The following is a 57,671-nucleotide window of genomic DNA, read 5'->3' as shown; positions in this document are numbered from 1 at the left end:
TACCGCAACCCGCCGACAGGCGATCTTGCCGACATGGCTCGCATCATCGAACAGGCTGCCGCGTCCAACCCGAACGGCATCATCGCGACGATCGCCGACTACGACGTTCTGAGCGGCCCGCTGTCCAACGCGGTTGCCAAGGGCATTCCGGTCATCACCATCAACTCCGGCACTGAAGAGCAGTCCAAGAAAATCGGCGCTCTGATGCATGTCGGCCAGCCGGAATACGATGCCGGCAAGGGTGCAGGTGAAAAGGCCAAGGCGGCCGGCGTCACCAGCTTCCTTTGTGTGAACCACTACATCACCAACCCGGCTTCGGTTGAACGTTGCCAGGGCTATGCTGATGCACTGGGCGTCGAACTGGGCGGCCAGATGATCGACAGTGGCCAGGACCCGGCTGAAATCAAGTCCAAGGTCATGGCCTACCTGCAGGGCAACCCGGACACCAATGGCGTCCTGACCCTCGGCCCGACCTCTGCGCATCCGACGCTGGCTGCGCTGGAAGACATGGGCAAGTCCGGCACCATCCACTTCGGCACCTTTGACCTTTCCGGCGAAATCGCTGAAGCCATCAAGGGTGACGTGATTGCCTTTGCCATCGACCAGCAGCCTTACCTGCAGGGCTACCTGCCGGTCGTCATCCTGACGAACCTGGCTCGTTACGGCGTGGTTCCGGGCAACTCAATCAACTCCGGCCCGGGTTTCGTGACCAAGGGCAACATTGCCCTGGTGGAAAAATACGCCGGCGAATACCGCTAAGCTGAAGGGCCGCCAGGCGCGGCCCTGTGGAGAGGCGGCCTTCCGCCTCTCCCTTGCAACTGACACGCTCGCGCACCCCGAAGGGTAAGCGCTGAATTCCAGAACACTGTTCTGCGGCCGGGCCGCATACTGGACGCGGCCGGCCACCCCGGCACGCAGGAGGAGACCTATGGCTGAGACACAATCGGCAGCCGCCCCTCGGAAAGACGAGCGCATTCGCGAAATGTCGCCCATGCGCAAGGCCCTGATCCGCCCGGAGCTGGGCGCGATCTGCGGCACTATTCTCGTATTCATGTTCTTCCTCGGCATCGCCAGCGACAGCGGCATGTTTGCCCCGGAAGGCATCATCAACTGGGGCACAGTCTCTGCCCAGTTCGCCATCATCGCCGTCGGCGCCTGCCTTTTGATGATCGCGGGAGAGTTCGACCTCTCCGTCGGCTCGATGATCGGCTTTTCCGGCGTCATCATCGCGCTCTTCACTGTTCAGTGGGGGTTCCCCGCATGGTTCGGTATCCTGGTCGCATTTGCCATGGCGCTGGCCATTGGCGGGCTCAACGGATACCTGGTTATCAAGACCGGCCTGCCCTCCTTCATCGTCACCCTCGCCTTTCTCTACATTCTGCGCGGTCTGACGATCTTCATTTCCATCGCCACCACCCGCAAGACCATTATCGGCGGCGTGCGTGAAGCGGCGGAAGGTGATCCCATCGCATGGCTTTTCGGCGGAAAGGTCTTTTCCGGCCTCTTTGTCTGGCTGGCCGATCTCGGCATTGTCGGCAAGTTCGTTGCCGGTCCGAAAGCAGGACTGCCGGTGGTCGAAGGCATTCCGATGCTGATGATCTGGGCGATCATCCTGATCGTGTTCGGCCATATCCTGCTCACCCGCACCCGCTTCGGCAACTGGATCTTCGCCGCCGGTGGCGACGCCCAGGCAGCGCGCTATGTCGGCGTACCTGTGAACCGGGTCAAGATCCTCATGTTCATGTTTTCCGCCTTCTGCGCCACTATTTTCGCCACCTGTCAGGTGATGGAATTCGGCTCGGCCGCAGCCGACCGCGGCCTCTTGAAGGAATTCGAAGCCATCATTTCCGTGGTGATCGGCGGCGCACTTCTCACCGGCGGCTACGGTTCGGTGGTAGGCGCGGCGCTTGGCGCACTGATCTTCGGCGTCGTTCAGCAAGGCCTCTTCTTCGCCGGGGTCGAAAGCTCGCTTTTCCGGGTTTTCCTCGGCGTTATCCTGCTGCTCGCCGTGATCCTCAACACCTACATCCGCCGCATGATCACGGGGGAACGCTAAGATGTCCGACAACCTCATCGAACTCGTCGATATCGAAAAACACTTCGGCCCGGTGATCGCCCTCAATGGTGTCTCCGTGTCCGTCAAGGCCGGCGAATGCCACTGCCTTCTGGGCGACAACGGCGCGGGCAAGTCCACCTTCATCAAGACCATGTCCGGCGTCCACAAGCCGACCAAGGGCAAGATCCTGATGGAAGGCAAGGAAGTCAGCTTCAACAGCCCGCGGGACGCCATGGAAGCCGGCATCGCGACCGTCTACCAGGACCTGGCGATGATCCCGCTGATGTCGGTAACCCGGAACTTCTGGATGGGCCGCGAACCGCAAAGGCGCTTCGGCCCGTTCAAGTTCTTCGATTTTTCCGAAGCCAACGAAGTGACCATGACCGAGATGGCCAAGATGGGCATTCATCTGCGTTCGCCGGACCAGGCGGTCGGCACATTGTCGGGCGGTGAACGCCAGACGGTCGCCATCTCGCGCGCCGTCTTCTTCGGGGCCAAGGTGTTGATCCTCGACGAACCGACATCTGCCCTGGGTGTGCGCCAGACCTCCAACGTGCTGGCGACGATCGACAAGGTCCGCCAAAAAGGCATCGGTGTTGTCTTCATCACCCACAACGTGCGCCATGCCATGGCCGTAGGCGACAGGTTCACGGTGCTCAACCGCGGCAAGACGCTTGGCACTGCAGAGCGCGGAGACATAAAAGCGGAAGAACTTCAGGACCTGATGGCCGGTGGCCAGGAACTGGCGGAACTGGAAGGTTCCCTCGGCGGCACCATCTGACGGGCTGAATCAAAAACGGAATGTGCACGTGAAGAAACTCGATGTCATCACGATAGGCCGCTCGTCGGTCGACCTCTACGGAGCCCAGGCTGGCGGCCGTCTGGAGGACATGGCGTCCTTCAACAAGTATATCGGCGGCTCGCCCACCAACATGGCCTGCGGCACGGCTCGGCTCGGCCTGAAGTCCGCGCTGATCACCCGTGTCGGTGACGAACACATGGGCCGTTTCATCCGCGAGGAACTGGAACGGCACGGTGTCGACACACAAGGCGTGATCACCGACAAGGAGCGGCTCACCGCGCTCGTGCTGCTCGGCATCCGCGACCAGGAACAGTTCCCGCTGATCTTCTACCGCGAGAACTGCGCCGATATGGCTCTTGGCGAAGATGACATCGATCCCGCGTTCATTGCGTCGGCCAAGGCGGTGGTCGCCACGGGCACGCATCTCAGCCATCCGCAGACGGAAGCTGCCGTTCTGAAGGCATTGAGGCTTGCCCGCGAAAACGGCAGCCGTACAGCGCTCGACATCGACTACCGCCCCAACCTCTGGGGTCTGTCAGGGCACGGCGACGGCGAGAACCGCTTCATTGCCTCCGACAAGGTGACGGCCAAGCTGCAATCGAGCCTGCATCTGTTCGACCTGATCGTGGGCACGGAAGAAGAATTCCACATTGCCGGTGGAACCACGGACACGGTCGAGGCACTGCGCAACGTGCGCAAGGTGTCGGGTGCGACGCTGGTCTGCAAGCGCGGACCGATGGGGGCAACCGCCTTCGAAGGCGCGATCCCCGACAGCCTCGACGAGGGCATTTCCGGCCCTGGCTTCCCGATCGAGGTGTTCAACGTTCTGGGGGCCGGCGACGGCTTCATGTCCGGTCTGCTGAAAGGCTGGATCACCGGCGAGGACTGGGTCACGGCCCTGACCTATGCCAACGCATGCGGCGCGTTTGCCGTCTCCCGGCACGGCTGCACGCCGGCCTATCCGAGCTGGGAGGAACTGCAGTTCTTCCTGAAACGGGGCGTGAAGGGCAAGGCCCTGCGCAAGGACCCGGAACTGGAACAGATTCACTGGTCCACAAACCGGCACCGGCTGCACGGCGGCAACTGGTCGACCATGCGTGTCTTTGCCTTCGACCACCGTATTCAGCTCGAACAGATGGCCGATACGGCCAACGCCGGTCACGAGCGGATCGGATCGTTCAAGAAACTCTGCCTCGACGCGGCCCTTTCGGTCGCGGACGGCCAGCCGGGCTATGGCATTCTGTGCGACAGCCGTCACGGCCGCGAGGCGCTTTATCGGGCCGCCGGAACCGGGCTTTGGATCGGTCATCCGGTGGAGTGGCCTACCTCCCGGCCACTGACACTGGAACCGGAAATCGGTCCGGATTTCGGCGGCCTGGCCGAATGGCCGACGGAGCATGTGGTCAAGGTGCTGTGCTTCTATCATCCGCATGACACCGACGCGATGAAGGCCGAGCAGGAAGATGTCCTGAAGCGGCTGTTTGCCGCCTGCCGCCGCAACCGGCTGGAAATGCTTCTGGAGATCATCCCCTCCAAGGTTGGTCCGGTTGATGCCGACACCACGGCAGATATCATCCGCCGTTTCTACGAGATCGGCATCTATCCGGACTGGTGGAAGCTGGAACCCATGACCTCGTCGGAAGCATGGGCGAAGGCTTGCGACGCGATTTCCGAAAACGACCCTCACACCCGCGGCATCGTGGTACTCGGTCTTGATGCCCCGGAAGAGGAACTCGCCGCGAGCTTTGCCGAAGCGGCCCGCTTCCCGCTGGTCAAGGGCTTTGCGGTCGGCCGCACGATTTTTGCCGAAGCAGCCCGCAAATGGCTGGCAGGTGAATTGACAGACGAAGCTGCCGTCGCCGACATGGTGAGCCGCTTCGCCCGCCTGTGCAGCATCTGGGACACGGCGCGCGCAGAAGCCGGAACCGAGGCACACGTCAACGAACTCCAGGGAATTTCCGCATGAGCACGATCCGTCTCACCGCCGCCCAGGCCATGGTGCGGTATATCTCCGCGCAGATGACCGAGGACGGCGAGCGTTTCATCGACGGCATCTGGGCGATCTTCGGCCATGGCAATGTCGCTGGTCTGGGCGAAGCGCTGGAGCAGGCCGGCAACGCGCTGCCGACATGGCGCGGCCAGAACGAACAAACCATGGCCCATACGGCTATCGCCTATGCCAAGGCCAAGAAGCGCACACGGGCAATGGCCGTCACCTCCTCCATCGGCCCCGGCGCCACCAACATGGTGACCGCCGCAGCCCTTGCTCATGTCAACCGCCTTCCCGTTCTGCTGATCCCCGGCGATGTCTTTGCCAATCGGGCACCCGACCCGGTGCTGCAGCAGGTGGAGGATTTCGACGACGGCACGGTTTCGGCCAATGACTGCTTCCGTCCGGTATCGCGCTACTTTGACCGCATCAGCCGTCCGGAACACCTGCTGACGGCCCTGCCGCGCGCCTTCCGCGTGATGACCGACCCGGTCAATTGCGGCCCGGTGACCCTGGCGTTCTGCCAGGACACGCAGGCAGAAGCCTTCGATTATCCGGCAAGCTTCTTCGAGCCGAAGGTCTGGCGCATCCGTCGCCCGGAACCGGACAGCCGGGACATTGCCGATGTTGTCGCCCTCATCAAATCCGCAAAGAACCCGGTTCTGGTTTGCGGCGGCGGCGTTATCTATTCGCAGGCCGAAGAAACTCTTGGCGCGTTTGCGACCAGGCACGGCATTCCGGTGATCGAGACCCAGGCTGGAAAGTCGGCGCTGGCGCAGTCTCATCCGATGAACTTCGGCACTGCCGGGGTCGACGGCTCGGCCTGCGCCAACGAGATTGCCGAAAGCGCCGATCTCGTGATCGGTATCGGCACCCGCTTCCAGGACTTCACCACCGGCTCCTGGGCGCTCTTCAAGGCTCCCGGCCGCAAGCTCGTCTCCATCAACGTTCAGGGTTATGACGCCCTGAAGCATGGCGCCACCGGTGTCATCGGCGATGCCAAAGTGTCTCTGGAGAAGATCTCGACAGCGCTTGGAGCTGAAAAGAAGGCCGCCTTCAGGCCGCAGTCGCGCCTCGACTGGCTATCGAAGGTCGACGCCCACTGCAGCGCGCGCACCGATCTGCCCGAAGGCTACCTGCCGCTCGATGCGGAGGTTATCGGCGCGGTGCAGCGGACGTCTTCGGAAAAGACCATCGCAATGTGCGCGGCCGGCACCATGCCGGGCGCCCTGAAGCTTCTGTGGCAGGCGCCGCAGGGTGGCTATCACATGGAATACGGCTATTCCTGCATGGGCTACGAGATTGCCGGTGCCATGGGCATCAAGCTGGCGCAGCCGGAGCGGGATGTCGTCTGCTTCGTCGGTGACGGGTCCTACATGATGGCCAACTCGGAACTTGCGACTGCCGTCATGCGGCGGGTGCCGTTCACGGTCGTGCTCACCGACAACCGGGGCTACGGCTGTATCAACCGGCTGCAGATGGGCACCGGTGGCAACCAGTTCAACAACCTCTATCAAAACTGCAATGTCGAGGCGCAGCCGGCGATCGACTTCGTCGCCCACGCGGCCGCCATGGGCGCCCACGCGGTAAAGGCGAAGGACATCTCCGACCTGGAAGCGCAGATCCTCGCCGCAAAGGACCGGGCCATTCCGACGGTGATCGTCATCGACACGGACCCGATGCACGGGCCGGGCGAGAACGGTGGCGGTCACTGGTGGGACGTCGCCGTGCCGGAGGTTTCTGAGCGGACCGAAGTCAACAAGGCCCGTGAGGGCTATGTCGATGCGCTTAAGCACCAGAACCTGGTCGATTGAGGGAGAGGCACCGCAGCACACCGATCTCCTCTCGCAAGACCTCATCCTGAGGAGGACCGTCAGGTCCGTCTCGAAGGATGGGCGGTATATACCGAACAAGTGGCCCATCCTTCGAGACAGCACTGAAGTGCTTCCTCAGGATGAGGTTCGAAAGTTACGATCAACTCCAACGCTCCAATGCGTTACAGGACAACAGCCATGATCCTTTACGGCACCAACCCGATCGCCTGGGCCAATGATGACGACCAGACCCTTGGCGCGCATATACCGACAGAGCAGATCCTGTCGGAAGCTTCCGAAATCGGCTTCGACGGTATCGAGAACGGCCACCGCTGGCCGAACGACCCGGAAGAGCTGAAACAGCTTCTGGGCGGCTATGGGCTCAAGTTCATTTCCGGCTGGTACTCGCTCAACCTGCTTGCCCAGTCGGTCGAGGCCGAAAAGAAGGCGATCCAGCCGCATCTGGACAAGCTGAAGCACAATGGCTGCAAGGTCTGCATTGCCTGCGAAACCTCCAACACCATTCAGGGCTCTCAGGTCGACATCAACACCAGCCCGGTCCTGACCGCCGATGAGATGAAAGCCTTCGGCGCCAAGATCGAGGAACTTGCCGCCTTCTGCGCAAGCCAGGGCATCGACCTTGTCTACCACCACCACATGGGCACTGTGGTCGAGACACCGGCGGAAATCGACGCATTCATGGATGCCACCGGCCCGGCGACCAAGTTGCTGTTTGATGCCGGTCATTGCTATTTCGGCAGCAATGGTCAGGATCCGGCGCCGGTTCTGGAAAAACACGCTGCCCGTGTGAAGCATTTCCATGCCAAGAACGTTCGTCCTGCCGTGATGAAGGATATCCGCGAAGACAAGGAGTCCTTCATGGACGGCGTCCGTGCCGGCGTCTTCACCGTGCCGGGCGACGAGGAAGGCGGCGTTGATTTCAAACCTCTTCTCCAGATCCTGAAGGACACCGGCTACGAAGGCTGGATCGTTATCGAGGCAGAGCAGGACCCGGAAGTCCGCAATCCGTTCCAGTATCAGAGCCTCGGCCTCAAGACCCTCAAGCAACTCGCAAAGGAAGTGGATTTGACATGAGCCATCTTCTCGTCAAACCGTCCGGCACCTCCGGCAAGGTGCACGACATCACGCCTGAAAGCGCCAGGTGGGGCTATGTCGGCTTCGGCCTGTATCATCTGGAAGCGGGACAGTCGGCATCGGAAGAAACCGGTGACAAGGAAGTCATCCTTGTCCTGGTTGAAGGCAAGGCGTCGATTTCCGCTGCAGATGAAAGCTTTGGTGAGCTGGGCGACCGGATGAGCGTTTTCGAGCGCAAGAAGCCGCACTGCGTCTATGTGCCCAACGGCAGCAGCTGGTCCGCAACGGCGACAACCGACTGCGTCCTGGCGGTCTGCACTGCCCCCGGCAAGGGCAACTACAAGGCCCGTGTGATCACGGACATCGGCCAGGTGGAACGCGGCAAGGGTGCGAACACCCGCTATATCCACCCGATTGCGATGGAAGAAAGCGATATCGCCGACAGCCTGCTAGTGACGGAAGTGTTCACACCCCAGGGCAATTGGTCGTCCTACCCGCCGCACCGGCACGACGAAGACAACTTTCCGGACATGACCTATCTGGAAGAGACCTACTACCACCGTCTGAACCCGAAACAGGGTTTCGGGTTCCAGCGCGTTTTCACCGAGGACGGCGAGCTGGACGAGACAATGGCTGTTGCCGATGGCGACGTGGTGCTGGTCCCCAAGGGCCATCACCCCTGCGGCGCGCCCTACGGCTACGAGATGTATTATCTGAACGTCATGGCCGGCCCGATGCGCAAGTGGCGCTTCCAGAACCATCCGGATCACGACTGGATTGCCCAACGGGACGCTGGGTAGGCTCAAGCAACTGAGACTGAGCAAGTAGCCCATCCTTCAAGACGGGCTTTGGCCCTCCTCAGGATTAGGATCGTGCATGATGAGGACAGGGAAAAGGCGCCAACTGCACAGTTCCTTTCCCCCTCATCCTTCATCCCGGACGCAGCGGAGCGGAGCTCCGGGTTCGGTGAGCCAAGGGCTTTCCATCTGGTGCCAACAGAAATAGCAGCGGGCTCGGAGGCTCCCCGGTCCCGGCTCGCGCTGCGCTTGGCCGGGATGACGACGGAGAGGTCTTTCTTGAAAAGAGGCCACCAACGGCACCTTTCATTTTCCCCTCATCCTTCATCCCAGACGCAGCGGATCGGATTGATGAGCCAAGGGCTTTCGTCAACAAAAAAGGGCGCCGACAGGCGCCCTTTTCGTTTGCTGAGATTGCCGTCTTAGGCGGCGATGAGAATGTGGCTTTCTGCTAGCTGTTCGGCGAATTCCACGCCGCAGCCTGCTCCTGTCTGGCGCACGACCTTGCCTTGCAGCACGGTGCCATCCAGGAATTCCAGCGTCATCCGTTCGCCGATCGGCAGATCGGTCATATCCAGGATCTGCGCACCGGTGACACTGACGTCGATCAGCTGCGCGGTGCGCTTGCGACCGTCCGCGAACGTGATGGCAACATCCTCGGAAATCGCCTTGCGCACCGAACGTCTCCGGTCCTCTACGTCCTTCGTGACGTCCGCCAGGAACTTCTCGACCTCGCGGGCAAGGCTGTCGCTTGCCTCCGAAACCAGGTCGGACGCAATGTTGACTGATCCGGCTTCAGTCGACGTTTGTTCAACTGCACCAGAAACAGACGACATGCTGCTGGCAGCATTGCCTGTACTGTCACTGGCCGAACGGGCCGAGCGCGCGATTTCCTGGTTTGCCGCCCGCTGTTCCTCGATAGCCCCTGCCACGGAACTGGTCAGGTTCTTGATGTCGGACACCTTCTCGGCAATGTGCTCGATGGCACCCGCTGCATCGCGAACCGAGGACTGGATGCCTGAAATCCGACCGGAAATCTCGTCCGTCGCCTTGGAAGTCTGCTCTGCAAGCTGTTTGACTTCCGACGCCACGACCGCAAAACCGCGACCGGCTTCCCCCGCACGGGCTGCCTCAATGGTGGCATTGAGCGCCAGAAGATTGGTCTGCTCGGCGATATCGCGAATGAGATTGACCACGCTGCCGATATGCTCGGCGGCTTCCGACAGCGTCTGAACGTTGCGGTTGGTCTGTTCCGCCGCTTCCACGGTCTCCAGAACGATGCGGGTGGTGGCTTCGGTCTGGTTGGCGATTTCCTGAACCGTGGCCGTCATTTCTTCTGTTGCGGCGGCAACGGCGGCGACGTTTTCAGAAGCACTGATGGAGGCGTGACCTGCCTGATCGGATTCAGACTTCGCATTTGATGCCAGGTCTTCCAGCGTTGTGGCAGCATCGCGCATCCGTTCCATCTGGTCGGACACGGTTGCCAGGCGATCAGTCATGATCGACTTGAAGTCCGTGATCACCCCTTCCAGGAAAGCCTGGCGCTGGCGTTCCCTGTCACGTTCGTTGCGGGCCTGGTCTTCAAGATGACGGCGCTGAATGGCGTTTTCCTTGAAAATCGCCACAGCCTTGAACATGTCGCCGATCTCGTCGCCCCGCTCGGAACCGTCCGTATCTACGCGTGTGTCCCCATCGGCAAGCCGGTTCATGGCGGAGACCACCATGTTGATCGGCTTTGTTACGGAGCGCGCTGCAAAGAAGCCAAGGGCAGCGGCAATCGCAAGCAAGGCGAGCCCGGCGAGGACCATCCGGTTGCGCATATCTGTCAGCGGGGTAACGGCTTCTGCATAAGGTTGCATGGCGACGATGGCGAAGTTCTTGCCCTGGTAGGTGAATTTCTCGGCTTCTACGTCCATCAGTTCGTCACCAAAGTAGGTAGACATGCCGAAGGCGCTGCCTTCCGCGAAGGCCTTGTCGATGACGGGCCCACTCAGTTCCGTAGCCAGAATATCGTTCTTGTCGGCAGTGAGCGGCGTATCGTTGCGCATCATGCGATCTTCGCCGATCAAAGCCAATTCACCGGTTTCTCCAAGCCCGAGACCACTGCTCATGAGAGAATTGATCTTGTCGATCGGCATCTGGAAGGCCAGAACACCAACCGTTTCACCGTTCGCGTGAATCGGGTGCGCCATGAAGCTGGCAGGGGCGTCGAAGCTCGGTTTATAGGCGGCAAAATCCTCAAAGGCGACTTCGTCCTCTGCGGTGATCGCCATCGCCTTGCGATAGACTTCGCCGAGGTCGGTATCCGCCCACTGGCCACCACCCTTTTCGAAATTCGTGGCGTAATCCAGTTCCTTGAAAACCGTGTAGACGAGGTTGCCCTTGGCGTCGAACAGGAACACGTCGTAATAACCCTGGTCCTGCTGCAGTTTTCGGAACCAGGGGTGATATTTGGCGTGCACCTCGTCGTAAGCCGACCCGGTCTCGGCCCGGTCGAGCTTGTGTTTCTCGCCGGTCGGATGCGGGTTGCCGGTGATATACGCAGCTTGCAGTTCTTCCTGCGGATTGCCGCCGGACATTTTCCAGAAATCCCAAACAGAGGCGAAATCCTGGACAGCGGCTGCTGTGCCAGGGTGCTCAGCCGTCAGAATGAGCTCGCGTTCGATCGCCTGCAAATAGGCGACTGTTTCCTTTTCGCCAGTCTCGGCAGCCGTCTGAAGGCGTTCCTTCGTCAGTTCTTTCACGATCACAGAAGACGTGAGGTAGCTTTCTACACCGACACCGATGCCAACCACCGCAGCGGCGCCCAAAACCAGCGCCGGAATCTTTTTCGACAAACGCATGCCTGAGAACATTCGTGCCCCCCTCAGATGGCCCATTCAGCCAACGATCAAAACCGAACGTAGGGTAAGGACAAGGAGCGAACGAAAACTTAATTTCATCGCATAAAGTTATTTTCAGGCAAATATTGGCGAAAGAATTCGGAACAGCCTCCAAATCATACTGTCAATATTCGCAATATATTCTCTTTTGGGTTGAACGCCTTTTCTTGAGGAAATCAATCACCAGCCGAATCATACGCACTTACCCTTAGGCAGTTTCGAGGCAGGCAACGAGGGCACCACGATGCTGGATCACCTTGCCGGCGAGACTTGCACCCGCATCAACGCTTGCCGGGACATCTCCTACCGAAAGATACTTCGCCAGAAACGCCGCGTTGAAGCTGTCGCCGGCTGCAGTCGTATCGACAATGTTGGAAACCGGCGCAGGCTGGAAAGCCTGCCGGGAACCGGCATCCGCGCAGATCACCTCTTCCGGCCCGTTCTTGACCACGACCATGCCTGCCCCTGCTGCCAGATAGCGGTCGGCGCTGACGTCTGGCGTTGCATCACCGAAATGGGCCAGCTCGTCCTCGAAGGACGGCATCAGGAAATCACAGCAGCCGGCAGCTTCCGTAACACTTGCCCGCATGGTGTCCGCATCTTCCCAAAGACGCGGGCGCAGGTTCGGGTCGAACGCCGTTTTGGCACCGGCTTTTCGCGCGGTTCTGAGTGCGTCCAGAAATTTTGCTCGATCTTCCGGTGGAAGGATCGCAAGGGTAATCCCGCTGAAATAGATCAACCCCGCACCACTAAGCGCAGATGCAAGATGTGTCCCGTCCGCGGCAAGACACCGGGCTGCCGATTGCGAACGCCAGTATGCGAAGCTGCGTTCGCCGTCCTTCAGCTGGATCATGTAGAGGCCGACGGTCCGGTCGTCCCGCTTCTGGATGGCAGCCGTCTCCAGGTCGGATTCTTTCAGGAAAGAAAGCAGCTGCTCCGACACCTGATCGCGGCCAACTGCAGTGTAATAGCCGACGGTCCAGTCGACAGGCAGGCATTTGCGCGCATACCAGGCGGTGTTGAGCGTATCGCCGGCAAACCCCATGGCATAGGTGCCCTCACCCGTTGGTGCCATCTCAACCATACATTCGCCAATGGCAAGGAATTTGAGTGACACGGCAGAGCTCCTCGATGCTCGGGGATCAGAAAAACTAAAGGCGAAAACCCCGCAGAAAACCGGGATTTAAATCCATTAGCATAAAAGTCCCTGCCTTAAAAAGTGGCACAAAGGTCTATGCCCCTTGCCAAAGCGGTTTGGCCGTCCGGACGATGGTCATTCATCCCCGGTTTCTGCTGTTTCTCGGATTAATTTTATTTGATGCCGGCGCGCATGAAGCTTTGGACAAACTGCCTCTGGAACAGCAGAAAGGCGATCAGCAGCGGCCCGGAGGTCATCAACGTCGCGGCATTGATGACCGACCATTCCACCCCGCTGTCGATGGCCGAGAAGATGCTGAGACCGACGGTAACCGGGCGGGTGTCCACCGAGTTGGTCACGATCAGCGGCCACAGGAAATTGTTCCAGTGGTGACTGACGGAAACGAGGCCATAGGCAAGATAGGTCGGCTTTGCGAGCGGAATATAGACCCGCCACAACACGCCCAGAACCGAAGCACCCTCGATGCGCGCTGCCTCGTCCAGTTCCTTCGGGATGGTCATGAAGGTTTGCCGCAGCAGGAAGATGCCAAAGCCGGACGCGATGTAGGGCAGCGCGATGGCGGGGATGGTGTCCACCAGATTGAGCATGCGCATGGTCTGATAGTTTTCCACCATCAGGATGTCCGGCATCACCAGAAGCTGCAGCAAGACAAGCGTAAAGAGGATATTGCGCCCCGGAAACTGGAACCGGGCGAAGGCAAAGGCGGCCAGCGTGCCGAGGAAAAACTGCCCGGCAAGGATCATCGACACCAGCAGGAAGGTGTTCAGGAAGTAACGGGCGAAGGGCGCCGCATCCCAGGCCTTTACGAAATTGTCGAGTGTCAGCGGTGCAAGAAGCTCGAACCGTGCCTCATAGGCTGCCGGATGAAACGCGGTCCAGATGGCATAGGCCAGCGGCAGCACCCACAACAGTGCCAATGCCCAGGCAGCGAAGGTGTTGAGCACCCTGTCGAAGGAAAAGCCGGCGCCGGTCATTTGTAATGCACCTTGCGGTCGAAGAAGAAGAACTGGCCGATGGCAAGCAGCGACAGAAGCACCAGAAGAGCGACAGTGAGCGTTGCACCATAGGCGGTTTCCCAGAAGCGGAAGGCGACCTCGTAGATGTAGAACAGCAGCAGTGCCGAAGCGTTGTCCGGCCCTCCGCCCGTCAGAATGAAGATATGGTCCACCAGGCGGAAGGAATTGATGACCGCGTTGACACAGACGAACAGGGTCGTCGGCATCAGGAGTGGAAAGGTGATCCGCCAGAAGATCGTCCAGCGCCCGGCGCCTTCGATCTGCGCAGCCTCCTTCAGCGTGACCGGAATTGCCTGCAGCGCCGCAAGGTAAAAGATCATGAAGAAGCCCGCTTCCTTCCAGACGGTGACCACGATGATGGCGTTGAGCGCGGTGTCCGGGTTGCCGAGATAGTTGCTGGCAGGCCAGCCAAACAGGGCACCGGTGATCTGGTCGACCAGGCCAAAGCCGGGCGTGTAGAAAAACATCCAGATGTTGGCGACGGCGATCAGAGGCAGAACGGTCGGCGTGAAATAGGCCATGCGCACGAAGCTTCTGCCAACCAGCCTGTCGTTGACCCAGAGCGCCATGACGATCGCCAGACCAACGGAGACCGGAATGGTGCCAAAGGCGAACCAGACGTTGTTCCAGAGCACTTTCCAGAACACCGGGTCATCCAGCATGCGCTCATAGTTGGATAGGCCGATGAACTTGGCCGGGCGGCGTCCGCGCGGGGTGGAAAAGAAGCTGTTCAGGAACGTCGTGACCGCGGGGATGTGGGTAAAGGCAAACAGGAACACCATTGCCGGCAGCAACAGCAGCCAGCCGTGGATCCAGTCGCGTTTCAAGGCAATGCCCCGCTTCATGGTCTAGGCCCCGATAAGGAGAAAAAACCCGACCTAAAGCAAATTGCGGTTAGGACGGTGAAAGGTCTGGGCAACGGGACGGAACACCGGAGTGGGACCCGGCGCTCCGCCCCGAATGGCGTTAGCGGTATTCGCTCAGGATCTCGTCGGCCTGCGCCTGAGCTTCCTTCAGAGCCGTTTCGGCATCCTTCTGGCCGGTGATGGCAGCAGCAAGCGCATCGTTGAAGATGCCGGTCACGCGCTGGTTCTGGTAGGTCGCCAGTTCAGCTTTGGCGAAGTCCAGCTGGTCGCGGGCAACCAGGACAGCCGGGAAACCAGCCGCATAGGCTTTCATCGTGTCGGTTTCCCAGGTTTCGGCGCGCGGAGCGACGTAACCTGTTGCGATGGTCCACTTCGCGGACTGTTCCGGAGCCGTGATCCACTGAACGAACTTGACGGCAGCCTTGTTCTGTTCGTCGGAAGCTCCCTTGAACAGGTAGAAGTTGCCACCGCCGGTCGGTGCGCCGCGCTGTGCCTTTTCCGGCAGCATGGCAACGCCGAACTTGAACGGAGCATTGTCACGAACGTTGGTGAGGTTGCCGGTGGACGTCCACATCATGGCCGTCTGGCCTTCGAAAAAGGCTTTCGGCGTTGCGCCCCACTCGATGATGCCCGGAGCCATCACTTCGTGCTTGGTGCTGAGATCGACAAGATACTGCAGCGCCTCGACTACCTTGGGATCATCGAAGTTGGTCTTGTTGCCGTCGGCATTGGCCAGGATCGCGCCGTTTTCGATGGCAAGGCCCTGGAACAGCCAGTACGGGAAACCGGAAGACGGAATACGCACGCCCCACTGGGTGACATTGCCGTTGTCGTCTTTCTTCGTCAGCTTCTTGCCGAATTCGACCATTTCGTCCCAGGTTGCCGGAGCGACCTCCGGGTCAAGCCCGGCCGCTTCGAAGGCTTCCTTGTTCCAGTAGAGAACCGGCGTGGAGCGCTGGAACGGAATGCCGTAGGTCTTGCCGCCGGTCTGGCTGTTTTCCATGAATGCCGGATAAAAACCTTCGACCCATTTCTTGTCTTCGTCGCTGGTCAGATAGTCGTCGAAGGGCTGGATCAGGTCTTCATCGATCAGGGTGAACATGTCTGCAGACAGGATCACCGAAAGCTGGGGCGGGTTGCCGCCGCGCGAAGCGGTGATCGCCTTGGCGACAGTGTCCTGGTAGGAGCCGGCATAAACGGCGTCGATTGTAACGTCCGGGTTCTGCGCAACATAGGCGTCGGTCAGTTCCTGGATGGTGTCAGCAGCCTTGCCGCCAACGGCGACCGGAAAATAGAATTGCAAATCAACAGCCTGAGCGGAGGCCCAGGTGCTGAAGGAAAGCGCCGTTGCCGCAACGGCTTTCAGGAAAGTGGACTTCAACATCAGTTTACTTCCTAAGGTTCGAAAATCCGCAGGTCTGCGGTCGGTCTACGCGGGCGTGCGCAGCAGGTCAGGAGCGCAACAAGGCTCCGAACTCGGAAATGAGATCGTCCCGGCGGCGGCCGGTATCGGCGTCGAAAACATGAAGATCGTCCGGCGAAAAGCCGAGCTGCACGGATTGGCCGGGCGTGAAGGCCCGGCTGGCCGGAAGGCGCACCTGAAAACCGGTGCCGGCAACTTCGCAATCGGCCAGCACATCCGCCCCCAGATACTCGACGGCACGAACAGACGCGTTGACCGGGCCGCCGTCTTCCAGATGCATTGCCTCCGGGCGCAGGCCGAGCTTGAAGTCCGGCGCGGTGCACAGCTTCCTGAAGGCATTGGCCGGAAAGAGGTTCATTGGCGGGGTGCCGATGAAACGGGCGGCAAAGGGCGTTGCCGGTTTTTCGTAAAGATCCCGCGGGCTCGCCACCTGCTCCAGCCGGCCACCGTTCAAAAGCACCACCTGATCGGCCATGGTGATGGCCTCGACCTGATCATGCGTGACATAGACCATCGTGAAGCCGAGCTGCTGCTGCAGCGCGCGGATCTCCACACGCATTTCATGGCGCAGCTTGGCATCTAGATTGGACAGCGGCTCGTCCATCAGGCAAATCGGCTTTTCCCCGATGATTGCCCGCCCAAGGGCGACACGCTGCTGCTGACCGCCCGAAAGCTGACCCGGCTTGCGCTCCAGCAACTGGCCAAGGCCCAGCAGATCGGCAACCCGTGCAAGACGCCGGTTCCGCTCGGCCCTGCCGACCCGGCGGACCTTGAGGCCGAAAATGATGTTCTCACCGACATTCAGATGCGGAAACAGCGCATAGGACTGGAACACCATGGCAAGGTCACGCTTGGCCGACGGACGGCCGGTGACATCCTCTCCGCCGATCAGGATGCGTCCGCTGCTGACATTCTCGAGGCCCGCAATCATGCGCAATGTCGTTGACTTGCCACAGCCGGACGGACCCAGAAGTGCCGTGAAGGAGCCTGCCGGAATATCGATCGACAGGCCATCGACGGCCACCGTCTCACCCCAGGTACGCGACACCGTTTCAAGGACGATCGGCTTGCCGGCGCCAGAGAGTTTCGCACCCGGGATATGCGGATCTGATGTCACGCCTCATCTCCGTCGTCGGCCACGAACACTTCCGTTTTCGTGCCTTCCAGCGATGCCAGGAAAACATCCGGCACCGGGCAATCGGTGAAGATCGCATCGACATCGCTGAGTTGACCGCCGCGCACATGGGCGTTCCGGCCGAACTTGCTGTGATCGAGGACCAGATAGGACCGGCGGCAATTGGCGAGTATCGACTGGCGGGCCGCCACTTCGTCCTCATGGAAATCCAGCAGCGTGCCGTCTTCATCGACACCTGCGACACCAAAAATGCCGATATCGACCTTGTAGTTGGAGAAGAACGCCTGCGCTGCGGACCCCAGCACGTCGCGGTCGCCATGGCGCAACCGCCCGCCGGTGATGGTCACCTGAAACGACGGATTGACCGAAGCCGTGAAGGCCACGTTCAGATTGTTCGTGAAAACCGCCAGTTTCTCATGCCCAACCAGGGCCTGCATCACGATCTCCGGGGTGGTGCCGATGGAAAACGCGATCGACTGGTTGTTGCCGACATGGCCGGCCACCAGTTTCGCAATCAGCTGCTTTTCCGGAAGATTGAGGATCTGCCGGGTGGAATAATGGATGTTGGACGCCGGCGCAGGAGGCTCGACGCCGCCGTGGGTCCGGCGCAGGATCCCCAGTTCGCAAAGACCGTTGACGTCCCTGCGAATTGTCTGCGTGGTCACCTCGAACCGGTCCGCCAGTTCCTCGACGGACGCAAACCCTGCCTTTTGTACCAGATCCGCGATTTCGGCCTGACGCTTTGAAATGTCTATTTGCCCAAGCATGTTCTTCTGATCCGCCATCGTCCCCTCTCCTCCTGCTGATGCAGAAGGCCAGTTGCTCCAAAGGCATCATGTTGACTCGAAAAAGCCTGACTTCGAAGCCCGTTAAAACATTTTCATATGAACCTTATTCGACGCTCATATGAAAATGATGTGACAATAGGGGATAGCAGGCAGCCCAGGAACACAGGACGCGACAGCGTCCTCAGATTTCAGGACTCCATTTTTCTATCTGTAATTGCCCGGGCTTTTCGCGTGGCTGCCAGGCCGATCACCCGGCCAGGGACCAACCTGCGGTTCGATGACAAGACGCTACCGAAGAAGACACAAGACGGCGCAAAAGTAGAAGAGTTGAATTCAATCGCCGAGGTTATGTAATAAAATAACAAATCTGTTTCGTCATCCAACTGTCAATCAGATGTCATGCAGCGTTTTTAAGTAGCTCCCGGGATGCACCCTCACCTCCGGGAGATATCATGAAAACGATCGTTTGCACTTCGCTGGCGCTGGCCCTTACCGGCTCTGTTGCCTTTGCTCAGGACGCCCTGCCGCAAGCCTCCAGCCAGTGGTACAAGGATGGCGAAGCCGCCATTCAGGCCATTTTGGACCGTCAGCCGAACACCAACCGCGCCAAGAACGTGATCCTGCTGATCGCAGACGGCAACGGTGTCGGCACCAACTACGCCACCCGCCTTTTCGACGGTCAGCAGAAAGGCATGCTGGGCGAGGAAAACGTTCTCCCGTACGAAACTCCGGAGTTCTACAGCGCCCTGGTCAAGACCTACAACATCAACGCCCAGACGCCGGACTCCGCTCCGACCGCCGGTTCGATGAACACGGGCGTGAAGCAGCGCTTCAACCTGATCAACCTCGGTGAAGAAGCCATCCATGACGATTGCTCCACCGTTGAAGGCAACCAGCTTGCCCTGTTCTCCGAAATGATGACCGAAGCCGGCAAGTCCGTCGGCGTGGTTTCCACCGCCCGCCTGACCCACGCAACTCCGGCTGCCGTCTACGCCAAGACCGCGAACCGCAACTGGGAAGACGCGGTGCCGGAAGGCTGCACCGCACAGAAGGACATCGCGACCCAGCTGATCGACGCCATGGAAGCCGGCACCGTCGATTTCGCAATGGGCGGCGGTGGCCGTTACTTCCTGCCGAAGGACAAGGAAATGGGTGGGCTGAAGGGCCGCCGCGAAGACAATGTCGACCTGGTTGAGCGTGCAACCGGACTGGGTGCACAGTTCGCATCCGACACCGCCGGTTTCCAGTCGCTGAAGCTTGACGGCTCCAGCCCCGTACTGGCCCTGTTCAACAACAGCCACATGGAATATGAGGCCGACCGCGCCGACAATGACGAGCCGTCCCTGGCCGACATGACCAAGGCAGCCATCGAATATCTGTCCAAGAACGAAGGCGGCTACTACCTGGAAATCGAAGCCGGCCGCGTCGACCACGCCAACCATGACGGCAATGCGGCCCGCGCCATGCGCGATGGTGTTGCCTTTGCAGAAGCCGTTGCCATGGCTGACGAACTGACCAACGATGAAGACACGCTCATCATCGTCACGGCCGACCACGAACATGCCATCGCCTTCAACGGCTATTGCGGCCGCGGTTCGGCCATCCTCGGCCTTTGCTACGACGTTGCCCAGGTGGGCATCAAGCATTCCGACAAGGTTCTGACCGCGGACGACGGCAAGCCGTACACCGTGATCGGTTACCTGAACGGCACCGGTTCGGTTCTGAAGAAGGGCGAAGGCGAAAACGACTACACCGGCTCGCGCCCGGACCTGGACCAGGAAACCGCCACCGATCTGGACTACGTCCAGCAGGCGCTGATCCCCAAGTCCTCCGAAACCCATTCGGGTGAAGATGTTGCGGTCTACGCAAAGGGCCCGTGGGCACATCTGGTCGATGGCACCATCGAGCAGAACGTGATCTTCCACGTCATGAACCACGCTGTGAACGCCCAATAAGCCTTCAGTCAGCGTTCAAAACGCGCTCAGCGGGATCCCCGGCCGAATACCGGCCAGGGATCCTGAAGGCCTGCCGCCCGGCAGGCCTTTGCCTGTTTGTCATATTAGCCGGATAAGTTAGGAGCATGAATTGGCCAGAACCAGGGATGTCATGAACCGCAGACAGCTTATTGTCGGGCTCGGCCTCGCTCCGTTTGCCGGGAATCTGCTGCCGGACACCGCCTGTGCGGCAGATGCCGCCCTCAAGCTGCGCACGCTTTACAACAAGGACCGGAGCTTTTCCGACCTCGCCCATTCACTGGAAGGCTCCAGGGTATCGGTCGGTGGCTACATGGCCCCACCCCTGAAGGCCGACAGCCAGTTCTTCGTGCTCACCAAGATTCCGATGGCAGTTTGCCCGTTCTGTGAAACCGAGGCGGAATGGCCGCGGGACATTCTCGCCATCTACACCAAGCGCATTGTCGACGTGGTCGCCTTCAACAGCAAGATCGTGACAAGGGGTGTTCTCGAACTGGGAACCTTCAAGGATCCCGAGACCGGGTTCGTCAGCCGGGCAAGACTTGTCGATGCTGTCTATGAACGCAGCTGACAGCTTCTCATGAATCTTGCTCTTCAAGTCGACGATCTCCGCGTCGGGACACCCGGTGGCCGGGTGCTGCTGTCCTGCGATCACTTTAATGCAACACCAGGCGCAACCATCGGCCTGCGTGGCCCGTCAGGTGCCGGGAAATCGACCTTTCTCTACGCGCTCGCCGGACTGCATCCAGCCATGACAGGTCATATCCGCTGGGGTGCAACCGATCTGGTGCAGCTGAACGACGCCGCCCGCGCCGCGTTCCGCCGCAGCCATGTCGGGCTGATCTTCCAGGACTTCCTGTTGTTTGAGGAACTGAGCGCCCTTGGCAACGCCTCCCTTGCAACGGCGTTCAACCCGGCAGTGAAGCGCCGGTCGATCACCGACACCGCACGGGATTTTCTCAAGAGCCTCAAGGTGCCGGCAGAGGCGCGGACCGTAGACAGTTTTTCCGGCGGCGAGCGCCAACGCACTGCGATTGCCCGCGCTCTGGCCCACGATCCCGAGATCATTCTCGCGGACGAACCGACGGCAAGCCTCGACCGCAAGACCGCCGATGCCCTGATCGAAGACCTGATCAGCCTGACCCGCGCGCGGAACAAGACGCTGATCGCCGTCAGCCACGACCAGCATCTGCTGGACCGGATGGATAGGGTCGTCGAAGTCACGGACGGCCACCTGCAGACGGAGGCGGCCGGTGCCTGACTTTTTCGCAGACCGCTGGCAGGACCTTTCGCCGCTTGCCCAGGACACGCTGTGGCTCGTGCTGCTGCTGTTACCCGCCGTGATAACCGGCCTGATCGTGATCTGGGGCTTCCGGCCACAGGCGCTGGTCGGAGCACTGCTCTGGCGCTTCCGCTGGACCAATCTGACCTTCGTTTTCCTGATCGCCATTTCCATCGGTATCGGCGTTGGCCTGATAGCCCAGGAACGCGGCCTCAGAAAGGGAACGGCACGGGCAGCGGAAAAGTTCGATCTGATCGTCGCAGCCCCAGGCAGCGAAATCACCATGATGTTTGCCGCCGTCTATCTGCAGCCAAGCGACGTGCCGCTTCTGGGAGGCGAGATCTACAACGAGATTGCCCTCCATGACGACGTCGACCTTGCCGCCCCGATAGCCTTCGGCGACAGCTACCTGTCGTCACCCGTTGTCGGCACCACGCCTCAGTTCGTCACGCATCTGGCAGGGAACCTTGCCGAAGGCAGGCTCTTTGCCGGCAGCGGGGAAGCGGTTGCCGGCTCGCGGGTCGACCTGAAGCTTGGAGAGACATTCGAACCCGCGCACGGCATTGGTGACAGCGCGGAAGAAGATGCCCACGCCGGCCATGCGCTCACCATCGTCGGCAGGATGCCGCCCACCGGCAGCCCGTGGGACAAGGCCATTCTCGTTCCGGTGGAAAGCGTCTGGGAAGTGCACGGGCTGACCAATGGCCATGGCCCGGAACGACAGACACAGATCGGCCCGCCGTTTGACGCCGATTATTTCCCGGGAACACCGGCGATACTCGTTCATGCCAATGAGCTCTGGGCGAATTACGCCCTGCGGTCCGAGTTTACCCGCGACAACACCATGGCGTTCTTCCCAGGCGCGGTGCTTGCGCAACTTCATGCACTCATGGGGGACATCCGCCAGATAATGTCGCTGATGGCGGTGCTGACCCAGGTGCTGGTGACCGCTGGTGTCCTGACGGGGCTGATAGCCCTTGCCCGGCTGTTCGCCAGGCGTCTGGCACTCCTGCGGGCTCTCGGGGCACCGGGACGCTTCGTCTTTGCCGTGGTCTGGTCCTATGCCGCCACCCTGATTGTCCTGGGCTCGGCCGTCGGGCTGGGCGTCGGCTGGATCGCGGTCGATGCCATCTCCTCAATCGTCACCGCCCGAACGGACATTCTGGTGACGGCAACGCTCGACTGGCCGGAGTTTCACCTTATCGCCGGTTTCGTCAGTCTGACGGTGCTGCTCGCGCTTTTGCCCGCCTTCATGGCAATGTCACGTAATATCATTACTGATTTGCGCGCCTGACCTGAAGCCTGAAGGATCTTCCCGATATGCGCGCCCTTGCCGTCCTGTTGCCGCTGCTGTTCTGCCTGCCTCACTCTGCTTTGGCGTCCGGCACACATACTGCCTCCGAAACAGGGCATGGCGATGCAGAAGCACACGAAACGCATGTCGAAGCCGAACATCATCACGATGAGGATGAAGACAGCCACGAAGGCACGTCTGAAGGCGTGCGTGCTGTCCACGCCTGGATCCGCGAGACTTCGGCCAACTCCGCGCTGCTTTTCGTCAGCATCGAGAACACCTCCGGACGGCAGGTAAAGCTGGTTGGCGGTCACACCGAGATCGCCTCGAAGGTCGAACTGGTCGGCTTTGCCCTGAAGGACGGTGAAACCGGCTACGATCCCCTGCCGCCCGTTCCGATCCAACCGGGCAAGTCCCTCGTCCTTGCTCCCAACGCCCTGGCCCTGCGCCTCGGCGGCCTTACCCGCCCTTTCCGGGAAGGAGAGGAATTCGAAATCGAGATCGAATTCGATTTCGGCCATATCGAGATGCTGGCCCAGGTCGAATCCATCAATGCAAGCCGGCACAGCCATGCAGGGCATCAGCATTAGATCTGCCGGGATTAGAGGCAGGGATTAAGTGGGGTTGGTATCCCAAGCTTCAGTCGATGAATACCCCACCCCTAACCCCTCCCCACAAGGGGGAGGGGGATCAGTCCGTGCGGATTGAAAAGATCTCACTTGTCTGCCCGAATACCTGAAAAGGGATAGTGGGTTTCAGCGCACCTACATAGTGGCGCGGTAATGCATTAGTCCCCCTCCCCCTTGTGGGGAGGGGTTAGGGGTGGGGGTCAACAGCGTTACCAAAAACACCCAACCCTGCCGGGAATGTCACCTGTAAAGGAACGACCGCCCCTCGCCATCGAACAGATGCAGCTTTTCCGGCGGGGCCGTCAGGCGCAGTTCCGTGCCCTTTTCGACCTTGTAGATACCCGGGATCTTGGCAATGAAAGCATCGTGGCCTTCTCTCGGCGCAAAATAGAGCACTGTTGTCTCGCCGAGGGCTTCCACGATTTCGACATTCGCCGCGACCAGATAATCGTCACCTTCGGTAACGCTGAGATCTTCCGGACGCACGCCCAGCTTGACGCGCGCACCCTTGTCGCTGTCGAGCGAGGCAATCGGTACATCCGCATGACCGCCATCGGACATCTGGACGGATGTCATCTGGCCGGTCGCCGTCACCTTGGCATCGACGAGGTTCATCGCCGGAGAGCCGATGAACTGGGCAACGAACGTGTTTGCGGGACGCTCGTAAAGGTCCAGCGGCGCACCGAATTGTTCCACGTCTCCACCATGCAGCACGACAATTCTGGTCGCGAGGGTCATCGCTTCCACCTGATCGTGGGTGACGTAGATCATGGTGCTTTCCGGCATGCTCTCCTTCAGCTGTGCGATCTCGATCCGGGTGGCAACACGCAAGGCGGCATCAAGGTTCGATAGCGGTTCGTCGAACAGGAATACCTTGGGATCCCGCACGATCGAGCGGCCGATGGCAACACGCTGGCGTTGACCGCCGGAGAGTGCTTTCGGCAGGCGGTCGAGATAGGCAGTTAGCTGCAGTCTGTCCGCAGCCGCCCGCACAGCCTTGTCAATTTCGTCACGCGACTTGCCCGCCAGCTTCAGGGCGAAGGCCATGTTGTCGTAGACCGTCATATGCGGATAAAGCGCATAGGACTGGAACACCATGGCAATGCCGCGCTGTGCCGGCGGCACATCGTTGACGACCACACCGTCGATCTCCAGCGTTCCGCCGGTGATCTTTTCAAGTCCTGCGATCATCCGCAGCAATGTCGACTTTCCGCACCCGGACGGACCGACGAAAACGATCAGCTCGCCTGCGTTGATCTCCATGTTGATGTTGCGCAGAACTTCGACCGATCCATAGGACTTGCTGACATTCTTCAAGGACAACGATGTCATGCCGGCTGCTCCCGATTGTTGATTTTGTTCATGTTATTTCACCGACCCGGCCAACAGGCCGCGTACGAGGTAGCGCTGCATCGCGAAGAACACGAAGAGCGGCACGGCAATGGACACAAAGGCAGCCGTCGCGAGAATTTCCCAGTTGCCGCCGCGCGTTCCCAGGAGTTCGACGATCTGGTTGGTCATCACCGTGGTCGAGCCCGTGGCATCGATCAGGAACACCTTGGCCACCAGCAGATCGTTCCAGGTCCACAGGAACTGGAAGATGGCGAAGGACGCCAGGGCCGGAAAGCTGAGCGGCAGGATGATGCGGGTGAAGATCTGGAAATCCGTCGCCCCGTCCACCTTGGCATTCTCGATGATGTCCCGCGGCAATCCGACCATGTAATTCCTGAGCAGATAGACCGCGAGCGGCATGCCGAAGGCCGTATGGGCCAGCCAGACCCCCATGTATCCCTTGCCGATACCGACGGCGAGATGAAGCCGCAGCAGCGGAATGAGGGCCAGTTGCAACGGCACGACGAGCAGCGCCACGACGGCGGCGATCAAGAGGGCGCGGCCGGGAAATTCCATCCAGGCAAGGGCATAGGCTGCGAAAGCCGCTATGACGATCGGGATGATCGTCGCCGGAATGGTGACCGTCAGCGTGTTGAAGAACGCCTTGCCCATGTTGTCCTGTCCGGTGCCGGAAAAGAGGATGGTCTGGTAGTTTTCCAGTGTGAATTCCGGCGGCACGGTCGCGGTCACGAAAACACGCTGGCCACGCCCGGAGATCTGCTTGTCATTGCCCTTCCAGACATAGGAACCGTCGGCCTGGAGCGTCAGGCTTTCGCCATCGCCCATATCCGCCGTTTCGCCCGACTGGTAAGCAGACACGTCTCTGGATGAGACGCCCCACGAGCGGATCTCGCGCGGCTCGCCTTCGAAGATGTTGCCCGACACGGTGAAAAGGTCTCCGTCGGCAACACGGGTCTCGTCCGGATCCGAAGTCCGGTAGACCTCGTTCTGTTCCGCCGGAAACAGCGCCGCCCACCAGCCGGAACTGGAGATCTGGTCCGCGGTCCTGAAGGACGAGACGAACAGCCCGACGGTCGGGAACAGCCACAACAGAACGAGCGCTGCGACGGAGATCTGAACGGCCCAGGTCAGGCCGGATTTTTTCCCAGCAATACTGGCCATCACTTCATCTCCTTCCGGGCGTTGTAAACGTTCCAGACGAGGATCGGCGTGACGAGCAGCATGATGATGATGGCACTCGCCGACCCCACTCCCCAATCGTTGGCACGGAAAAGCTTGTCGTACATGTAGTTGGCCAGAACCTGGGTCTCCCACTGGCCGTTGGTCATCGCGAAGACGATGTCGAACACCTTGAGCACGGTGAGCGTGATCGTCGTCCAGACCACCACGATGGTCCCCATGATCTGCGGCACCTTGATCTTGAAGAAGATCTGGAACGGATTGGCACCGTCAACGATCGCAGCTTCCACGGTTTCCTCCGGAATGCCGCGCAGGGCCGCGGACAGGATCACCATGGCAAAGCCGGTCTGAATCCAGATCAGCACCACCATCAGGAAGAAGTTGTTCCACAGCGGCAAGGTCAGCCAGGTCTGCGGTTCGCCGTAGGGCACTTCGGCAATCCAGACACCGAGCGCGGAATTCAGCGAAATCCAGATCAGCCAGATCCCGCCAACGGCGACCAGAAGGCGCAGGGGCAGAAGCCAGATCGACTTGTCCTCCCCCCGAGCGACAATGCCGCGCACGAAGGTCCAGGCCACATAGGCAACAACAACAGCGAACGCCAGCAGGAGAAGGGTCGGCAGAAGCTGAAGAAAGACAACGGAGCCGATGCCACCGTCAAACTTCAGCCAGATCGCATTCAGAACACCGATCTGGTTCTGATCGGCGGCGCGCGTATCGTAGATCAGCTTGAAGATGACCGATGCGCCAACGAAAGAAATTGCCATCGGCATGAAGATCAGCGACTTGGCGAAGTTGCCCCACCTGATCCGGTCCGTGAGCTGGGCGACCAGCAGCCCGAAAGCCGTCGAGGCAGCCGGCACGACAATCAGCCACAGCATGTTGTTGCGCACCGCTTCCCAGAACTTCGCCTCGTTCATCATCTGGCGATAGTTGGCAAGGCCGACAAAAGCCCCTCCCTGGGAGCGGTCAGTCAGGGACAGCCGCAAGGTCTCGAAGACCGGATAGGCAAGATACAACGTCAGCGCGAACAAGGCCGGGAACAGGAACAGCCAGGGCCGGATCATGTTGGCCCGGTTGATGTTCTTCCCTGCATTGGGGCCGCGCGCCGGAAACAGGACCTTGTCGAGAAAGACATTCGAAAAGAAGAAATAGGCAAGGCAGGCTCCAACGCCGACGACGATGGTAAAGAGCCCTAACAGTGCCGGATTGTCCGATAGCATGGCCGTTCCCTCCCATTATTGATTATGGGGAGGCACCCGGAAGACCGGGGGCTTCCTGCGTTTAGGAACTTTGTTTCTTGGACGTTTTCGCCGATCCCTCAGAAGAACGGCCAGCCTCCCTGGGGAGACTGGCCGCCTGAAGGATTATTTGAGGGCGTCCCAGCTTTTCTGGATTTCCTCGGCGACGGCTTTTGCATCCTTGCCGCCGGTATAGTCGACCATTCCGGTCCAGAACGTGCCCGCGCCAACGGCACCCGGCATCAGGTCGGAGCCATCGAAACGGAAGGTGCTGGCATTGACCAGGATCTCGCCCTGACCGCGCAGCGTGTCGTCCTTGTAGGCTGCCGGGTTGGCACCCTTGTGAGGCGTGAGGAAGCCGGTCTGGGCCATCATCACTTCATGCGAGAGCGGCAGTTCGAAGAACTTCATCAGTTCGTTGGTCGCATCGGACGGATTGGTGATCGCCATCAGCGTGCCACCACCGAGAACCGGGTTGCCGAGATCCTTTTCCTGGTAGGCCGGGAAGTAGAAGAAGTCGACATCGGTGCCGAACTCGACGCCGTCCGGGAAGAAGGCCGGCACGAAGGATGCCTGGCGGTGCAGGTAGCACTGCGGCGGCGAGGAGAAGAGACCCTTCGGGCTGTCACGGAAATCGGTGGAAGCAACGGCTCCCGCACCGCCCGCTACCTTAGCATCGTCGCGTGCGAACCAGCCGAATTCCTCGATCGCGGCAACGACACGCTCGTCGTCAAAGGGGATCTCGTTGGTGGTCCACTGGTCGTAGACGTCAGCCGGCTGCGTACGCAGCATCAGATCCTCGACCCAGTCGGTTGCCGGCCAGCCCGTGGCAGCACCTGAACCCAGACCGATACACCAGGGTGTCTCGCCATCGGCAACGATCTGCTCGGTCAGTGCCTTCAGCTCTTCCATGGTCGTCGGCACTTCATAGCCGGCGTCCTCGAAGTTTTCCGGCACGTACCAGACAAGGCTCTTGACGTTGACGTTATAGAAGAAGCCGAACAGCTGATCCTGGCCGTCGGCATCCTTGTAGGTGCCGAGGTTCACCCAGCTTTCACCGGCCCCGTAGTTGTTGGCGACCCAGTCGGCCATGCCTTCCGGTAGCGGCTTCAGCAGGCCGCGCGCAGCCATGTCGGCGGCAAGGCCCGGCTGCGGGAAGACAGCGATATTCGGAGCGGCGCCGGCTTCTGCATCAATCACGATCTGCTGTTCGAAGGAATCCGAACCGGTGTAAATGACTTCAGCGCCGGTAGCTTCGGTGAAATAGGCAAGCACGTTGCGGAAATAGCCGTCTTCCGGCTGCAGCCACGGGCCGGCGATCGTCACGGTCTGCCCCTTCAGGTCAGGCGCGCTCTCAGCCCATGCGTTGTAGCTGTCCCAGTTGAACGGGCCTTCGCCCGGAGCGAATTTCAGGTCAGCCGCGGATGCAGAGCCCGCGCCAAGCCCGATGGCAAGCGCCAGACCTGCCGTGCAGGCTTTCAAACGTAGTTTCATATCTGTCCTCCCAGATTGTCCCTATGCTGGAACACTCCACCCAAGGTGGCATACCTCGCCACCTTGCAGCAATACCTACCCGTTTTTCCAGGTCGGCAATTCTACCAGAACCCTTTATCCAAACCGCTTTGGATTTGGCCCTAACCATGTCTTCAGGCTTCGGCCTTGTCAAGCGCACAACTCGCGAATTAATGTTGCATTTCAATAACAGCCTGTTGGGAGGGCGCTTTCAAAGCGTTTTGGGCCAGAATGAGCAATGGCGTAAACCTGAAAGAACTGTCGCAACGGCTGAACCTGTCTCAGACCACGGTTAGCCGCGCACTCAACGGCTATCCGGAAGTCAGCGAAGAAACGCGCAAACGCGTGACCGAGATGGCTAACAAACTCGGCTACGCGCCCAACAGCCAGGCGCGGCGGCTTGCAACCGGCCGCGCAATGGCCATCGGCCATGTCATACCGCGCTCAATTCACGAGATGATGAACCCGATCTTTCTGGAGTTCATAGCCGGTGCCGGGGAGACCTATTCGCGCCACGGCTACGACATGATCATTTCCGTCGTCGACGATGCCAAGGAAGAAGACGCCTACAGGCAGATCGCTTCACGCAAGAAGGCCGACGGCGTGATCATTCACGGCCCCGCAAATGACGAGCGCAGGCACAGGCTTCTGAAAGAACTCAATCTGCCCTTCGTCGTTCACGGACGCATCCCGGGTGCCGAGGAAGAAACATCGTGGATCGACATGAACAACCGGCGGGCCTTTGAGCGGGCGACGAACCTGCTGCTCGACCTCGGCCACACCCGGATCGCACTGTTGAACGGTCTGGAACACATGGACTTTGCCAACCGGCGCCGGCGCGGCTTCGAGGAAGCGCTGGCAGCACGGGGCCTGACACCGGACCCGGCCTTGATGCGCAGTGCGGACATGACCGAACCCTACGGCTGCGACAATGCGATGGAGATGCTGAAGAACGACAATCCGCCGACCGCCTTCCTGATTTCGTCCATGATATCGGCGATCGGAGTCGCCCGCGCTGTCGGCCAGTGCGGATTGAAGACAGGCAGGGACGTGTCCATCATCACCCATGACGATGCCCTGTCTTTCCTGCCCAACAGCGGAGAAGTGCCGATTTTCACCTGCACCCGCTCCTCGGTTCGCTACGCCGGGGAAAAGGCTGCCGAGCTGCTCCTGAACATGATTTCCAACCCGGCCAGCAAACCGGCTTCCCTGCATCTGGACGCGGAACTGATCATCGGACAGTCCACCGGCCCCGCCCCCGCCGCGCCAAAATGATCAGACGTGGCTGAGCCCGCAATCCTGCAGCAGATCCTTCATCCTGAGCATTCCGTTGAGACGGTGTAACCGCGCCGTCTCCGTGGCGCTGTCGGTGTCGCCGTCCCGGATCGCCTGCACAATCTTGCGATGATCGGCAGCGTTTGAGGCCGGTGCCTTGTTCAGGCGCAGCAACACGGTGTTGGCCCGGTAGACCTGATCGAGAAACCCCTCGATTTCAGCTTCCAGACGCAGATTCCCGCTCGCCTTGGCCATCAGCCTGTGGAACCTGTCATCGTGAACGGCCCAGGCCTCGATGTCCTGGCGTTCCAGCGCATCATCGGCGTCGTTGAGCACTTCTTCGATTTCCGCGAGCGCCTCGTCGCCCGCCTTGCGGCAAGCGGTGCCTGCGGCAAGGGCTTCAAGCGCCGAAAGGATCTGGTAGATCTCGCAGATGTCCTGCAGCGAAATCGGCAGAACCTTTGCTCCCCGGCGAGGCACGAGGTCCACCAGACCGTCAGCCTCCAGCCGGATAAGCGCTTCGCGAACCGGCGTCCGGCTCATGCCCAGACGTGTCGCGATGTCCGGTTCCGGCGCCTGAAATCCGGGCGGCAATTGCCCGTTCAGGATCTCGGTTTTCAAGCGTTCATAAGCGTTGTCGACGCGAGTGGATCTGGCTTTCGTTGGCATTGCGGGATGCACCCGTTCTCCTGACGTGTCTTAAACAGTTTGCATTGTCCCGCACCTCTCGCCCGAGGCCGGAGCGGCATTTCTCATCGCTGAAGGCATTGCCCTCCGGCGCGGCCGCCCTGTTTTGGAAGCAAATCAATGCCGTATTGCTAATTATATCGATAGAATTTTATCCATCCCCATGCCTTGAGGGCACCCGGGCATAGTCGCGACCTTCCGGATCCGCTCATTTGCTGGATTTTGCACGAATTTCGGGCTTTCTTGAGGCTGAAAAAATATTGTCAAAAATTACGGTGACTTAAGGACATGCTCCAGTTACCGAAGCGTCAAGTCAACCCTGCTGAACGCGCCTCTGCCTGAAAATGCCGTGCTTTTGGCGGCAGATGTTTACGATTTTGCCTGGCTCGGACAAAGGGCGGGTTTCGCCACGCTCTTCAGAAGCAGCTCTTCCGCTCCAATTGCACGCTGGCAAACCGGAAGCGGCACCTATGCGCCCCAAAGCCGCTTGTAAAACAGGTCAATACTGACAATAAAAGCCAGCAATTGACCGGATACTTCATGCGTAATTACAACAATACCAGATTAAACAATGAGCAATACTTGAAATACTCCGAAAAAACACAGTTTGTTATGCTTTTTAAGCTTTCATGAAATCAACCGTCGGTGGGAGCTTTTATGGAACGCGTCGCAACAGTTTTGTCTTTTGAGCATGACCATGCTCTTTTGACACTTGCGATCGCAACGTGTCTCTTCGGATGCGCCTTTTCCTTCCTGCTCCTTGCGAAGGTTGACCGCGATGCAAGCCCTGCACGGGTCATCTGGCTCATCTGGTCTGCACTCGTCGGCGCCTCGGCAATCTGGGCGGCCCAGATCATCGCCTTTTCTTCGGTAGAGCTTCCCGCGGAATCAGGGTACCGACTTCAAACGGCTCTGCTTGCCCTGCTTGTCGTCTTTGCCGGCCTCCTCTCAGGTTATACGCTTGCTGTACGGCGAAACATCCGGCTCGCACCGGAACTTGGCGGCATCCTTTTTGGCCTTGCCATTGCAGGAATGGGTCTGACGCTGACGACGGCCAGGGAGATCGCCGGTTTACCTGATACGAGCGAAGCCTTCGGACTTTGGACATTTCTGTTCGGAACGTGCCTTGGGGCAATCGCAATGAGTTTCGTTCCGCAGCTGCAGTCCAGACGCGCATTTGTAAGTGCAACGCTGTTCCTTTTCCTGTCGGCAGTTTCGATACACATGCCGGTGCATTCCCCGGCCACGCCCCTTCGCGAAGTCAGTTTCCCGCGCGAAATCATGCTCATGTCCGAAAGGCACATGATGGTGATGTCGCTGGTCATCTTCGGTCTATGCACCTTTGTGGCTGCAACTGGTGCGCTGCTCGACCGGTACAGGAAAAACGCGGCCAGGCGAGCCTATAAACACCTGTCGCTGCAGGATTCTCTGACACGACTTCCAAACCGGCATTTTGTGCAGAAGGCTGCGGCAGACCTTCTGGAAAAGGCCGAACTGGAGGGCAAGACATGCGCCGTCGTGCTGATCAGCCTCGACCAGTTCAAGGCCATCAACGACCTTCACGGCTACGAAGTCGGCGACACTGTCCTGTGCACTTTGGCCAATACGCTGAAAAACAACCTGAGCGACAGGGTCTTCATCTCCCGCTTCTACGGTGACGAATTTCTGGTCATCAATCCGTCGCTCGACACATTGGATGACGCCGTAGACTTCGCCCGTCTGGTTCGCTCCCTTGCCCGAAGGCCTGTTCAGTGGAATTCCTACCGCCTGTCCATCCGCTCCAGTATTGGCCTTGCCGTGTTTCCGCGCGACGGCAAGGACCTGAACAAGCTGGTGCAAAGGGCAAACCTTGCTGCCAAGCAAGCAAAATCGATCGGCGGCAACCTCATCCAGCCCTATGTCACGGGCATGGAGGAAACCAATCGCTGGGAGGCGGGCCTGGCGGCTGACTTGCGTAATGCAACGCTCGAAAACCAGCTCAACCTGGTCTTCCAGAAACAGAATCTGACAAAGACTGGCGAGTTGATTGGCTACGAAGCGCTGGTCCGGTGGCGTCACGCGGAAAAAGGTCCGATTCCGCCGGAGGACTTCATTCCGATTGCCGAACGGTCAGGCATCATCCTGGATATCGGCAATTGGGTTCTCGAAGCTGCCTGCAAGGAAGCTGCCTGCTGGGAAAATCCGGTAACGCTGTCGGTCAACGCTTCCCCGCTGCAGTTCTCCCGTTGCGATTTTGCCGGTCTCGTTTCCACCGTGCTGATGAAGACAGGCCTGCCCGCAGAACGCCTGGAAGTAGAACTCACCGAATCCACCCCGATCGAGGATCACGAACGGGTTCACGAGACGATCCTCTCGCTGCGCAAAATGGGGGTGCGCGTTGCCATGGACGACTTCGGCAAGGGCTATTCCTCGCTCAACACGCTGCAAGCCTTTCCCTTCGACAAGATCAAGGTCGACAGAGCCTTCACCCAGTCGCTCGAAACCAACCCCCATGCCCGGGCAATCCTGCGCTCTGCCGTTCTGCTCGGCCATAGCTTCAAGATCCCAGTAATCGCCGAAGGTGTCGAAACGGAACGACAGCTGCAATTCCTGCAACAAGCCGGATGCCTGCAGGTGCAGGGCTTTCTGTTCGGGAAACATCTACTGCCTTCGCAGATCAAAAAGTTTCACCCGAGCTTAGACCGAACGGGAAGCTGACTTATCACTGAATTCAACTTAAATTATTATCAAATTAAACCTTGATATTAATATCAATATCCTAAAAGAAGCGACGTCAAACAAATATTACCCTAGGTAATTACTGAAAATTCTTGGCCATATTCTCTAATCTCAACTTACTTTTGATTAACTATAAAATTTTACCTTAAGGGCAGACAACGATCACGGTGCTGCAATGACGACCTTCCCTGCCCCTGCCAAACTGATGCTCGGATTGAAAACCCGCCTTGCCGGTCTGCTGGCAGGCGCGTCACTGATCAGCCTTTCCTTCGCCAGCGCAACCGTATCCGCCCAGTCGCTTGAAGAAGCCATGGGGTCGGCCTACGCCATCAACCCGGGCCTCAAGGCGGAACGGTCGCGTTACGAAGCGACCAATCAGGACGTCTGGACCGCCAGGTCCGAGTTTCTGCCGACGGTTACCGGCACCTACCTGGGGGAACAGAACGCCTTCCGCAGCGAACGCAGCGGCAACAGCGACAGGTCCTTCTTCCACGAGCTGGGCATCTCCATGTCCCAGACGGTGTTTCAGGGTTTCGCGGGTGTCAATCGGCTGAACCAGGCTCATGAGGAAGCGAATTCCGGTCGCAACCAGCTCATTGGCGCCGAACAGACGCTGCTGTTCAACACAGCCGATGCCTATCTGCGCGTTGTTCGCGATCGGGCGATCCTCGCTCACTTGCGGGCCTACACCAACGTGGTGCAACGGGAGGTGAACGCCGCCCGCGCCCGTTACAAGTCGGGAGACGCAACGCGCACCGATATCGAACAGGCGCTTGCCCGTCTCGGTGAAGCGCAGGGGAATTCCGACCAGGCGGTCGGCGACCTCGAAGCCTCCGAGGCTGTCTATGAGCGCCTGACCGGACAAAAGCCGGGCAAGCTCGGCTGGCCTGGCATTCCGCAGACAATCGAGCCCGCCGGTCTGGATGACGCGATCAACGTCGCGCTGCAGAACAATCCGTCCATCCGCGCCGCAACGGCAGATGCAAGGGCCGCACGTTACGCCGCACGCGCCGCAGTCGGCGACATGCTGCCGCGTGTCTCGCTGGAAAGCGAATGGCAAACCGGTTACCAGGGCAACCTTGGCAATCAGGACGAAGAAGACTTCCGCTTTGGCGTGCGCGTCACGGCCCCTTTCTTCACCGGTGGCCGCAACATTGCCGCGGTCAAACGCGCAAACTTCACGGCAGCCCAACAGGAATACGAGCTGGACGACACCCAACAGATCATCCGCGAGAACGTTGTCCGCGCGATGAAGCAGCGGGCTGCCTCAAGGCTGAAGGTCAAGGCGGTAAAGCGCGCGATTGAGGCCAACCAGCGTGCGATCAAGGGCCTGCAGGTGGAATTCGACAGCGGTCAACGGTCCCTGCTCGATGTTCTGGACGGCGAGCGCGAACTATTGCTCAGCAAGGTCGACCATGTCCGGGCACGCTATGACAGCCGCATTGCGGACTTCTTCCTGCTGGCCAACATTGGTCGGCTGGCGCCGCAGCATTTCGGGATCATCGAGGAACGGCCGGCACCGGTCCCGCGCCTCATGCCTGAGTTCAATACCTGGGACCTGCGCCTTGGACCGTCGGAGAACGATGTCTTCCAGTCGACCGTCGTCGAGGTCGTGACCAGCGACACCGTGTTTATCGAGACAGAACCACTGCCTCCGATTCAATAACCGGCAACACAAAAAGCGGGCGTAACAAGCCCGCTTTTTTTGCCTTCCTGCTGATCAGTACTGAACGCCTTCCAGATCCGTGAAGTCGATGCGTCCGCCATCGGCAAACTCGATGTAGCCCCCCGAATCCTGCGAAAGGGTGATCTCGCCCGCCACTGCATCGATGCTCTCGATGGAACCTTCCGTCATGGTGATGGACCAGTCGACACCATAGGTTCCGATATCGGTGCCATCGGCGGCCTTGCTCAGATCGACGATATCGATCCAGCTCCCGCCGGCACCGCCGTAAATGCTGTCATGCCCGTCGCCGAGCATGTAGGCGAACAGATCCGACCCGTCACCGCCGGAAAGAACGTCGTCGCCCGCGCCACCCCGGATCACATCGTAACCAGCCCCGCCATAGATGAGGTCGCTGCCCCCCTGACCCAGCAGGATGTCATTTCCGCCAAGTCCGGAAATGCTGTCCACGAAATCGCCCCCAACAATCGTATCGGCATTACTTGTTCCGACCTCGCACAGGGGCACATCATCAAAGTCGACCACGTCCAGGGTAATTGTCTCGGTATCCGACAAGCCTCCGCTGTCGGTCGCGGTAACGTCTATCGTGATGCTTTGCTCCGTTTCGTAGTCGACTGCCGCGTCATCCTTCAGCTTCAGCAGATAGCTGTCGCCGTTGCTCACGACTTCAAACCGGTCATCCGACACCGTGAAGGTGTGCGTGTCGCCGATATCGGGGTCCACTACCGAAAGTTCGACAAGTTCGACACCTGCCTGATTTTCGGGAACGTGATATTCGTTGCCCGTACAGTCGTCGTCGTGGCCGTGATAGGTCTGACCGTGGACACCGTCATCTTCATGATAGTGTCCTGTTTCCCCGTCCTGGATATGCCCCCAATGGCCATCATGATGATCGTCCCAGTGCTTGTTGCCCTGGTCCGGCCGGTAGATCGCGTTGCCGACGATCAGATCAGGCGGCGAGTTCTCGGTCACACCCGAAGTCACCGTCACGGGGAAAACCGCGCTCGAATGGGATCCGTCACTTGATGTGGCGGTGATCGTCACGTCGATGGTCTCGCCTGCAACCAGCGTTGCACCACTGGCGAGGGTCACCACACCGGTGTCTGCGTCGATATCAAACCGGCTGTCGTCGATGGAATAGGTCACAGTGTCTCCGGCGTCGGCATCTTCCGCGAATGCCGTCAGGCCGATCACCATTCCGGCAGCAGCTGTCGCCACAACCAGATTCTGGGCCGTATCGACATCCCTGACAGGCCCGATCGGCTCATTGTCGTCGGCAGGCTCTTCCGGCTCCACGTCGATGACGTCGATCACGATGGTTTCCGTGTCCGACAGCCCGCCGCTATCGGTAACGGTAACCTCAACGCTCACCTGGGTCTCGGTCTCATAATCGAGCGCCACACCGTCCTTCAGTTTGAGAATGTTCTCACCGTTGATCGATATGACCTCGAAGCGACTATCGGAAACCGTGAAGCTGTGTGTATCGCCGACATCGGGATCGAATACCGACAAGGTACCGATTTCCGCCCCCGGATCTTCTTCATAGACCGCGGCACGAGCAGTGGTTTCGAAAGTTGTCTGGTCAAAGACGACGTCGTCGAAATCCTCGTCACCCCCGCCGGCAATGTCCTCAAAGCCGATCCTGATGCCGCTTTCCACGGTGTAGTCGTAACCATCCGGATTGAGTGACCCGTTACCGGAGAAAAGAACATTGGCATCGGCCCCGACCAGCAGCGTCCCGTCAGGTCCGACGGCCTGCCAGTTCCCCTGACCGTCTTTCTGGAACGTCACCTTGTCACCGGCAAGAAGACCATTGTTCGTGTCTGCACCATCCGGGATCAGGAAATAGCCGATTTCGCTCGCTTCGACGCCTTCCAGATAGAGGGTCGCCGTATCGCCCGGCGTCAATTGGTTCTGGTTGACCCAGACGATTTCGCCGGCCACGGGATTGCCGTTGCCGTCCACGTAGAAGACACCCAGCACATTGCTGTGGCCGGCATATTCCTCGACAAAGGTCAGCGTCACGGAAACGCCCGGTCCAAGTTCCGGATCGAAGTCGAGGTCCGGCGCTTCATTGGCATCGGCAATCGCAATCGTGAAGGTTTCGGTCGAGACTGATCCGTCAGTCGAAGTAGCCGTCACCAGAACATCGATTTCCGGTTCGGTTTCCTTGTCGAAACTTGCCCCACTGGCGACGGTGATCACCCCCGACACCGGGTCGATCTCGAAGCGCGCGTCACCGCTGAGCTGATAACTCACGTTGTCGCCTGCATCCGGATCGTTTGCAAAGGCAGTCAGACCCACGACGGCACCTGCCGCGGCGTTTTCAAGAACCTGGTTTGCGCTGGCATCAATGTCGGCGAGCGGACCGATGGGAGAATTGGTGTCGTCGATATCGATCACGTCGATCACCACGATCTCCGTGTCGGAAAGACCGCCCTGGTCGGTTGCCGTCACCTCAAGGGTCACCTGAGTCTCGGTTTCGTAGTCGAAGGCCTGATCGTCTTTCAATTTGAGAAGGTATCTGTCGCCGGATACGACCACCTCAAACCGGTCGTCCGAAACCGTGAATATATGCGTATCGCCCACATCCGGATCGAATACTGACAAGGGTGCAATCTCTGCGCCGTAATATTCCTCGACGACCGCAGTGCGGTTGTCGGAAACGATGGACACACTGTCGATCAGCGCACCACCCAGGTTATCGGAACCGATCTCAACGAATGTCAGCGTATTGGAGCCGTCGCCGGATCCGCCAACGATGTCATAGGCATAGGCCTGCCAGCCCGTTCCCGTTGTGGCCGGGTCGATCGTGTCGATCAACTCGCCGTTCCAATAGACCTCGGCGACACTTTCCCCCACGCCGCCGCGCGACTTCATGTCGAATGTCAGATGATAGACCTGACCATCAAGCTGCCCCTCTATTTGCTGAGAAGCCCAGCCATTGTTCATGGCTGCAAGGTCCAAATGATGACCGCCGTCTGTCGCGCCGTAACTATTGTGCCCCGCCTCATGCACATCGACGTTGTCGTAGGTCCAACCCTCGATCGAAGTCGGGTTTTCGTACCAGCCGGACCCGGCTGGTCCGCCGTGAACCCCGTCATAGATTTCGAAGCTGCCGTTGACGACAAACTGTTCTGAGCCGTTTTCCAGATGAACGATCAGATCCGGTGCTTCATTGTTGTCTGTCACGGCCACGGTGAAGGTCTTAGTTGAGGAAGAGCCATCCGTTGACGTTGCGGTGACAGTCATCTCGATGGAAGGTTCTGTTTCCGCATCGAACGTCGCGCCATTCTTTACGGTGATGCCACCTGTATCCGGATCGATCTCGAACCTGTCATCACCAGTCAGCTGGTAGGTGACACTGTCCGCCGGATCAGGATCCTCGGCGAAGGCGGTGATCCCGGCAAATTCGCCCCCATTGGCGGTCTCTGAAATGCTGTTGGCTGCCGGGTCGATGTCGTTCACCGGTCCAATATCGAACTCGTTCTCGTCGCCCACCGTGATCCGGAAGATACCGGTCGAGGTTGACCCATCTGTCGACGTCGCTGTGACCTCGATATCGATATAGGGGGTCGTCTCGCGGTCAATCACGGCACCATCGGCAACGGTAATAACGCCCGTATCCGGTTCGATATCGAACCGACTATCGGTGATGGAATAGGAAACTGTATCCGTTGCATCCGGGTCTTCAGCAAACGCCGTCACACCGACAACCGTGCCACCGGCGGAGTTCTCCTGGACGAAGTTGTCGGCTCCATCAACGTCCGTCACCGGACCGATATCGAACTCGTTTTCATCGCCAACCGTGATCCGAAAGATGCCGGTAGAAGTTGACCCATCCGTTGACGTCGCCGTCAATTCAATATCGATAAAAGGCGTCGTCTCGCGGTCAATCACTGCGCCATCGGCAACGGTAATAACGCCCGTGTCCGGGTCGATCTCGAACCGGCTGTCTGTGATGGAATAGGTGACCGTGTCGGTCGCATCCGGATCTTCGGCGAACGCCGTCACACCGACAACCGTGCCACCGGCGGAGTTCTCCCGGACGAAGTTGTCGGAACCATCAACGTCTGTCACCGGACCGATATCGAACTCGTTCTCGTCGCCCACCGTGATCCGGAAGGTCCCGGTCGAGGTTGACCCATCCGTTGACGTCGCCGTCACTTCAATATCGATATATGGGGTCGTCTCGCGGTCAATCACCGCGCCATCGGCAACGGTAATAACGCCCGTGTCCGGGTCGATATCGAACCGACCATCGGTGATGGAATAGGTGACCGTGTCGGTCGCATCCGGATCTTCGGCGAACGCCGTCACACCGACAACCGTGCCACCGGCAGAATTCTCCTGGACGAAGTTGTCGGCACCATCAACGTCCGTCACCGGACCGATATCGAACTCGTTCGCGTCGCCAACCGTGATCCGGAAGGTGCCGGTCGAAGTCGAGCCATCCGTGGACGTCGCCGTCACCTCGATGTCGATATAGGGCGTCGTCTCGCGGTCAATCACTGCGCCATCGGCAACGGTAATCACGCCCGTGTCCGGGTCGATCTCGAACCGGCTGTCTGTAATGGAATAGGTGACCGTGTCCGTCGCATCAGGATCTTCGGCGAACGCCGTCACGCCGACAACCGTGCCACCGGCGGAGTTCTCCTGGACGAAGTTGTCGGAACCATCAACGTCTGTCACCGGACCGATATCGAACTCGTTCGCGTCGCCCACCGTGATCCGGAAGATACCGGTCGAGGTTGACCCATCTGTCGAGGTGGCAGTGACCTCGATATCGATAAAAGGCGTCGTTTCGCGGTCAATCACAGCACCATCGGCAACGGTAATAACGCCCATATCCGGGTCGATCTCGAACCGGCTGTCTGTGATGGAATAGGTGACCGTGTCCGTTGCATCCGGATCCTCGGCGAACGCCGTCACGCCGACAACCGTGCCACCGGCGGAGTTCTCCTGGACGAAGTTGTCGGCACCATCAACGTCCGTCACCGGACCGATATCGAACTCGTTTTCGTCGCCCACAATAATCCGGAAGGTGCCGGTCGAGGTTGACCCATCTGTCGAGGTGGCAGAGACCTCGATATCGATAAAAGGCGTCGTCTCGCGGTCAATCACTGCACCATCGGCAACGGTAATAACGCCCGTATCCGGGTCGATCTCGAACCGGCTGTCTGTGATGGAATAGGTAACCGTGTCGGTCGCATCAGGATCTTCGGCGAACGCCGTCACGCCGACAACCGTGCCACCGGCGGAGTTCTCCTGGACGAAGTTGTCGGAACCATCAACGTCTGTCACCGGGCCAATGTCGAACTCGTTCTCGTCGCCAACCGTGATCCGGAAGGTGCCGGTAGAAGTCGAGCCATCCGTTGAGGTGGCTGTAACCTCGATATCGATGTAAGGCGTCGTTTCGCGATCAATCACCGCGCCATCGGCAACGGTAATAACGCCCGTATCCGGATCGATCTCGAACCGGCTGTCTATGATCGAGTAGGTGACCGTGTCTGTCGCATCCGGATCATTTGCAAAGGCGACTACGCCGACAACGGTACCCCCTGCGGCGTTTTCCGTTACAAAATTTTCGGTGCTGTCGACGTCCTCGACAGGGCCGACCCCGGTGTTCCCACCATCGCCGCCTTCGCCAGCACCTCCGCCTCCGCCGCTGGTTCCGCCGCTGGTTCCGTCACCAACCTGGGAGCCCGATGACTGAATGCCATCGCCGCCCAGATCGAATTGAGACAACGTCGGGTCGAGACCACGCGCTTCCGGAACGGCACCGTCGCCAAGGCCGCCGTCATCGTTTGGATCACCATCGGCGGTTTCGGCCACCTCGGCACCGCCGTCCGGCAGTAGCGTGTCACCGGTTCCAGCTCCGCCCAATCCCTGACCCAGCCCCCCATGCGCACCCTGGCCGTCTCTGCCGCCGTCACCGCCAAGTCCCTCGGCATCCTGGGTTGAAGCACCAGATCCTCGATCTTCGAGGGGCACAGCCTGATAAAGGTTCGCCAAGGTTGCTTCACCGATATCTTCCGGTTCCACGGACAGGGAATAATCATTGCCACCGGCCGGGCGGTAGGGATCGCCTGCTTGAGCCTCCATGCGTGCAGGCGACGGTTCTGATCCGCCGTTGGACTTTGCTGCGGTCTCCGTTGAAGAAGAAACGCCGGGCTTGCCTGCATTCGCTGAAGTATCGGTGTCGGCCATGACTTGCACGTGCTCCGTTAAAACCTGACATCATCACACGCAGGGTTACCTTAATAAAAACCAACTTCAATCTTCGAATTACATGTATAACTTGATGTAATTTTAGAATTTGTGGTATTTTTGGTAAACGGTTTTGAAACAATTACGCGCCTTAATGTATTCAAGGAGGCGCTTACTATGGCATCTTTTATCACTGATACTTTTTCCAGTATCAAACTGCCGCAACTGGAGTTTTTTTCCTCCGAAACCGGAGAAAAAGTATCAACACCGAAACTCCCGCGCTCGGTGGTAACCGCTTCCATCCTGATCAATATCCTCGGTCTGGCGATGCCACTGACCATCTTGCAGGTCTATGACCGGATTCTGCCGAACAAGTCGACCGACACGCTCGTCATCCTGATCGCAGGACTGGGTTTCGTTCTGGTGATCGATGCAGTTCTGAAAACGACACGTTCGTATCTGACGGGCTGGCTTGCAGCCTCTTTCACCCACCAGGCCAACGTCGAAGCAGCCAGACGTCTTCTGCACTCCAGAGCGGACATCAACTCTGAGGCGACAGTCACCAAACACCTGGACTCGCTGCGCTCGCTGCAGGCAATGGGTGACCATTACGGTGGTCAGGCCCGCCTCCTGGCAATCGACCTTCCCGCCAGCCTCCTCTTTCTTGCCGTCCTGTTTCTTATCGGGGGGCCGATCGGCTTCGTGCCGCTTGTTCTCCTGGCCTTGTTTGCCCTGAGAACCGCGGCCTTGAATACAAGGATCGACAGCCTGATCGAAAAACGCGCGGAGCAGGATCAGCGCAAATACGATTTCATATTCGAGGTCCTGTCCGGCCTCAACACCATCAAGGCCATGGCCTTCGAGCCGGTCATCCTGCGCAGGTTTGAACGCCTGCAGACGCAAAATTCTCGTCTTGGCTACGACTATATCGATCTCACCAACCGGGCACGGAATTCCTCCGGGTTCTTCACCGTCCTCACAACGGTCTGCGTGGTGTCGGCCGGGGCTCTCATGGTCATGTCCGGGTTCATCAGTGTCGGGGCGGTTGCGGCCTGCACCCTGCTGGCAGGTCAGGTCGTGCAGCCCCTGCTGCGCGGCATCAACCACTGGACGGACATGCAGCGGGTCAAACATGATTTCCGCGAAGCGCGCGCCCTGTTCGATTTGCCAAAGGAAGAGCGATCAGGAAACAGGAACCTGACAATTGTCGGCAACATCAAGCTGCAAAATGCCAGCTTCGCCGCGCGCAGCGATGCGATCGTGCCTGTCCAGAACCTAAGCTTGACGATCAATGCCGGAGAAACGGTTGCCTTTGAGGGCAGCGACGGCAGCGGCCGAACGACGCTTGCTCGCCTGATTTCCGGTGATATCGAACCGACCTCCGGCAAGGTCATGATAGACGGCCAGGATCTGTACGGTGTCGACCACCGGTATCTGTGCCGGCACATCGCCTACGTCAGCAACGACGCCCAGATGTTCGCCGGCACAATCCTGCAGAACCTGACTCTCTTCGGATCTCGCGCGAGCCCGCAAAAAGCCCGCATGGCCGCTGACCTGATCGGCCTTGAAAAGGACATTCACCTGCTGCCGTTGGGTTACGACACTCCGCTCGGCAACGCGATCGAGGAAAATCTCACCGACAGCATGGTACAGCGCATCGCCATTGCGCGCGCGCTCGCAGGCGAACCGAAGATCCTTATCCTCAACGATGCCAACGGCGCTCTCGACCACAAGAGCGAAGCCCAGCTCGTTGAAGCGTTGAAGCGGCTTAAAGGCCAGTTGACCACGTTGATCGTCAGCCACCGCCCTTCTTTCCGCGCCATTGCCGACAAGCAGTTTCTGATGGAGCACGGCCGGATTAGCGCCTTGCCGGATACGCCGAACACCCCTCGATACAAATTGCGGCGGCGCGAGCCAGCCGACACCAAAAAGCAGGCTTAGGAGCTGAACATGTCCCTGGCGGCTTTTGAAAACGCGGATTCGATCTTTCAGAACCTGAACCCGGCAGAGAGCCGGATGAACCTGGAAACCCGTGTCCAGCAGCATTCAGGCAGTACGATCGACCGCGCGTCTCCGGCAGAGGCCTGTTTGCTGCCCCTTCTGGAAGCCCTCGGATGGGATGGCATGGAACGCCATCTCTTCGAAGCCCTGCCTCACCTTGAAGGCATAAAGGGCATCTTCGACCTTCGCGCCGTACTGACCCGGCTGAACTTTCGGGTCACTCCGACCGGCCGATCCGCAAAGCAGCTGACCGCGGAACAGTTTCCCTGCCTGGTGAAACACGGAGACAATCTACTGGTCGGCCTGGGGCGCACGAGCGACGGCCGGTTCCAGGCCTACAGCGGCGAGGCTCATCGCACAGTCGCCATTGCCTTCAGCGAACTCAAGGATGCCGAGCTCTTCGTGATCGAGCCGGATGACAGCACCGAAAGCGCCGGTTTTCAGCACTGGTCCTCCCGCCTGTTCCATCAGTTCCGGGGCACGGTGCTGTCGATCATGACCGTCGGCCTGCTGTCGAACATCCTGGCGCTCGGTCTGCCGCTCTTTGTCATGAGCGTTTACGACAAGGCTATCGGCGCCAAATCCGTTTCCGTGCTGATCACGCTGCTGATCGGTATTACGCTTGTGCTGATCATGGACTGGATGGTCAGAGGCACCAAATCGCATCTCCAGGCCTACCTGGGCGCCAGGCTCGACGCGGTGGTCGCCAACACCACCTTCCGCCATTTCCTGCATCTGCCGCTCCCCCTGATTTCGTCCGCCCCCATCGGAGCGCAAATCACCCGTCTGAAGCAATTCGACGGCGTGCGGGACGTCTTTCACGGCAATCTCGCTAATGCGTTGATCGACCTTCCCTTCTCGGTGATTTTCGTCATGGTTCTCGGCTTCATTGGCGGGCCGCTGGCACTGCTGCCGGCTGGGCTGCTGGTGCTCTATGTCCTGTCGGCCATGCTCATCGTTCCGCGCATGAAACAGGCAATCAATCAGGCCGGCGATGCAAAGTCGCGCATGCAGAACATCACCGTGGAGATCCTGTCGAAGCGAAAGGCCATCCGGGAACTGTCCGCCGACGACATCTGGGTCGAGAAATACCGGGCGATTTCCGCGGACTTTGCGCTGAAGAACCTGAAGACGAGGCAACTGTCGCAGGTCATGCAAGTGGTCTCGCAGATGTTCATGACCCTGTGCGGCATCGGTGTCCTCGGTTTCGGAGCCGTTCTGGTCATGAACCAGGACCTTTCTCAAGGCGCGCTCATTGCCGTCATGGCCCTTTCCTGGCGTGCGCTCAGCCCGATGCATCAGGCCTTTCTCAGCGTATCGCAACTGGGCCAGGCCCAGCAGACAATCGAACGGATCAACAGCCTTCTGAAAATCGAAATGGAACGCCAGCCCGGCAGGCTGCCGAGCCTGCACCGCCAGTTCCAGGGCACGATCCGCTTTTCCAACGTCGTGCTGCGCTACCCTTCCCGCCAGGAACCGGCCTTGCGCAATTTTTCGCTTCAGATGGAGCAGGGATCCGTAACCGCGATCACCGGCCCGAGCGGCTGCGGCAAGACCTCGCTGGTGCGGGCCGTGCTCGGGCTTTATCGACCCCAGATGGGCGCTGTCCTTGTCGACGATCTCGACATCCGCCAGCTCGACCCGGGCGAATGGCGCAACTCCATCGGCTATGCACCGGAACACCACGATTTCTTCTACGGCACGATTGCGCAGAACTTCCGCATGGCCAATCCGCAGGCGGACAACGATCAGGTTCGCAAGGCCTTCGAGGAATTCGGCCTCAACGCCTATGGCGAGCTTCTGCCCCAGGGTGTGGAGACCCGGTTGACCGGCCAGCTGATCGAAGTGCTGCCGGACAACGTCAAACAGCGCCTGCTGCTGGCCAGGGCCTTCATGCGCCCTGCCCCGATCTATCTGCTCGATAACCCTGCCGGAAATCTGGATTTCGAAGGCGACAAGTTCCTGATGAAGAAGATCGACCAGGTTCGCGGCAAGTCGACCGTCGTCATCACGACCTACCGCCCCAGCCACATGCGCATGGCAGACAACCTCGTCTACATGCAGAACGGCATGGTGGCGATGGCCGGAGCCCCGAAGGACATCCTTGAAGACGTGCTCAAGCAGCAATCGAAATAACGTAAGGGGCCGTCGCCGGCCCGCCGCAAGACAACCGCCGAGGACTTTCCAATGGCAGCAAAAGACGATCCCGACACACTCCGCAAGGCGGTCTACGGCCGCGTCGGCCTTCCGCTGGAATTGGAAGACGGCGTGCCCCCAGCCTTTTATTCACGCCTCCTCATGGGACTGACCATCGCGACCGGCTTCCTGTTGCTGTGGGCTGCCATCGGCCAGATCCGGGAAGTGGCCAACACGATCGGGGAGATAGCGCCTGCCGGCCAGATTTTGAAAGTGGAGCACCTGGAAGGCGGCATCGTCTCGGAGATCCTTGTTGAGGAAGGCCAGCTGGTACAGGCCGGAGACCCACTCGCCCACCTGGAAAAACAGGATACGACCACGGAACTCGCCCGCATTCAAAGCCGTCTCAGCTATCTGGAACTTGAGGAACGCCGCCTGCTTGCACAGGAATACAGTGATGCCAACACCGTTGGCCTGCGCCTGGACCCGTCGGTGGATGGCCTGAGCACCCAGCAACGGGCGGCCTTGACCGCCAACCGCAAGGCGGTTGCCGACGAACAGGAAGCCTACACGGCGCGTGTCGCCCAGAGGCGTGCCGAAGTGGTCAGCCTGGAAGCACAGGTCGAACTTCAAAAATCACAAGTCGAACTGGAAAAGGAAAAATTCCAGATCCAGGAAGGTTTGCTGAAAGACGGCTACACGTCGCGTCGCCGCTTCCTGGAGGCCAAGGGGGATTTTCAGCGGTCGCAGGTCACATTGGAACAGCTGTTCGGCAATCTCGCACAGGCCCGTGAAATGCTGACCGAAGCCCAGGCCAGCCTCAGTCAGGCCGGCGCCGAAGTAAACCGGGATGTCGCCGACGAGCGCGCCAGGATTGCCCAGGAGCGCGACGAACTGAAACAGGAAATCGCCAAACTGAAAGACCGGCAGGACCGCCTGTTCGTGAAGGCACCGGTGGCAGGTTACGTCAAGAGCCTTGGCCCGACCGGTCGTGGGGCGGTCGTCAATCCCGGCGATCTGATAGCCGAGATCGTCCCCCTGTCCGAAAACCTCGTTGCCGAGGTGAAGGTCAATCCGAAGGACGTCGGCCATATCAACATCGGCGACAGGGCCGACATCACGATCACCAGCTACGACCCGAACATCTATGGCACCGTGGCTGCGGAAGTGGAGACCATTTCCGCCTCAAGTTTCCAGGACGAATTCGGCGAATACTACTTCAAGGCAACCCTCGCCTTTCCCGGCCAGGTCATCGGCGCCGGTTCGCACGAACGGCCGATCCGCCCCGGCATGCAGGTCAACGCTCAAGTGGTCACCGGATCGAAATCGATCCTCCTTTACCTGCTGCACCCTGTAACACGTGCGGCGCGAACGATCTTCACAGAGCGCTGACGTCGAGTTTTCCGGAAATCCTGAAGCCCCGGAAACACTCCGGGGCTTTTTCTTCTTGCAGGCACACCCAGGCTTCTGCCGGGAAAGAGTGGAGGTTGCCGCCCAGGATACAAAAAACCCCGGAGCGAACTCCGGGGTTTTGATGTTTTCACACTTCATTGGCTCAGTGGGTTGCCGGCGTCACCATCGCATAGATCGTGTCATGCACGTTGAGCACGCCGATCGGACGGCCATCGCTGTTGACGATGTTTGCCTCGCCCTCGCCCGTGTCGGCAAAGGTCCGGGCCGCTTCTTCCAGCAGGATGCCGCTGGAAATCGTCGGTCCGTTTTCCAGCGTCCGGGACGTATCCATGACCGTATCGACCAGGATCACCCGGCCACGGTTCACTTCCTTGACGAAGTCGGCAATGTAGGCGTCCGCAGGCTTCAGAACGATTTCCTGCCCGGTCCCCTGCTGCACAACTGCCCCGTCGCGCAGGATCGCGATCCTGTCGCCAAGGCGCAGCGCCTCGTCAAGATCGTGGGTGATGAAGACGATGGTCTTGTGCAGCTCTTCCTGAAGGTCGAGAAGCACGGTCTGCATGTCCATGCGGATAAGCGGGTCAAGCGCCGAGAACGCTTCGTCCATCAGCAGAATGTCAGCATCGTTGGTAAGCGCGCGCGCAAGCCCCACACGCTGCTGCATGCCGCCGGACAGCTGGTTGGGATAGTGGTTCTCGAACCCTTCCAGCCCGACGCGGGCAATCCAGCGGGCCGCACGCTCTTCGGCTTCCTTGACTGGCACACCCTGGATTTCCAGACCATAGATGGCGTTCTTCATCACCGTGCGGTGTGGCAGCAGCGCGAACTTCTGGAACACCATTGCCGTCTTGTGGCGGCGGAATTCCCGAAGCTCTGCCTGAGACATCTTGCAGACATCATCGTTGCCATAAAGCACTTCGCCATCGGTCGGGTCGATCAACCTGTTGATATGGCGGATCAAGGTGGATTTGCCCGAGCCGGAAAGGCCCATCACTACCTGGATCTTGCCACCCGGCATGGAGATGTTGATGTCGTTGAGGCCAAGCACATGGTTGAATTTCTCGTTCAACTCGGACTTGGATATGCCGTCCTTGACCTTCTTGACCATCTCCTTGCCGTTCGATCCGAAGATCTTGTAGAGATTCTTGATCTCGATACCTGTTGCCTCAGCCATGAACCACCTCCGAGTGTTTCTGAAGGCGCTTGCCGAAAGCCTGGGTTGCGCGGTCGAAGATGATGGCGATCGCGACGATGGACAGGCCGCTGAGCATACCTGCGGTCAGGTACTGGTTGTTAATGGCAACAAGCACTTCCTGCCCAAGTCCACGTACGCCGATCATGGAAGCAACAACAACCATGGAAAGCGACATCATGATGCACTGGTTGATCCCGGCCATGATGGTCGGCAAAGCCAACGGAAGCTGAACGTTCATCAGCTTCTGACGGGCGCTGGATCCAAAGGCATCAGCAGCTTCAAGCACATCCGTATCGACAAGCCGGATACCCAGATTTGTCAGGCGGATCATCGGCGGAATGGCGTAAATCACGACGGCTATCAGACCCGGGACCTTGCCGATACCGAAAATCATCACAACGGGAATGAGGTAGACGAAGCTCGGCATCGTCTGCATCAGGTCCAGGATCGGATTGACGAAACCCTGAACACGATCGGACCGCGCCATCACGATGCCGATCGGAATACCCAGAACAATTGCCAGCAAGGTGCATACGGTAACCATGGCGACGGTGCGCATGGTGTCTTCCCAGAGCCCGAACACCCCGATGAACACCAGGGCCAGTACCGTTCCGACCGTAACACTGATCTTGCGGCTCAAAAAGTAAACCGCCAGCGCGAAAACCGCGAGAATGATCGGCCAGGGCGAGTTGATCAGAAGGTTTTCGAGGAAGACCAGAAAATCTTGCAAGGGGTTGAAAAAGTTGTCGATATAGTCGCCGTAGGTTCTGGTGAAACCTCTGAACGAACCGTCGATTGTCTTCTTGATCGCCAGCAGGTCTGTTCGACCCAGCGATGGAAATTCTATCCAATCCATCTTTGTTGTCCCGATGGTTTAGTTTTTGCCCCAAATGGTTGGGGCCGCACCATTGGAGCGGCCCCTGTTGTTTCTTTTGCCTGTCAGAGCGCGGCTTTCACTTTTTCAGCGACTTCCGGGCTGACCCACTGGGTCCAGACATCTTCGAAGTTTTCGAGGAAATAGTATGCGCCATCTTCGTTGGCAGCCTGGTTGTCGGTCATCCAGGCAAGAACCTTGCCGGCCGTCCGGTTATCCCAGGTGCGGCCCTTGATGTAATCCATGGCCGGGCCTGCCTTGTTGGCGAAGTCGTCGGTGACGACGGTAAAGACTTCAGACTTCACCCAGGAGTTCGGCTTAGGCTCCGGGCAGTCCTCGATCACGGTGCAGGTGTCCCACTCTTCCTTGTCATGCGGGACTTCGAAGTCGAGCAGGGTCATGTCGTACTTGCCGAGGATCGCGGTCGGTGCCCAGTAGTAACCGAGCCAGCCTTCCTTGCGCTCGTTGGCTTTCGCCAACGCGCCGTCAAGACCGGCAGCGGAACCCGGATCGACCAGTTCGAAACCACCCTCGTCGAAGCCGAAGGCGCGGAACAGGTTGCCGGTGGTGATGCGGCAGTTCCAGCCTGCCGGGCAGGTGAAGAAGGCACCCTTGCTTTCGTCTTCAGCGCCGGGGAACAGTTCCGGATGTGCCAAGGCATCCTTGACGGTGTAGATGTCATGCTCTTCGGCGATATAGGTCGGGACCCAGAAGCCTTCGACGCCGCCTTCGTTCAGGATTTCACCGCCGATGATCAGGGAGCCTTCGGCAACTGCCTTGTCGAGAGGCTCGCGCACGGCGTTGATCCACAACTCCGGAGCCATGTCCGGTTCGCCTTTTTCATTCATGGAGGTGAATGTCGGCATGGTATCGCCACTCACCAGTTCAACGGTGCAGCCGTAGCCGTTTTCCAGAATGATCTTGTCGATCTGCGAAATAGCGCCTGCCGACGCCCAGTTCATTTCCGCAACGGTGACCGTGCCGCACTCTTCTGCCATGGCGGACGAGGCCATGCCGATAAGAGCGGTCGCGGCGACCGAGACAAACAACTTCTTCATGAGGATGCTCCTGTGCAGTCTGTTTGCTTGAGATTGAATTGGGCGCGGCGCGCGAAAGCTTCCGTGAAAGCAATCACCTCCCTGCGCGTCCAATGGAAAAGAATAACGAGTTGAGAACGGAATTGAGCCGTGAAGGCTTCTAGATTAAATCTTATTAATTCAGCCTTCATTTGACGCATATACGTTGTTCTTGCTCGAAATAAGCCTGACCGCCGTCTCTACTTGAGAAGAAGGTCATACTCGGTATTTGTACCGAGCTCAGGCCCAACGACCAATACAATTGCATTAAGAGGCTCCTAGCACAACAGTATAGTCGCAATTCTCATACCATTCATACGTCAAATTTCGTGAACATGCCTGCAAACGACATTTTAATGCCGGTATTCGTCATGACACATAATTTTCTTACTATGACAGTGATTCTTTTCACCCTTAAAAGGTGTTTAAACTCAATAAGATCAACCAGTAAGTGCTGAATTTAACCATGTGTACTGATGACCTGATCGCGCAACACCTTGTGCACGAGGTCGGCAAGTACCGGCGCGGCACAAGTGTGCTTTCGCAAGAAAACCATTTCGCGTCCGGCCCCGCCCTGAAGATCTTTCAAGGTCATCTCCGGACCATGCATCCGCAACCCTTGCCAGACGGGCAAAATCGCCTGTCCTGCTCCCTGAGACACCATCTGCGCGATCGTTTCCGGAGCATCGAGCTCACAAAGGATGTGTTCTTCGCCAACCAACACGCCAAAATCCGCCCAGAGTTTGCGGCCGCCCCACGATTGCCTGTCATAGACAATCCAGGGCAGTTTTCCGGCCTCGGTTTTGGATAGATCGCGTTCGGGCGGCAAGGCATGAACGATAGCCTGCGCCTCCAGTGTTCTGCAGATGATGTCCTTGGGCAATTCAAATGGGGCGGCAACCGTAATGGCCGCGTCCAGCGCCCCGCTGCGCAATCCTTCGTAAAGATCGGCCGACGTGCCGGGCCGAACGGTCAGCACCGCCTGAGGCGCCTTTTGCCGGAACTGCTGGATGACCGCGGGCACGTTGTCCGAAAGGGCCGTCGATACCGCCCCAAGCCGAAATGGACCGCTTAACCCATCAGAATCTATGCGGTTTGTCAGCTGCTCCGCGTCCCGCACAAGGCGACGTGCTGCGGGCAACAACCGGAAACAGGTATCGGTCGGCAGGGCTGCGTGTGCCGTTCGGTTGAGAAGCGTTGCCCCCAATTCGGCTTCCAGCACACGAATACGCTGGCTGACGGCGGCGGCCGTGAGCCCCTGCAGCCGCGCAGCCGCAGCAATGGATCCGGTTTCGGCAACGGCCAGCAGGCTTTCAAGAAATCGGGTATCCAAAACATTTTCCTTCGCTCAGAAGCAGAAAAACATCTTAAATGTTTTGAATCGGATCTGCTACTCAACATCCGTTTTCAAAGGAGCCGAGCGATGCAACCCTGTTTTCACCTTGCCTATCACGTAACCGATCTGGACGAAGCCCGCGCGTTCTACGGCGGCCTGCTTGGCTGCAAGGAAGGCCGCAGCACGCAGACCTGGGTCGACTTCAACTTCTTCGGCCATCAGGTGTCCCTCCATCTCGGCAAGCCTTTCGAGACGACCAACACCGGCAAGGTCGGCGATCACATGGTGCCGATGCCGCACCTGGGCGTGGTGCTGGACATGGAGACCTGGAAGACGCTTGCGCAAAAACTGACAGACGCTAACCTCGCCTTCGTCATCGCCCCGACCGTCCGGTTCGAGGGCCAACCCGGCGAGCAGAGCACCATGTTTTTCAAGGACCCTTCCGGCAACCCAATCGAAATCAAGGGCTTTGCCGATGAAGCCGGGGTTTTCGCCGCATGAGGCCCGTCGTTCCCTTTGTTTCCTCCGCAAGCCCTGATGAGCGCCAGAGCTGGCGCGAGGCACTGCCGAAGGCTCTCGACGGCATCGCCGACGTCAAGCTGTTCGAAGACCTGACGGAGGACCAACGATCCGAAGCGCGCGTTGCCATCGTCGCCAATCCCGACCCCGCCAATGTGGCGGCACTTCCCAATCTGGTCTGGGTACAAAGCCTGTGGGCCGGGGTGGAGCGCCTGATGGGTGAGCTTCCCGCAAACGGTCCGAAGATCGTCCGCCTGACGGATCCGCAAATGGCGGAAACCATGTCTGAAGCGGTTCTTGCCTGGACGCTTTACCTGCACAGGGGCATGCCCCGGTACATTGCCCAGCAGCGGCAGAAGGTCTGGCAGGATCATGCACTCGAACGCCCACAGGAACGCACGGTTGGTGTTCTGGGTCTTGGCAAGCTCGGCGCAGCGGCCGCCTTGCGGATGAAAGCCAACGGCTTCAACGTGCTCGGCTGGAGCCGTACCGAAAAATCAATTGAAGGCATAGTCTGCCGGCATGGCCGCGCCGGACTTCTGGAGGTGCTCGGCCAGTCGGATTTCATCGTCCTGCTGATGCCGCTGACGGATGAAACACGCGGATTGCTCGGCCAGGACGAGCTGAGCGCCTGCAAGAAGGGCGCTGCGATCATCAACTTCGCCCGAGGCCCTATTATCGACACTGCCGCTCTCATCAACAAACTCGACAACGGCCCGCTCGGCCATGCCGTTCTCGACGTCTTCGATGAAGAGCCCCTGCCACCGTCAAGTCCGCTGTGGGATCATGACAAGGTCACGGTGCTGCCGCACATATCCGCCCCGACCATCATCAGCACAGCGTCCAGGATCGTGGCAGACAACATCGGCCGGTATTACGAAGACGGTACGATTCCCCCAGCCGTCGACCGGGAACGTGGATACTGAAATTTGATCCGCTCTCCGTCGCAATAGTGTCAAGGATCAGCCTCTAATCAGGCGACAACCGTTTCGTCTCCTTCAAAGGTGTTTCATGACCGATCTTCCAATTCTTGGTGCCGCGCTGACAGTTGACGCGCTGGAAACCCATCGCAATCTGATGCTGGACAAACCGCGGGATCTGGAACTTCAGGACTTCTGGCCGGCCGAAGTGCTGAACGGTGACTGGAAACCGATTGTCGAGAAGGCCCAAAAACTGCTGGACGGCCATCAAGGCCGTGTCGGCATTCACGGCCCCTTCTTTGGCTTCACCGTCGACAGCATGGACGTGGATGTCCGCGAGATCGTACGCAAGCGCCTGTTGCAAGGGCTGGAAGTCTGCGAGGCACTGGGCGGCACCCACATGGTCGTGCACAGCCCCTATACGACCTGGGACTTCAACAACCTCGACAATTATGAAAATGCCCGGCAGCGCAAGATAGAGCTCTGTCACCTGACCATGAGCGACGCAGTCAAGCGGGCAGAAGATATCGGCTGCGAACTCGTCATCGAGAACATCGAGGACAAGGACCCTTATGCCCGGATAGAGCTTGCCGAGAGCTTCGGTTCACAGGCGGTGAAAATCTCTATCGATACCGGACACGCTCACTATGCTCATGGCACAACTGACGCTCCGCCCGTCGATTACTACGTCAAGGCCGCCGGCAATCGTCTGCGCCATATCCACCTGCAGGACGCGGATGGATACGCCGACCGCCACTGGACGCTTGGGCAGGGCACCATCAACTGGCACTCCGTGTTCGGCGCGCTTTCCAAACTCGAGAGTGATCCGCGCCTGATCATCGAACTGCGCGACCATTCCGGCCTGCCGGCGTCAATTGCCAACATGGCGGCACTTGGACTGGCGCAGTAACCAGCAGGATGGCACTGCGAGGCGGCGCATATCCGTGCGCCGTCATTGCGGACAAGTGCTTCGCAGGGCACACGCCGAGCCGCAGTGACGCCCAGGCGCAAGCCTGAGCGTCTGATTTTTTGGCCTCAGCCCATCGCCCAGGGGCCGTGGTAGCCGCCGCCGTCCTTGTCGGTGCGTTCAAAGCCATGCGCGCCGAAGAAATCGCGCTGGCCCTGAAGCAGGTTTGCGGTGGAACGGCCTGTGCGCATGATGTCGAAATAGGACAGCGCCGCCGAAAGGGCCGGTACCGGCAGACCATGCAGCGCGGACTGGGCAACGACCTGGCGAAGCATCGCTTCGGTTTCCTTCAGCTTTGCCGAGAAGAACGGCGCCAGCATCAGGTTGCGTTCAGCATCGTCGGATAGTGCGGACGACATGTCGTTCAGCATGGACGAGCGAATGATGCAGCCGTTACGCCAGATCTTGGCGATTTCCGGCAGGGGCATTGCCCAGCCATATTGTTTGGCCGCTTCCAGGATCAGACCGAAGCCTTGCGCATAACAGATGATCTTGCCGGCAACGAGAGCTGCTTCCAGCGCATCGATCGTCACGGCCTCGCGGTCCATGCCGCTGGGAGCCGCGCCAAATTCGGCTTCGCCTTCCTTGCGCTCCTCATACCGCGCGGACATGTTGCGCACGGCAACGGCCGCCTCGATGGCGCTTGCCGGGGTGCCCAGCATCAGTGCCTCGATGGCCGTCCAGCGACCGGTGCCTTTCTGGCCGGCCTTGTCCAGAATGATGTCGAGCATCGGTCTGCCGGTGTCCGGATCCGCCGTCTTGGCAACCTTGCCGGAAATCTCGATCAGGTAGGACTGCAGGATGCCGCCATTCCACTTCTCGAAGACATCCCCGATCTCTGAAGCCGACATGCCGAAACCGTCGCGCATGACGCCGTAGACCTCGGCAATCATCTGCATGTCGGCATATTCGATGCCGTTGTGGACGGTCTTGACCAGATGACCCGCGCCCGCTTCACCCAGAAAGGCCGCGCAGGGCGTTTCTTCGTGTTTGGCGGAAATCGCTTCCAGAATATGGCCGACCTGATCCCAGGCGTCCTTCGCACCGCCGCCCATGATGGACGGACCGAAGCGTGCGCCTTCCTCGCCACCGGAAACACCGATCCCCATGAAGCGAGGGCCTTTTTCGGCAGCTTCCGCCGCGCGGCGGTTCGTGTCGTGGTAATTGGCATTGCCCGCATCGATGATGAGATCACCTGCATCGAGCAGCGGCCGCAGAGCCTCGATCTGTGCATCGACCGCTTCACCGGCCGGAACCATCAGGATGACCGCGCGCGGGGTCTTGATGGATGCAACGAAGTCTTCCAGCGTCTTGGTCGGAACCAGTTTCGGCGCGAGTTCCCCGGCCTTCGCCATGAATTGGTCGGTCTTCTCCGTGGTCCGGTTGAACACCGCGATCTGAAAGCCATGTTCGGCAATATTGAGCGCAAGGTTGCCACCCATGGTACCGAGACCGATCAGGCCGATTTCCGCGGCCGCGCCGTTTGAGCTCATGAACATGCCTTTCATAAATCGATTAATGTCTGGTGGGGCGGTGATAGCCGACAAGCTGCCCAACGGCAATGTCTGGTTGGTGCAAGACCGTGTAAAATCCGATCAGCCGAAAGCACTTGCCAGATGATCCACCAGCAGGCGAACGCGCTTGGGGATGAACCGTCGTGACGGCAGGACCGCAAAGAGCGGCAACTCCGGCAAATCGACCGGACACGCAGCCTCGGCCAACCGTCCATCCGCCAGGAAATCGGCACACATCGATTTCGGCAAGATACCCGCCACACCGCCATTCAGCACCAGGGCCAGCGCAAGCTGCAGGTTCCGCGTCCTGTAAACAGGGGCGCCTCCTCCTTGCCCAGCCTCCATCAGCACTTCGGCGGGATCGATCACCCGTCCTGACGTCAACAGCTCGCCGAACGACGCCTCTTCCAAGAGCTCCGGCCGGGCAACAAGAACAAGGAAACTGGAGGCGATCTTCCGGACGATGACACTTTCCGATGCAACCCGGTTGCCGCGGAGGGCGAAGTCGAACCGCTCGCCGGTCAGATCAACGGGGCGATCGCTGACATGCACTTCGATCCGGACTTCCGGATATCGCAAATTGAAGCTGGCCATCGCCTCTGCCAGAACATCCAGCGGCAGGTCGACCGGGACGGACACACGCACCATCCCCTGCGGTGCCTGCGCCGATTTCAGCTGTTCTCCGGCCTCCTCCAGATCCCGCAAGGCCGGCTGCACCTTTTCCCGGTAGGCCTCGCCTTCCATCGTCAGGCGCACCTGCCTGGTCGTGCGCTGGAACAGGGCGACGCCAAGCTCTTCCTCCAGTGCCTTGATACGAGCCGTCACTGTCGACCTCGGCAAGTCGAGCTGCCGGGCGGCAGCAGCGAAACTGCCAAGACCGGCCACTTCAACAAAGGTTTCCAGATGTGCCAACGTTGTCATTGCGCGATATTTTCAGCCAGACTGTTCATTTTTATACAGCTACACCGAACAATATCTACGGTCTACCTACAACGGACCATCAAAGGTCCCAAGAGGTATTCCCATGAAACGGCGCAGTTTTCTGAAGTCAGCCGGCACCATGTCGCTGGCTGTTCCGGCAATCTTGACCAGTGTTTCGTCCGCTCCCGCAAGAACCGCAACAGGATCTCCCCGGCTCGACATCACCTGGCTCGGCGGTGCAACCATGCTTATCGAATGCGAGGACCTCACCCTCCTGACCGACCCGGCTTTCGGCGAAGGTGAGGAAGCGTTCCGCATGGGTGCTCCCAACGAGATGTTCGATCTCGCCACGGGACCCGATGTGGTTACACACAAACGGCTGACCCCGTTTCACGGTGTCGATCTTTCCAGAGTGGATCAAGTCCTGCTGTCCCACCTGCATGAAGATCATTTCGACCAGACGGCGGAAAGCGCAATTGCCCCCGACATGCCATTCCTCGTTCCCTCTCATGACCGGGAGCGATTGACCGCAAAGGGGTTCACGCAGGTTCAGGTCGCCGACTGGATGAAACCTCACGTGATCACCAAGGGCGACGTCACGCTCTCGCTGACTGCACTACCTGCCGAACACTCGGAAAACCCGGAGATTGCCTCGCTGCTTGGCCCAGGCAACGGCTACTGGCTGGAGATCCGCCAGGGCGACTGGGCAAAGTCTGTCTATTGGACCGGTGATACCTTCCCGACGCCAAATGTCCTCGACGCGCTCAAGGGTTTCGGATCGCCGGACGTGTTCATTCCACATCTTGGCGGCGTCGGCACTTCAGGACCTCTCGGGCAGATCAGCATGGGCGCTAATCATGCCGCCGATTTCGTGGATAAGCTCCGGCCTGGCAAGGTACTGCCGATCCATCACTCCACTTACGCGCTTTATCTTGAACCTGTCACCGGCCTGCCGATTGCGCTTGCCGGCAAGACGCAAGGACTGGATCTTGTTTCGGAAGGCACCTGCGTAAGTTACGTCTGACCACGAAAACAACGGAGCACCGGCGTCTCCAAAGGAGATGCCGACTGCCGCAAACGCCTCCCACGACTAAACTTAGCCGGCAAAATTACCCGTAAAAATACCCGCAGCCTGAATAAAACTGTCATGTAGAGCTGATAGGCGATTTTCATCCGCAACCCTTTTGCTGCTCTGTGCAAAGGATCTGTCACATGAAAAAGCTTCTGATTGCAGCCGGCCTCCTGGCCGCGGCATCCGCCTCCGCTTACGCCGACGATGTTACCGGCAAGCTCGTGCTCTACACCTCCCAGCCGAACGCCGACGCCCAGGCAACCGTCGATGCCTTCACCGCGGCGCATCCGGGCGTTGAGGTCGAGTGGGTCCGTGACGGCACCACCAAGATCATGGCGAAGCTGCTGGCCGAATTCGAAGCCGGTGCGCCGAAGCCGGACGTACTGCTGATCGCCGACATGGTGACCATGGAGAGCCTGAAGCAGGAAGGTCGTCTGATGGCGCATGAGGCGGCCGACGTTTCCGCCTACGATCCGGCGATCATGGACAAGGACAAGAGCTACTTCTCCACCAAGCTGATCACCACCGGCATCATGTACAACACCAACGCGCCGATGAAGCCGACCTCCTACAAGGATCTCCTGAAGCCGGAAGCAAAGAACAAGCTGGCCATGCCGTCGCCGCTGACCTCCGGCGCCGCGACCATCCACATGACTGCGCTGACTTCCAACCCGGAGCTTGGCTGGGCCTATTACGAAGGCCTCGCAGACCAGGGCGCCAACCCGCAGGGCGGCAATGGCGGCGTCTACAAGGCGATTGCCGGTGGCGAAAAACTCTACGGCTTCGTCGTCGACTTCCTGCCGATCCGCGAAAAGGTAAAAGGCGCACCGGTTGAGTTCGTCTTCCCGGAAGAAGGCGTCTCCGCCG

The 57,671-nt window shown here is 59.3% G+C and carries 42 protein-coding genes (2 of these 42 running past the window's edge); 23 read left to right on the top strand and 19 right to left on the bottom strand.

Annotated features, from left to right (window positions below; genetic code table 11):
* The 7 genes from ACP90_RS05410 to iolB all read left to right on the top strand — a co-directional run.
* On the top strand, nucleotides 1-759 hold the 3' portion of the coding sequence (locus ACP90_RS05410) for a sugar ABC transporter substrate-binding protein (protein ID WP_023003006.1). The gene continues 183 nt to the left of window position 1, outside the view; the window shows 759 of its 942 coding nt (coding positions 184-942); its start codon lies off the left edge, out of view; its stop codon occupies nucleotides 757-759.
* Nucleotides 760-928: 169 nt separating this feature from the next.
* Nucleotides 929-2,056, top strand: coding sequence for an ABC transporter permease (locus ACP90_RS05405; protein WP_031270286.1), 1,128 nt, complete (start codon nucleotides 929-931; stop codon nucleotides 2,054-2,056).
* Between the two features lies 1 nt (nucleotide 2,057).
* The gene (locus ACP90_RS05400) at nucleotides 2,058-2,837 is read left to right on the top strand and encodes an ATP-binding cassette domain-containing protein (RefSeq protein WP_023003004.1); all 780 of its coding nucleotides are present in this window, start codon (nucleotides 2,058-2,060) and stop codon (nucleotides 2,835-2,837) included.
* Between the two features lie 28 nt (nucleotides 2,838-2,865).
* A complete protein-coding gene (gene iolC / locus ACP90_RS05395; RefSeq protein ID WP_062491386.1) occupies nucleotides 2,866-4,824 on the top strand; it encodes a 5-dehydro-2-deoxygluconokinase in 1,959 nt (652 codons plus the stop codon).
* Nucleotides 4,821-6,662, top strand: coding sequence for a 3D-(3,5/4)-trihydroxycyclohexane-1,2-dione acylhydrolase (decyclizing) (gene iolD, locus ACP90_RS05390; RefSeq protein ID WP_062487172.1), 1,842 nt, complete (start codon nucleotides 4,821-4,823; stop codon nucleotides 6,660-6,662). The genes iolC and iolD overlap by 4 nt, the downstream gene beginning before the upstream one ends.
* Nucleotides 6,663-6,860: 198 nt before the next feature.
* Nucleotides 6,861-7,757: a myo-inosose-2 dehydratase gene (gene iolE, locus ACP90_RS05385; protein WP_062491385.1), complete on the top strand. Its 897-nt coding sequence runs from the start codon at nucleotides 6,861-6,863 to the stop codon at nucleotides 7,755-7,757.
* The gene (iolB, locus tag ACP90_RS05380; protein WP_062487170.1) at nucleotides 7,754-8,557 is read left to right on the top strand and encodes a 5-deoxy-glucuronate isomerase; all 804 of its coding nucleotides are present in this window, start codon (nucleotides 7,754-7,756) and stop codon (nucleotides 8,555-8,557) included. The genes iolE and iolB overlap by 4 nt, the downstream gene beginning before the upstream one ends.
* A 419-nt stretch (nucleotides 8,558-8,976) precedes the next feature.
* Here iolB and ACP90_RS05375 read toward each other — a convergent pair whose 3' ends face one another.
* From ACP90_RS05375 to ACP90_RS05345, 7 genes are all read right to left on the bottom strand, one after another.
* Nucleotides 8,977-11,409, bottom strand: coding sequence for a methyl-accepting chemotaxis protein (locus ACP90_RS05375; RefSeq protein ID WP_062487168.1), 2,433 nt, complete (start codon nucleotides 11,407-11,409; stop codon nucleotides 8,977-8,979).
* 235 nt (nucleotides 11,410-11,644) lie between these two features.
* Entirely contained in the window at nucleotides 11,645-12,553 is a 909-nt protein-coding gene (locus ACP90_RS05370) for a sugar kinase (protein WP_062487166.1), read from the bottom strand.
* Nucleotides 12,554-12,747: 194 nt separating this feature from the next.
* The gene (locus ACP90_RS05365) at nucleotides 12,748-13,569 is read right to left on the bottom strand and encodes a carbohydrate ABC transporter permease (RefSeq protein WP_062487164.1); all 822 of its coding nucleotides are present in this window, start codon (nucleotides 13,567-13,569) and stop codon (nucleotides 12,748-12,750) included.
* Entirely contained in the window at nucleotides 13,566-14,456 is an 891-nt protein-coding gene (locus tag ACP90_RS05360; RefSeq protein ID WP_062487161.1) for a sugar ABC transporter permease, read from the bottom strand. Before ACP90_RS05360 ends, ACP90_RS05365 begins: the two co-directional genes overlap by 4 nt.
* 121 nt (nucleotides 14,457-14,577) lie before the next feature.
* A complete protein-coding gene (locus ACP90_RS05355; protein WP_062487160.1) occupies nucleotides 14,578-15,861 on the bottom strand; it encodes an ABC transporter substrate-binding protein in 1,284 nt (427 codons plus the stop codon).
* A gap of 67 nt (nucleotides 15,862-15,928) precedes the next feature.
* On the bottom strand, nucleotides 15,929-17,017 hold the full coding sequence (locus ACP90_RS05350; RefSeq protein WP_082809668.1) for an ABC transporter ATP-binding protein: 1,089 nt from the start codon (nucleotides 17,015-17,017) through the stop codon (nucleotides 15,929-15,931).
* A complete protein-coding gene (locus ACP90_RS05345; RefSeq protein WP_023001188.1) occupies nucleotides 17,014-17,820 on the bottom strand; it encodes a DeoR/GlpR family DNA-binding transcription regulator in 807 nt (268 codons plus the stop codon). The genes ACP90_RS05350 and ACP90_RS05345 overlap by 4 nt, the downstream gene beginning before the upstream one ends.
* Before the next feature lie 455 nt (nucleotides 17,821-18,275).
* On the opposite strand from ACP90_RS05345, the gene ACP90_RS05335 reads away from it, so the two are divergent.
* The 5 genes from ACP90_RS05335 (at nucleotide 18,276) to ACP90_RS05315 (ending at nucleotide 22,962) form a co-directional block, all read left to right on the top strand.
* A complete protein-coding gene (locus tag ACP90_RS05335; protein ID WP_023001187.1) occupies nucleotides 18,276-19,778 on the top strand; it encodes an alkaline phosphatase in 1,503 nt (500 codons plus the stop codon).
* A 130-nt stretch (nucleotides 19,779-19,908) separates the two neighbouring features.
* On the top strand, nucleotides 19,909-20,367 hold the full coding sequence (locus ACP90_RS05330) for a hypothetical protein (RefSeq protein ID WP_208993461.1): 459 nt from the start codon (nucleotides 19,909-19,911) through the stop codon (nucleotides 20,365-20,367).
* A 9-nt stretch (nucleotides 20,368-20,376) separates the two neighbouring features.
* On the top strand, nucleotides 20,377-21,057 hold the full coding sequence (locus tag ACP90_RS05325) for an ATP-binding cassette domain-containing protein (RefSeq protein WP_062487154.1): 681 nt from the start codon (nucleotides 20,377-20,379) through the stop codon (nucleotides 21,055-21,057).
* Nucleotides 21,050-22,372, top strand: coding sequence for an FtsX-like permease family protein (locus tag ACP90_RS05320; protein ID WP_062487152.1), 1,323 nt, complete (start codon nucleotides 21,050-21,052; stop codon nucleotides 22,370-22,372). The genes ACP90_RS05325 and ACP90_RS05320 overlap by 8 nt, the downstream gene beginning before the upstream one ends.
* A 26-nt stretch (nucleotides 22,373-22,398) precedes the next feature.
* Nucleotides 22,399-22,962: a copper chaperone PCu(A)C gene (locus tag ACP90_RS05315; protein WP_062487150.1), complete on the top strand. Its 564-nt coding sequence runs from the start codon at nucleotides 22,399-22,401 to the stop codon at nucleotides 22,960-22,962.
* A 279-nt stretch (nucleotides 22,963-23,241) separates the two neighbouring features.
* Here the strand turns inward: ACP90_RS05315 and ugpC are convergent, their stop codons facing one another.
* The 4 genes from ugpC to ACP90_RS05295 all read right to left on the bottom strand — a co-directional run bounded on the left by ugpC (nucleotide 23,242) and on the right by ACP90_RS05295 (nucleotide 28,268).
* A complete protein-coding gene (gene ugpC, locus ACP90_RS05310; protein ID WP_023001182.1) occupies nucleotides 23,242-24,333 on the bottom strand; it encodes a sn-glycerol-3-phosphate ABC transporter ATP-binding protein UgpC in 1,092 nt (363 codons plus the stop codon).
* A gap of 33 nt (nucleotides 24,334-24,366) precedes the next feature.
* Nucleotides 24,367-25,515: a carbohydrate ABC transporter permease gene (locus ACP90_RS05305; RefSeq protein WP_062487149.1), complete on the bottom strand. Its 1,149-nt coding sequence runs from the start codon at nucleotides 25,513-25,515 to the stop codon at nucleotides 24,367-24,369.
* Nucleotides 25,515-26,756 (bottom strand): sugar ABC transporter permease, encoded by a 1,242-nt coding sequence (locus ACP90_RS05300; protein WP_055656417.1) that lies wholly within the window; start codon nucleotides 26,754-26,756, stop codon nucleotides 25,515-25,517. The genes ACP90_RS05305 and ACP90_RS05300 overlap by 1 nt, the downstream gene beginning before the upstream one ends.
* Before the next feature lie 144 nt (nucleotides 26,757-26,900).
* The gene (locus ACP90_RS05295; protein ID WP_062487147.1) at nucleotides 26,901-28,268 is read right to left on the bottom strand and encodes an ABC transporter substrate-binding protein; all 1,368 of its coding nucleotides are present in this window, start codon (nucleotides 28,266-28,268) and stop codon (nucleotides 26,901-26,903) included.
* 249 nt (nucleotides 28,269-28,517) lie between these two features.
* Here ACP90_RS05295 and ACP90_RS05290 point away from each other — a divergent pair, with 249 nt between their 5' ends.
* On the top strand, nucleotides 28,518-29,561 hold the full coding sequence (locus ACP90_RS05290) for a substrate-binding domain-containing protein (protein ID WP_062487145.1): 1,044 nt from the start codon (nucleotides 28,518-28,520) through the stop codon (nucleotides 29,559-29,561).
* Here ACP90_RS05290 and ACP90_RS05285 read toward each other — a convergent pair whose 3' ends face one another.
* Complete coding sequence (locus ACP90_RS05285; protein ID WP_062487143.1) at nucleotides 29,562-30,230, bottom strand: GntR family transcriptional regulator; 669 nt, start codon at nucleotides 30,228-30,230, stop codon at nucleotides 29,562-29,564.
* Between the two features lie 675 nt (nucleotides 30,231-30,905).
* Between ACP90_RS05285 and ACP90_RS05280 the strand changes: the two genes are divergently transcribed.
* Nucleotides 30,906-32,945 (top strand): EAL domain-containing protein, encoded by a 2,040-nt coding sequence (locus ACP90_RS05280; protein ID WP_062487141.1) that lies wholly within the window; start codon nucleotides 30,906-30,908, stop codon nucleotides 32,943-32,945.
* Nucleotides 32,946-33,141: 196 nt separating this feature from the next.
* Nucleotides 33,142-34,632: a TolC family outer membrane protein gene (locus tag ACP90_RS05275; protein WP_208993460.1), complete on the top strand. Its 1,491-nt coding sequence runs from the start codon at nucleotides 33,142-33,144 to the stop codon at nucleotides 34,630-34,632.
* 54 nt (nucleotides 34,633-34,686) lie between these two features.
* Here ACP90_RS05275 and ACP90_RS05270 read toward each other — a convergent pair whose 3' ends face one another.
* Complete coding sequence (locus ACP90_RS05270; RefSeq protein WP_062487139.1) at nucleotides 34,687-40,860, bottom strand: cadherin domain-containing protein; 6,174 nt, start codon at nucleotides 40,858-40,860, stop codon at nucleotides 34,687-34,689.
* A gap of 177 nt (nucleotides 40,861-41,037) precedes the next feature.
* Here ACP90_RS05270 and ACP90_RS05265 point away from each other — a divergent pair, with 177 nt between their 5' ends.
* Genes ACP90_RS05265 through ACP90_RS05255 form a run of 3 tightly spaced genes read left to right on the top strand, consistent with a single transcriptional unit; the run spans nucleotide 41,038 to nucleotide 46,389 of the window.
* The gene (locus ACP90_RS05265) at nucleotides 41,038-42,801 is read left to right on the top strand and encodes an ATP-binding cassette domain-containing protein (RefSeq protein ID WP_062487137.1); all 1,764 of its coding nucleotides are present in this window, start codon (nucleotides 41,038-41,040) and stop codon (nucleotides 42,799-42,801) included.
* 9 nt (nucleotides 42,802-42,810) lie between these two features.
* The gene (locus ACP90_RS05260; RefSeq protein WP_062487135.1) at nucleotides 42,811-44,997 is read left to right on the top strand and encodes an ATP-binding cassette domain-containing protein; all 2,187 of its coding nucleotides are present in this window, start codon (nucleotides 42,811-42,813) and stop codon (nucleotides 44,995-44,997) included.
* 51 nt (nucleotides 44,998-45,048) lie between these two features.
* Nucleotides 45,049-46,389: an HlyD family type I secretion periplasmic adaptor subunit gene (locus ACP90_RS05255; RefSeq protein WP_055661245.1), complete on the top strand. Its 1,341-nt coding sequence runs from the start codon at nucleotides 45,049-45,051 to the stop codon at nucleotides 46,387-46,389.
* A 163-nt stretch (nucleotides 46,390-46,552) separates the two neighbouring features.
* Here ACP90_RS05255 and ACP90_RS05250 read toward each other — a convergent pair whose 3' ends face one another.
* The 4 genes from ACP90_RS05250 to ACP90_RS05235 form a co-directional block, all read right to left on the bottom strand.
* The gene (locus tag ACP90_RS05250) at nucleotides 46,553-47,584 is read right to left on the bottom strand and encodes a glycine betaine/L-proline ABC transporter ATP-binding protein (RefSeq protein ID WP_055661244.1); all 1,032 of its coding nucleotides are present in this window, start codon (nucleotides 47,582-47,584) and stop codon (nucleotides 46,553-46,555) included.
* The gene (locus ACP90_RS05245; RefSeq protein ID WP_023003361.1) at nucleotides 47,577-48,461 is read right to left on the bottom strand and encodes a proline/glycine betaine ABC transporter permease; all 885 of its coding nucleotides are present in this window, start codon (nucleotides 48,459-48,461) and stop codon (nucleotides 47,577-47,579) included. Before ACP90_RS05245 ends, ACP90_RS05250 begins: the two co-directional genes overlap by 8 nt.
* Before the next feature lie 83 nt (nucleotides 48,462-48,544).
* On the bottom strand, nucleotides 48,545-49,537 hold the full coding sequence (locus ACP90_RS05240; RefSeq protein ID WP_062487133.1) for an ABC transporter substrate-binding protein: 993 nt from the start codon (nucleotides 49,535-49,537) through the stop codon (nucleotides 48,545-48,547).
* Between the two features lie 478 nt (nucleotides 49,538-50,015).
* Complete coding sequence (locus tag ACP90_RS05235; protein WP_062487131.1) at nucleotides 50,016-50,888, bottom strand: LysR family transcriptional regulator; 873 nt, start codon at nucleotides 50,886-50,888, stop codon at nucleotides 50,016-50,018.
* A gap of 90 nt (nucleotides 50,889-50,978) precedes the next feature.
* On the opposite strand from ACP90_RS05235, the gene ACP90_RS05230 reads away from it, so the two are divergent.
* The 3 genes from ACP90_RS05230 (at nucleotide 50,979) to ACP90_RS05220 (ending at nucleotide 53,240) form a co-directional block, all read left to right on the top strand.
* On the top strand, nucleotides 50,979-51,392 hold the full coding sequence (locus ACP90_RS05230) for a VOC family protein (RefSeq protein WP_023003365.1): 414 nt from the start codon (nucleotides 50,979-50,981) through the stop codon (nucleotides 51,390-51,392).
* A complete protein-coding gene (locus ACP90_RS05225) occupies nucleotides 51,389-52,336 on the top strand; it encodes a glyoxylate/hydroxypyruvate reductase A (RefSeq protein WP_062487130.1) in 948 nt (315 codons plus the stop codon). Before ACP90_RS05230 ends, ACP90_RS05225 begins: the two co-directional genes overlap by 4 nt.
* An 85-nt stretch (nucleotides 52,337-52,421) precedes the next feature.
* Nucleotides 52,422-53,240 carry a sugar phosphate isomerase/epimerase family protein gene (locus ACP90_RS05220; protein WP_062487127.1) on the top strand — a complete coding sequence of 273 codons (819 nt, stop codon included), beginning with the start codon at nucleotides 52,422-52,424 and terminating at the stop codon, nucleotides 53,238-53,240.
* A 125-nt stretch (nucleotides 53,241-53,365) separates the two neighbouring features.
* On the opposite strand, the gene gndA is transcribed toward ACP90_RS05220, so the two are convergent.
* Both gndA and ACP90_RS05210 read right to left on the bottom strand, forming a co-directional pair.
* Nucleotides 53,366-54,790 carry an NADP-dependent phosphogluconate dehydrogenase gene (gndA, locus tag ACP90_RS05215; protein WP_208993459.1) on the bottom strand — a complete coding sequence of 475 codons (1,425 nt, stop codon included), beginning with the start codon at nucleotides 54,788-54,790 and terminating at the stop codon, nucleotides 53,366-53,368.
* Between the two features lie 102 nt (nucleotides 54,791-54,892).
* Nucleotides 54,893-55,732: a LysR family transcriptional regulator gene (locus ACP90_RS05210; RefSeq protein ID WP_062487123.1), complete on the bottom strand. Its 840-nt coding sequence runs from the start codon at nucleotides 55,730-55,732 to the stop codon at nucleotides 54,893-54,895.
* Nucleotides 55,733-55,835: 103 nt separating this feature from the next.
* Between ACP90_RS05210 and ACP90_RS05205 the strand changes: the two genes are divergently transcribed.
* Entirely contained in the window at nucleotides 55,836-56,756 is a 921-nt protein-coding gene (locus ACP90_RS05205; RefSeq protein WP_062487122.1) for an MBL fold metallo-hydrolase, read from the top strand.
* Nucleotides 56,757-56,944: 188 nt separating this feature from the next.
* Nucleotides 56,945-57,671, top strand: partial view of an ABC transporter substrate-binding protein gene (locus ACP90_RS05200; protein WP_062487120.1) — the 5' portion only. 254 nt of this gene lie beyond the right edge of the window; only the first 727 of its 981 coding nucleotides appear in the window; its start codon is at nucleotides 56,945-56,947; the stop codon falls past the right edge of the window.

The organism is Labrenzia sp. CP4, from assembly GCF_001579905.1.
In the GTDB taxonomy this organism is placed as follows: domain Bacteria; phylum Pseudomonadota; class Alphaproteobacteria; order Rhizobiales; family Stappiaceae; genus Roseibium; species Roseibium algicola.
Note: the sequence above shows the minus strand (reverse complement) of the source record. Positions and strands in the feature narration are given on the sequence as shown.

Excerpts from the sequence above, each read along its gene's own strand:
- ACP90_RS05220 (WP_062487127.1), top strand. The coding sequence starts at position 52,422 with ATGACCGATCTTCCAATTCTTGGTGCCGCGCTGACAGTTGACGCGCTG.
- ACP90_RS05270 (WP_062487139.1), bottom strand. The coding sequence starts at position 40,860 with ATGGCCGACACCGATACTTCAGCGAATGCAGGCAAGCCCGGCGTTTCT.
- ACP90_RS05300 (WP_055656417.1), bottom strand. The coding sequence starts at position 26,756 with ATGCTATCGGACAATCCGGCACTGTTAGGGCTCTTTACCATCGTCGTC.
- ACP90_RS05250 (WP_055661244.1), bottom strand. The coding sequence starts at position 47,584 with ATGGCTGAGGCAACAGGTATCGAGATCAAGAATCTCTACAAGATCTTC.
- ACP90_RS05230 (WP_023003365.1), top strand. The coding sequence starts at position 50,979 with ATGCAACCCTGTTTTCACCTTGCCTATCACGTAACCGATCTGGACGAA.
- ACP90_RS05405 (WP_031270286.1), top strand. The coding sequence starts at position 929 with ATGGCTGAGACACAATCGGCAGCCGCCCCTCGGAAAGACGAGCGCATT.
- ACP90_RS05245 (WP_023003361.1), bottom strand. The coding sequence starts at position 48,461 with ATGGATTGGATAGAATTTCCATCGCTGGGTCGAACAGACCTGCTGGCG.
- ACP90_RS05375 (WP_062487168.1), bottom strand. The coding sequence starts at position 11,409 with ATGTTCTCAGGCATGCGTTTGTCGAAAAAGATTCCGGCGCTGGTTTTG.
- ACP90_RS05400 (WP_023003004.1), top strand. The coding sequence starts at position 2,058 with ATGTCCGACAACCTCATCGAACTCGTCGATATCGAAAAACACTTCGGC.
- iolE (WP_062491385.1), top strand. The coding sequence starts at position 6,861 with ATGATCCTTTACGGCACCAACCCGATCGCCTGGGCCAATGATGACGAC.
- ACP90_RS05325 (WP_062487154.1), top strand. The coding sequence starts at position 20,377 with ATGAATCTTGCTCTTCAAGTCGACGATCTCCGCGTCGGGACACCCGGT.
- ACP90_RS05365 (WP_062487164.1), bottom strand. The coding sequence starts at position 13,569 with ATGACCGGCGCCGGCTTTTCCTTCGACAGGGTGCTCAACACCTTCGCT.
- ACP90_RS05285 (WP_062487143.1), bottom strand. The coding sequence starts at position 30,230 with ATGCCAACGAAAGCCAGATCCACTCGCGTCGACAACGCTTATGAACGC.
- ACP90_RS05260 (WP_062487135.1), top strand. The coding sequence starts at position 42,811 with ATGTCCCTGGCGGCTTTTGAAAACGCGGATTCGATCTTTCAGAACCTG.
- ACP90_RS05335 (WP_023001187.1), top strand. The coding sequence starts at position 18,276 with ATGAAAACGATCGTTTGCACTTCGCTGGCGCTGGCCCTTACCGGCTCT.
- ACP90_RS05255 (WP_055661245.1), top strand. The coding sequence starts at position 45,049 with ATGGCAGCAAAAGACGATCCCGACACACTCCGCAAGGCGGTCTACGGC.
- ACP90_RS05315 (WP_062487150.1), top strand. The coding sequence starts at position 22,399 with ATGCGCGCCCTTGCCGTCCTGTTGCCGCTGCTGTTCTGCCTGCCTCAC.
- ACP90_RS05290 (WP_062487145.1), top strand. The coding sequence starts at position 28,518 with ATGAGCAATGGCGTAAACCTGAAAGAACTGTCGCAACGGCTGAACCTG.
- ugpC (WP_023001182.1), bottom strand. The coding sequence starts at position 24,333 with ATGACATCGTTGTCCTTGAAGAATGTCAGCAAGTCCTATGGATCGGTC.
- ACP90_RS05225 (WP_062487130.1), top strand. The coding sequence starts at position 51,389 with ATGAGGCCCGTCGTTCCCTTTGTTTCCTCCGCAAGCCCTGATGAGCGC.
- ACP90_RS05295 (WP_062487147.1), bottom strand. The coding sequence starts at position 28,268 with ATGAAACTACGTTTGAAAGCCTGCACGGCAGGTCTGGCGCTTGCCATC.
- iolD (WP_062487172.1), top strand. The coding sequence starts at position 4,821 with ATGAGCACGATCCGTCTCACCGCCGCCCAGGCCATGGTGCGGTATATC.
- ACP90_RS05210 (WP_062487123.1), bottom strand. The coding sequence starts at position 55,732 with ATGACAACGTTGGCACATCTGGAAACCTTTGTTGAAGTGGCCGGTCTT.
- iolB (WP_062487170.1), top strand. The coding sequence starts at position 7,754 with ATGAGCCATCTTCTCGTCAAACCGTCCGGCACCTCCGGCAAGGTGCAC.
- gndA (WP_208993459.1), bottom strand. The coding sequence starts at position 54,790 with ATGAGCTCAAACGGCGCGGCCGCGGAAATCGGCCTGATCGGTCTCGGT.
- ACP90_RS05355 (WP_062487160.1), bottom strand. The coding sequence starts at position 15,861 with ATGTTGAAGTCCACTTTCCTGAAAGCCGTTGCGGCAACGGCGCTTTCC.
- ACP90_RS05205 (WP_062487122.1), top strand. The coding sequence starts at position 55,836 with ATGAAACGGCGCAGTTTTCTGAAGTCAGCCGGCACCATGTCGCTGGCT.
- ACP90_RS05345 (WP_023001188.1), bottom strand. The coding sequence starts at position 17,820 with ATGGCGGATCAGAAGAACATGCTTGGGCAAATAGACATTTCAAAGCGT.
- ACP90_RS05265 (WP_062487137.1), top strand. The coding sequence starts at position 41,038 with ATGGCATCTTTTATCACTGATACTTTTTCCAGTATCAAACTGCCGCAA.
- ACP90_RS05280 (WP_062487141.1), top strand. The coding sequence starts at position 30,906 with ATGGAACGCGTCGCAACAGTTTTGTCTTTTGAGCATGACCATGCTCTT.
- ACP90_RS05360 (WP_062487161.1), bottom strand. The coding sequence starts at position 14,456 with ATGAAGCGGGGCATTGCCTTGAAACGCGACTGGATCCACGGCTGGCTG.
- ACP90_RS05305 (WP_062487149.1), bottom strand. The coding sequence starts at position 25,515 with ATGGCCAGTATTGCTGGGAAAAAATCCGGCCTGACCTGGGCCGTTCAG.
- ACP90_RS05240 (WP_062487133.1), bottom strand. The coding sequence starts at position 49,537 with ATGAAGAAGTTGTTTGTCTCGGTCGCCGCGACCGCTCTTATCGGCATG.
- ACP90_RS05275 (WP_208993460.1), top strand. The coding sequence starts at position 33,142 with ATGACGACCTTCCCTGCCCCTGCCAAACTGATGCTCGGATTGAAAACC.